We start from the raw sequence: 57,671 nt of genomic DNA on the forward strand, positions 1-57,671 counted from the left end.
CCTGAGTCAAACCGGATAGCCTCCGGAAAACCCGGGGCGCTTCAATTCTCGATATGCACTGCTAATCCACCGAGTATGGACGGCTCGGACAATTTGCGTAAGCATCACGCATGCTCAACGACACGATCATCACCGCAGTCGTTATGGTCTACCTGCTGGTCCTGATCTATGCCGGCTGGCGATCCAACAGGGGGGGGCAATGGGGCATCACCCGGCGGGCAGTTGTCTACGGCCTTTCACTTGCCACGCTGAGCACAGCCTGGACTTTCTTCGGCGCTGTCGGTGACGCCAGCAAGGGAAGCTGGCTTTTCCTTTCCAATGCCTTTGGCCCCATCATCGCAGCGACTCTGGGCTATCCGGCGTGGATCAAGATCGTTCGGCTGGCCAAGCTCGAGAACTCCGGCTCCATTGCCGACTTCATGGCGGCCCGCTTCGGCAAGAGCCGGCTGGTTGGCGTTACCGTGGCAGTCGTGGCGAGCCTTGCAGCGCTGCCCTATGTGGCCCTGCAGGTCCTCGTCCTCAAAGAAGTCTGGCAGTTTGCGATCGGTGTGCCAGACTTCGGCCTATTCCAGACAATGGTCCTCGTCGCCACCCTGATCGGGCTCGCCATTGTGTTCGGTGCGCGCCAGCCGAGCCTCACGCACCAGAACCGGGGCTTCGTCGCTATGATCGCGCTCGAATCGTCGGTGAAAATCGCCGCTATCGTGACGGCAGCAGCGGCGTGTCTCTATCTTCTTGAGCGCGATGGGCCGGGAATTGCCATCGCCGTATCGAGCATCCCTTCGCCGCACGTCATGCTCGAGCTGCCCTTTGGAACCCTGCTGATCCTGTGCACTGTCACAACCTTCACCCTGCCGCGCCAATTTCATCTCAGCTTTGTGACGGTTGAAAAGGTCGAGGATGCCCGCCGCGGAGTCTGGCTTTTTCCGGCCTATTTCGCGCTCTGGGCCATCGCCACGCTTGTTATCGCAAATTCGATCAAGGGCGGTTTGCTCGTCCCGGACGCCCCGCGCAGTCTGCAGACGCTTGCAATACCGCTCGAACACGGGATGACGCTGGTTGCATTCGCGGTTTTTCTGGGCGGGCTTTCTGCCGGTGCGGCCATGGTGATTGTCGAACTGACTGCCATTTCGGCAATGGTGTCGAACGAGATCGTCCTGCCCATGCTATCCACTACGGGCCACAATGGCCAGGGCGGCAAGGGAGCCGGCCAGAGGGTCGTGCTGGTCAGGCGGGTGTCCATCATCGCGCTCGGCACGCTGGCCTGGCTGTTTTACCTGCTGATCGAACAGACGGGCAATCCAACCCAGCTCGGCGTTATAGCACTGGCTGCATCGGCACAGCTGTTTCCCGGGCTGATAGCGGGCATCTACTGGAAGCGGGCGCATGCCAACGGAGTCATCGGCGGCATCGTTGCGGGAATGTCGATCTGGGCGCTTTTCGTCGTCCTGCCAGTGTTGTCGGCTCGTTCGGCCCCGTTGGCGGGGTCGCTCTGGCCCGTCCCTCAAGGACTGGGGTTGGAACTCCTGGTGCTGACGAGTCTGGCAGTGAATGCGCTTGTGGTGATTGGGCTTTCGCTGGCTGCCCGTCCGCGGCTGATCGACACGATGCAGGCACAGCGTTTCGTCCACGCTCACAAGCAGGGACGGACGGATAACCTCAGGGAGTTCAATGCCACGGTTGGAGACCTACGAGATCTGCTGAGCCAGTTCGTGGGCGATGACGAGGCTCGCAAGGCCTTGCTGAATTTTCGCGCGGGCACTGGCCACACTTCCTTCGACGATTTAGCGCCGATTACCCCTGCCATGGCAATCATGGCCGAACACGTACTCGCCGGGGCCATCGGCACGACTTCGGCACGCAGCGTCGTGGCCATGGCGCTCGCTGTGGGGAACCAGGACCGCGACGACGTGCGCCAGCTTCTTGACGAGGCCGGCCACGCGGTAACGTTCAGCCGTGATATCCTGCAATTGACACTCGACGGCCTCAGCCACGCCGTCGGCGTGGTCGACAGCGACTTGCGGCTGGTCGCGTGGAACCGTAACTTTCTCGAGTTGCTCGCTATTCCTGCCGACGGCATTCATGTGGGTCAGTCGGTGCTTCAGCCTGCCAGTGTGACCGGACGCGATGTCCTGAGTGACGACGTCAGCGCGGAGCTTGCAGCAAAGACCGATTGCGTCATGCGGCGGCGATCGTTCCGTCACGAATTCGCGGCCGGTGGCGGGCACGTGATTCAGTTCACCGGCACGCCCATCGCCGACGAGAACTTCGTGCTGACCTTTGCCGACATCACCGAAATCCGAGAAGCAGAACGGGTTTTGGCGCAGGGGAAGGAAGAGCTCGAGGACAGGGTCGAAGAGCGGACGCGTGAACTCACGAAGGTCAATCGCGACCTCGAGCAGGCGACCGACCTCGCCGAACGCGCCACGCGGGCGCAGAGGCGGTTCGTGGCTGCGGCGAGCCATGACCTCGTCCAGCCGCTGCACGCGGCCCGCATCTTCATCGGCAACGTTCTTGCCGAAAAGGACGCCCAGCATACGGCAGACGAAAAGACCGTGCTTGCTCTCAGCCATGCCGATCACGCCATTGAGGCCGCGCATCGCATGCTGCGTGCACTACTCAGCCTGTCCCAGCTCGAGCTCGGCGCAGTCCGGCCGCACCGCGAAGCGTTTGAGGTGTCATCGCTGCTATCATCGCTCGTGACCGAGTTTGAAAGCCAGGCTGACACCAAGGGCGTTGAGCTCGTTTGTCTCCCCACCACGGCATGGATCCGCACCGACCGCGATTTGCTGCGTTCGGTCCTGCAAAACCTCCTAGTCAACGCGATCCGCTACACTCGCCAGGGTCGCGTGGTGCTGGCAGCACGCCGGTCTGGCGATGACGTGCGGATCGAGGTGCGCGATTCCGGGATCGGCATGGCGCCCGATCAGATTGCTGCCGCCTTCGGCGAATTCGAGCGGCTGAGCGAGGGCCAGCGCCTTGCGGAAGGCTCCGGCCTTGGCCTTGCCATTGTTGCACGCATAGCGCAGGCCCTCGACCTCGAGGTAAAGGTCCACTCGCGCCCCGACCGTGGCAGCGTCTTCTCGATCCGGGTCCCGCGCGCAGAGCCCGAACGGAAGCGGCGGCACGTTCAGCACACCATGGTCGACTTGTCCGGTCTGCGGGTCCTCTGCATCGACGACGAGCCCGACATCCTGGTAGGAACCGAGGCCCTGATCCGAAGATGGGGCGGTGAAGTGATCAGCGCGCCGGATGCGGAATCGGCACTTGGCCTGAACGGCGAGTGGGACGTTGTGCTGGCGGATTACGGTCTGGGTCAGGGGATGAACGGCCTCGAACTGCTAGACCTGCTTGCGGGACGTGCCCGCGTCAGGGTCCTGGTGACGGCCGCCAGCGAGGAGGAACTGGGGGGAGCACTCAACGCCGGGATCAGCGTCATGACCAAGCCGGTTTCGCCCTTGCTCCTGCAGGAATTCCTGATCTCGTGCAGCGGCCAAGGAGAATGCAACACACAAGGTTATCGGGTCAGCGCCAACAGCTGATTGCGGGTTTGCACTCCCATTTTCCGGAAAATATTCGATAAGTGGTATTTCACTGTCGCCTCGGTGATGCCCGCCTCGAAGGCGATCTGCTTGTTCATCAGGCCACGTTGGACTCCGTTCAGGATACGCAGTTGCATCGGCGTGAGTGGGTCCTCGTCCGGCAATTGTTCCAGTCCGTCGAACCATTCCTCGCCCCGAAGCAGGGCATCGAGCGCAGCTTGCAGTGAAGGAACGCCTGAAACTTTGGAAATGAACCCGGAAGCTCCGCAGGCGATTGCCGTCTGGACGACCTCAAGGTCATCGCGCGCCGATACGACGGCAACGGGAATGTGCGGATATTGCCCTTTCAGAAATGGCAGTCCGGCGATGCCATCTACATCGGGCAGATTGAGATCAAGCAGGATGAGGCTCACCGTCTCGTGGCTTTCCAGCCTTTCGCGCAAGGTTCGAAAATCTTCGCAAAGCTCCACTTGCGCGTCGGGGGCAACCAGTTGGACGGTCCCGGCCAGCGCCTGCCGGAACAAGGGGTGATCGTCCACCAATACGACTTTCCTGCCCGCCATTTTCCCCTGCTCCCATGTTGCAATCTCTTTGTCTGTATTGATTGCGCACGGGCCCCCTCATGCCGACTAGACGGACGTATAGTCGAGGAATTCCCGCAAACGCATTATCGCGACCGGGACCGCGCACAGCAAGCGCGGCAAGAATATATATGCAGAGGAGGGGAAGCATCATGCTCCGTCACAAGAAGTGCCTGCTTGCGTCGTCAGCGCTCGCTTGGCTTGCGTTCGCGCCGCACACCGCTCTTGCTCAAGACTCCGGAAGGAATGGCGAGGAAGTCCGGGAACGGGGCTTCACCAACCAGGACATTATCGTCACAGCCCGCAAGGTCGCTGAGAACCAGCAGGATGTACCTGTTTCGATTACAGCCTTCAACGGAGATACGCTGGAGCAGCGCCAGATCGTTGGCACCACCGATCTCGGCAAGGTGACACCCAACCTCGAGTTCACCAACAACGCTCCGCTCGCCGGCAACAACAATTCATCGCAGGTGTTCATCCGGGGCATCGGCCAGATCGATGGCCGCTCAAACGTCGATCCGGGCGTGGGCCTATATGTCGACGACGTCTACCTCGGGCAGTCGGTCGGCGGCGCGATGACTTTCCGCGACATTGCTAGCGTTCAGATCCTGCGTGGACCGCAAGGGACGCTTTTTGGCCGCAACACCATCGGCGGTGCGATCGTGATTGCGACCAGGGACCCCAAGCATGAGTTCAATGGCGAGGCCGAGGTCGGCGTTGGCAGTGACAACCTGTTCGAGGCATTCGCAGCTATGGATCTGCCGATCGTCGACACCCTTGCCGCACGCATCACCGCAGGAGGCAAGCGCCAGGACGGCTATGTCAAACGCCTCTATGACGGCACGAAGCTCGGCGACACCAACACATATTCGCTCACCGGCAAGTTACTGTGGGAGCCGGACCCTGCAGTCACCGTGCGCGCAAAGTTCGACTACACCAAGGCCGATGAACATGGCGCGCCATTGGTCTTTGCGGCCTACAACAACAACACCGATCCCACCGCGATCGGTGTCGGCGCGCCTGAAAGTGCGGGGTTCATGGGCGCCTACCAGAGCGTCCTTTCCGGTTGTACCCAGGCCTTCTTCGTCCCTGGCGGCGGCCCTGGCGGGATCGTGCTCTACGCGCCGGGATTTGACACCAGCCTGTTTGATTCTGTTCCCGGCGTTTCCTGGAGCGCCACTGCCAATGGCGGTGCCGGCGCTTTTGTGAAGACCTATGGCGGGCCGCCGGAAGGCTATACCGCCGAAAACAAAGATCCGCGCTGCGCCAACAACCAGTGGGCGGCTGGGCCGTTCGCGAACAATGGCACCGGCCCTGTTGGCAGTACGCTGGAAGCCTGGGGCGGATCCCTGAACGTCGAGTTCGATGCTTCCGACGCCATCACCTTCAAGTCCATCACCGCCTATCGCAAGCTCAACTGGACCGGAAAACGCGACGGCGACAACACGCCCTTCACGATCCTTCACACCGATTACAACTCGCGCGGTCATCAGTTTAGCCAGGAACTGCAGGGTATCTACGAGACCGAGCGCCTGACCGGTGTGGTGGGGCTCTACTATTTCAAGCAGAAGGTGAAGGACATCCTGACCGTCGCGCTGGGCGAACGCGCCTCGCTCGACAGCGACAACAACATCATCAAGAACCACAGCTGGGCCGCTTTTACCCAGTGGACCGGCCACCTCACCGATCGCCTCAGCGTGACGGGTGGGATCCGCTATACCGAGGAGACCAAGGGCTCCATCCCAGAGCAATTCGACTATGCGAGCCTCGCCGCGACCGATGATACGCCCGGTGTCTTGACGCCCGACGAGTATTATCTCGCCCCGATCCTCTACGAAGTCACCTTCAAGTCCACCACCGTCGAAGGCAGCGTGGATTACCAGTGGTCGGACAGCTTCCTCACTTATGCCCGCTTCGCGCAAGGCTTCAAGGGTGGCGGTTGGAACAGCTCCTTCAACGTGCCGCAGTCGCAGGCCGCGCTCGACAATTTCCATGACTTCGCGCCGGAAAAGGCCAATTCCTACGAAGTCGGTTTCAAGTCCGACCTGTTCGGGAAGACCCTGCGGTTCAATGCCTCGGCGTTCCTGACCAAGTACAAGGACCTGCAGTTCCTGTTCCGTGCCGGCCCGGCCCCTTACTTGCTCAATGCCGGCAAGGCGACAATCAAGGGTGTGGAAGCGGAACTCAACTGGGTGCCCAACTCGCACTGGCTGATCCAGGGAGGCGTGAGCTATCTCGAGAACAGCATCGACACTGTGGTCGACCTGTCTGGGCTCGGTGTCTCGACACCGATCAGCACCTCGAACAAGCTGCCTTACGCGCCCAAGTTCAAGTGGAACCTGGGTGTCGGATACAATACCGACGTCGGCCACTTCTCGATCTCGCCGCGTGCTGACCTGTCCTACAGGACCAAGACCTACTTCGATACGGCCAACACACCTGAGATCTCACAGCTCAAGGACGTGCTGACCGTCGATGCCTCGATCCGCTTCGAAAGCCTCGACGATCCCTGGGTCCTGACCCTCTCGGTCCAGAACCTGACCGACAAGCTCTATCCGACCGCGGGCAATTCCTCGCTGACGTCGGGCACGGGCTATGCCGAGATCGCTTATGCCCGGCCACGCCAGTTCATGGCGCGATTGTCGGTCGATTTCTGAAACGCGCCCGGCGCGGCTTTCTCCGTGGAGCCACGCCGGGCTTCATGTCTTGTAACGTGGCCAAGCCCTCGCATTGGCCTGTCAATCCTGCCCGGGAATCGAGATGACTGTACTCAACGATCCAGCGGCCATTCTCGCAAAGTCCTCGATGACCCGCGCGCAGGTGATCGCGGTAGGTCTCGCCACCTTACTCAATGCCCTCGATGGCTTCGACGTGCTCTCCATCAGCTTCGCAGCGCCGGGTATTGCGACCCAGTTTGGCATAGATCGCGCAGCTTTGGGCGTGGTGCTCTCGATGGAGCTTATTGGCATGGCGGTTGGAGCGCTCGTCCTGGGCAATGCGGCGGACAAGATCGGCCGGCGCCCGATGCTGCTCTCATGCTTGGCCGTCATGTCCGCGGGCATGGCACTTGCGGCGACGTCAGACAGTATCGCCATCCTTTCCGCCTATCGCCTTTTCACCGGGTTCGGCATCGGCGGCATGCTCGCGACAACCGCAGCGGTAGTCGCCGAGTTCGCCAATGCCCGGTACCGGAACCTTGCCGTCGCGATCATGGCAGGAGGTTACCCGGTCGGTGCGGTCGTTGGTGGATCGATCGCCTCTGCCTTGCTGTCAGGAGGCGGGACCTGGCATTCGATCTTTGTGTTCGGCGCAATCGCCACTGCCGCCTTCGTGCCACTCATCCTTTGGCTCATGCCGGAGACGATCGCGTTCCTGGTCCTCAGGCACGGCCCGGCCGGCCTTTCCATCGTTAATCGTCAGCTCGAAAAACTCGGGCACCGATCAGCAGACCACATTCCGGAGCTCGAGCCCGGCACGCAGAAGGTGCGCTGGCGCGAACTGTTCGGTCCGGGGCTCGCCAGCGTCTCGATCCTCCTTCTGATCGCCTACTTCATGCACATCATGACGTTCTACTTCTTCGTCAAGTGGGTGCCCAAACTGGTGGTGGACATGGGCTTCGAGGCAGGCACTGCGGGAAGTGTGCTGGTCTGGGCGAACGTGGGCGGGGCAAGTGGCTCACTCGTGCTCAGCCTGTTCACGCAACGGTTTCCGGTCCGTACGCTGACCATCCTTGCCATGATAGCGGGGGCAGGGGCGGTAATCTGGTTCGGCCAGCCGCACAGCGATATTGCAACATTGTCTGTCATTGCGGGGACGGCGGGCTTCTTCGTCAACGGGGCAACGGCGGGAATCTACGCCATGTTCGCGCAAAGCTATCCAGCCCGGCTTCGCGCCAGTGGGACGGGCATGGTCATAGGCTTTGGGCGAGGCGGGGCCGCATTGGGACCAATCGTGGCAGGTTTTCTGCTTGCCAGCGGGCTCACATTGCCATGGCTTGCCACCATCATGGCATGTGGTTCCCTGATTGCGGCATTGGCGCTTACGGTATTGCGTTACCGAGAACATGGTGTTGCTTGACACGGTTCGTCGGATTGTCGGCCAGAGCAATGCTCGCCAATCGGATGGCCAATATTCGTGATGAACAAATGGCTGGTTTTGGGAGGAAAATCTGATGACAGAATGACCGGATTGCCGGCGTGTCGGGCAATGCAGCAATTTAGCTGAACTCTGGTGCTTTCAGTCGTTCCGCTTACGCGCCAGTTCAGCAGCGGCCACCTTCAGTAAGGAAAAGTCACCCTCTTGAGCCACCGCCTGCATTGCGGGGTGTTTAGACTTTCTGGGTCAATACTCAGCAGAAATCAACATTCTCGTTCTAGAGAAGGGTTCCTGCCAACATCATCCGACACTTGTCCAAAGCAACACCCCGATGCGTTGACTTAGAATTTCATAGAGAACGGATCGCGGAGGTCACCCGAGAAGTCGATGAAGACGGTCTTGGTCTGGGTGAATTCGAGGATGCCCGCCTCGCCTCGCACACGCCCGAAGCCTGAATCCTTCATGCCGCCAAACGGTGCCTGCGGTGCTGCCACGCGGTAGGTGTTCACCCAGACCACGCCGCTGTCGATTGCGCGCATCATGCGCATGCAGCGGCTGATGTTTTCCGACCACACGCCGCTGGCGAGGCCATAGGCGGTGTCGTTGGCGATCTGGACGGCTTCCTCCTCCTCATCGAAGGGAATGATCGAGAGGACCGGCCCGAAGATTTCCTCGCAGGCGACTTTCATGTCGTTGCGAACGTCGGCGAAGATGGTGGGCTCGATGAAGAAGCCCTTTTCAAGCCCCGGACCTTCCGCGCGCGCGCCACCGGCAACCAGTCGCGCGCCGTCGCCCTTGGCGGCATCGATGAAGGACAGGATCTTGGCGAACTGCGGCTCGTTGGCTGCCGTGCCCATCTCGGTTTCCTTCAGGCGCGGGTCCCCCATGCGGATCTGCTTGGCCCGTCCGGCAAGACCTTCGACCATGCGGTCATAGATCCCGCGCTGTACCAGCAGGCGCGAACCGGCGATGCAGGTCTGCCCGGTGGCGCCAAAAATTCCTGCCAGCGCACCGATGAGCGCGCGGTCGAAATCGGCATCGTCGAACACGATGTTGGGCGACTTGCCGCCCAGTTCCATCGTGACCGGCTTGAGATTGGCACCCGCCGCTTGCGCGATCATCCGTCCGACGCCGGGACTGCCGGTGAAGCTGATCTTGTCGACCCGCGGGCTGGAGGTCAGCCAGCGGCCGACATCGCCCGCTCCGGTCACGACCTGCACCACGCCTGCGGGAAACCCTGCGGCTTCACAGATCCGCGCGATTTCGAGCGTCGTCGACGAGGCATGTTCGCTGGGCTTCAGGATCACGCAGTTGCCCGCGGCCAGGGCGGCGGGAAGTGTGTTGGTCAGGATCGCGACGGGCGAATTCCACGCGGTGACACAGGCCACCACGCCGAAAGGAACGCGAATGGTGAGGTCGAGTGTGTCCTTCTGGTCGAGCGGCACCACATCGCCGTGCATCTTGTCCGCCCAGGCGGCGTAATAGCGGAAGATGCGCGCGGCATAGCCCATCTGGTTGTGGGTCTCACGGATCACCTTGCCGTTGTCGGTTGTTTCCAGCAGGGCGAGCCGGTCTGCGTCAGCGTCAATCAGATCGGCGGCCTTGTTCAGCAGCTTGGCGCGCTCACCCGGAGTGGTCTTGCGCCACACACTGTCGAAGGCCCGGCGGGCCGCGCTGATCGCATCCTCCACATCGACCTCGGTGGCCACCGGGATCTGCCCGTGCACTTCCTGATTGAACGGGTTGATCGCCGGCATCGTCGCGCCATCGGACGCATCGCGCCACACGCCGTCGATGTAGAGCTGGTAGTTCACGGTCATCTTGCTCTCCAAAATTCACTAAACGGGAGGGCTGGCAGGCCGATGCCCCCCGGGTGCTGTCTCAGGCCACGCGCAGGGCCCAGCGCACCATCGCGATGTCCACCATCTTGCCGTCGAGCACGCCCACGCCATCGGGCGCGGCTTCAAGGATGCGCCGCGCCTGCGCCCGCTCCGCGTCGCTGGGCGAATAGCCCAGGTTGATCGGTTCGACCTGCGAGGGATGGATCGCGGCCTTGCCATGGAAGCCAAGCGCTCTGCCCGCAGCACAGTCCGCTTCGAGGTCTGCGGGACGGTCGATCGCGAAGAAGGGGGAATCCATCGCCACCACGCCGCCGCAGGCCGCTGCATTGACGATGGTGGCGCGCGCGTGACCCGGCTGGAAGGTGCCCACCTGCTGGCCAAGGTCGGCCGCATAGTCCGCGGCGCCAAACATGAGGTAGGCGAGCCGCTGATGGGCTTGTGCCAGCGCGGCGGCGCCGGCAACACCGCGCGCGGATTCCACCAGTGCGCCAATCCGTGCCTTTGAACCCGCATCGTCGAGCACTTGTGCGATCATCGCGACCTGCGCTGCCGTTTCCGCCTTGGGCAGAAGGATGTAGTCGGGCCCATCGGCAGCCGTGGCGAGCATGGCCAGGTCGAGCAGCCCGCAGGCGCGCGACAGCGGATTGATGCGCACGGTCAATTGCTGCGTCACGCCCTGCCGGTCGGCCAGGAATGCCGCCACGTTGGCACGCGCACTATCCTTGTCGGCTTCGGCGACCGCATCCTCCAGATCGAGGATGAGGCCTTCTGCCGCCGTGGCTCCGGCCTTGGCGAAGCGATCGGGCCGGGAACCGGGCGTGAACAGCAAGCTGCGCGGGACTGCTGTCATCACACCGTGCCCGTGCGGACAGTGGCGACCATGTTTTTCGCCTCGCCCTGCTGCGTCCAGATCTCGGCACCATCCGCAGTGGGCTCGCCGCAGACATGCAGCATGGCCCCGTCGAAAGCAGGCTGCTGGCCACGGAAGTCAAAGCCGGTTACCGGCGCGCCCAGGTTGGCCGTGGCCAGCCGCATCAGCAGGGTGGCTTGCAGCGGACCGTGCACGACAAGAGCGGGATAGCTCTCCTCGTCCATGGCATAGGGCCGGTCGTAGTGGATGCGATGGCCGTTCATGGTGAGGGCGGAATAGCGGAACAGCAGAACGGTATCGGGATCGACCGTCTCCACCCAGGACACTGCAGGCGCAGGCGCGGCAACCGGCGCCGGTAGGGAGCCCGCAGCCGGTTCGCGGTAAACCAGATCCTGCTCCTCACTGACGGCAAGGCCGTCTCCGCCGTCAAGTTCGTGGCGGACCGTGACGAAGACGAGCGTTCCGCTTTTACCGGTCTTCTCCTTGATGGCGGTGATCGTCGAGGTTTTCGAAACCGTGGCGCCAAGGATCAGCGGCTTATGAAAGTTGAGCCGTCCGCCCGCCCACATGCGCCGGGGCAGCGGTACCGGGGGAAGGAAGCCGCCCTTGGCCGGATGCCCGTCAGTGCCGAGGCCTGCCGGAGGCTTCACCTCCCAGAAGTAGAGCCAGTGGTGCAGCAGCGGCATGGGATCACCCGCCTTGAGCGCGCCTTCACCACCAAGGGCCACGTCGAGCGCATTGCTGCGCGCAGGCTCCAGAATGTCGGTCACCGTCTGGCTTCGGCCGATCCAGTCTTCGAATTCACTCACGCGGTCTGTCCTTGTTGCATGGCGATGGCCGCACGCCGGCGGCCGAAAAGGGTTCCGGCAAGGGTGGCAAGGCCCGCCGTCAGCAGGAGCACGCCGGTGGCCTGGCTGGAGCCCTGCACGACGAGCAGCTGGGCAATGAACGGCACCACCGCTCCGCCGAGAATGCCGCCCAGATTGAAGGCGAGCGAGACGCCGGTGTAGCGCGATCGCACCGGGAAGAGCGTCGCCAGCCAGCTTCCGAGGGGCCCGTTATTGAAGCCCAGCACGAGCATCGCGGCGCTGAGCGTGGCGCCGGCCATGGGTAGCGAGCCCGAACGCAGGCCAGCTTCGAACACCGTGCCAATCGCGATGGTGGCGCAGGCACCGCCGGCCAGGACGAGACGCGATCCCACCCGGTCCGCCAGTATTCCCGCCATCAGAATGCCCACGACGTAGAAGCAGTTGGCGATCATCTGTAGGGTCAGCACGTCCGCACGCGCCAAGCCGACCTGATCGACGGTAAGGGCAAGCGCAAACGAGGTGGCCAGATAGAACACCGCGAATGTCGAGACCACGCCCGCTGCACCCGCAAGAACCTGCAAGCCGTGGCGTCCGGTGATTTCCACGAAGGGAATGCGGACAACCTCATCCTTGTCGAGCGCGGCCTGGAACTGCGGCGTTTCCTCGATCTTCAGCCGGATCCAGAGCCCCAGCATGACGAGCACTGCACTGGCGAGGAACGGGATTCGCCAGCCCCAAGCCATGAACTGGTCATCGTCGAGCAGCAGGCCGAGCAGCAGGAACACGCCATTGGCCGCGAAAAAGCCGATCGGCGACCCCAGCTGCATGATCGAGACAAAGCGTCCCTCCCAGCCTTCAGGGGCGTGCTCGGCCGTAAGCAGTGCCGCGCCGCCCCATTCGCCGCCAAGGCCGAAGCCCTGTCCGAAGCGCATCAGGCACAGCAGGGCAGGCGCGATCCAGCCCGCTGTCGCATAGGTAGGCAGCAGGGCGATGGCAAAGGTGGACAGCCCCATCATCAACAGCGAGACGACCAGCGTGGACTTGCGGCCCACCCTGTCCCCGAAATGGCCAAAGGCGATGGCGCCGATCGGACGGGCGAGGAAGGCAAGGCCGAAGCTGGCGAAGGCCAGCAGCGTCTGCGCGGCGGGAGAAGAGGCGGGAAAGAACAGCGGCCCGAAGACCAGCGCCGCCGCTGTGCCGTATATGAAGAAATCGTAGAACTCGACCGCCGTGCCCATCAGCGCGGCCACCAGCACACGCGCCTTGGCGCGCATGGGGCCATGGCTGGCGGACGCGGCGGGCGAGGCAGCGCTCACGGCATCAGTCCCGCTGGTGCAACAGTGGCAGACCCGCGCGTGGCCAGTCCACGGCCACCAGCAGGCCGCCGCCCGATACGGTGATATAGGCCGTCTTCATGTCCGGGCCGCCAAAGCAGATGTTCGTGCAATAAGGCTCGGGGCCTTCCCAGTACTCCAGCTTCTCACCCTCGGGCGCGAAAACGGTGATCCCGCCGGTCACCAGCGTGCCGACGCAGATGTTGCCGTTTTCCTCCAGAGCCATCGAATCGAAGCGCTGGTATCCGGTTGCCTGCCCGACGAGCGTACCGCCATTGGGCGAGGGCCAGGGGACCTTGGCGACGTCGCCGCGCCCGGTGATGTGCCAGTGCCACAACCGGCCCGTCTCGGTTTCCGAAACGTAGAGCGTCTTTTCGTCGGGCGAGAGGCCGCAGCCATTGGGCGTCAGCATCGGGAACACGGCCTGCCTGATCCACGAGCCGTCCGCCGCGGCATGATAGACCGCGCCGCAATCCATTACTCGGCCGTAGGTCTTGCCGTGGTCGGTGAACCACATATCGCCCTGCGCATCGAACACGATGTCGTTGGGCCCCATGATCGGATTGCCGTCGCAATGGGTGTAGAGCGTGGTGACTTCGCCGGTAACGAGATCGACGCGCTGGATCGAGCCGCCCGTGTAGTCGTGCGCGCGGCCATGCGGGCGACGGTAGCCCTGCACGCCAAAGATGTCCTCGCTCAGCCAGTTGAAGCCGCCGTTGTTGCAGACGTAGCAGGCGCCATCGGGGCCTATGGCAGCGCCATTGGGGCCGCCGCCGAGTTCGGCGGCGACTTCCTTGGTGCCATCAGGACGCACGCGGATGAGGCGCCCGCCCTTGATCTCGACGACCAGCACCGAGCCGTCTGCCAGTGCGATGGGTCCCTCGGGAAAGTCCAGCCCTTCGGTCACGATCCGGTATTCGAGCTTGCGCGTCTGCATCGGTTCTCTCCCCGCCGGGCGGTTACGGTTTCTTCGCGTCGACGACTTCGATGATCGCTGGGAAGTATTTCTCCCCGATCCCCATATCGATGGCTGCCTGGTAGTATTCGGCGGCGAGGCGCGTAAGGCGGGGTTCGACGCCCATCTGTTCGGCCAGTTCGATGGTGTAACCGATGTCCTTGAGGGCGTAAGGCATCGGAAAGGCTTTGGCTGGGAATTCGCGCGGCGCCATGGCCTTCTTCGCGTGGGTCTGCAGCGCGAAGGAATTGCCCGAACCAAGGCCGACCGCTTCGATCAATTTGTCTCCGGTCACGCCCGCGCGTTCAGCCACGACCATCATCTCGGCAATGGCCGCCACCTGCTCGAACAGCAGCGTGTTGTTGATGAGCTTCACCACCTGTCCGCAGCCGACTTCGCCGCACAGGGTGACGTCGGAGCCCATGTAATGGAGCAAGGGTTCGATCCGGGCGAAGAGCCCTTCGCTGGCTCCGACCATGATCGACAGCGTCCCGTCGATGGCGGCCTGTCGGGTGCGCGCGACGGGGGCATCGGCGAAGGCGAGGCCTTTGTCTGCCAGCATCGCGCAGACGGCGCGGGCATCGGCGACACTGGTAGTCGAGAGATCGACGACGATCGAGCCGGGCGCAGCGTGGGCCGCTATCTCTTCGCAAACGGACATGACCTGTTTGCCGCCGGGCAGGGACAGGAAGATGACGTTCGCGTTCCTTGCCACATCGGCAACCGATCCGGCCTCCCGCGCGCCGCCAGCCACCTGCGCGGTCAGCGCATCGGGGTTCATGTCGAAGGCGTGGAGCAACGCGCCGTGCTTCTTCACCGCGTTGGCACACATGCCGCTGCCCATGACCCCGAGGCCTATGAAGCCCAGGGTCGGGGTTTCTGCCCAGGTGTCCGTCCCGGCGCGTGCCGGGGTTGCCGTCTCGTTCATCCTTCCCAAGGCCCTCTTTCTTGCGTTTCAGGTGCCTGCCGTTCTGTGCTCAGAAGATCACTTCGGCCTCTTCCAGCCGCCTGCGCTCTGCCTGACTCATCCCGAGCAGTTCACCATAGACGAAATCCTCGTGTTCCCCGAGCTTCGGGGTGCCGCGATCGACGCCGATATCCGCACCTTTCGACAGGCGAATCGGCACTCCTACGGCTGCGCGATGCGTGCCGTCCGGTTCGGTGACATCTACGATTGCGCCGCGCTGCTGCAGATGGGCATCGTTGGCGATTTCGGGCGTCGTCCATGAGGCATGGGCACCGATCCCCGCCTGCTGCAGGTGTTCGGCCGCTGTGTTGGCCTCCTGCGTGGCTGTCCATGCGGAGAGAACTGCATCGAGCGCGGCGCTGTTCGTGCGCCGGGCATCGGCGGTGGCGAAGCGGCAGTCGCGGGCTAGGTCTGGCTTGCCCATGAGCTCTGCCAGTGCCGTCCATTGCGCATCGCTGCCGATCTCCAGCGCGAGCCAGCGATCATCGCCCATGGCGGGATAGACGCCGTGCGGTGCCATCCGCGGATGGGCATTGCCTATGCGGCCCGGCGTTCCGCCTGCAGCGGCCAGCAGCAGCATGTCGCCTACCAGCGATGCGGCGACTTCACGCGCGGCGACATCGACATGGCTGCCCCGGCCCGTGGCCCGGCGGCGGTGCAGGGCGGCCATCACGGCGGTTGCCGCGTTCATGCCGACGGTGTGGTCCATGACATGGCGGATTTCGACCGGCGGACCGTCCTCGTAGCCGGTCAGTTCGCCAAGCCCGCCCCATGCGCCGAACAGCGGCGCGTAACCCGCGAAGTGCGAGTCCGGACCGCTCTGGCCCGAGGAAGAGACGGAGAGCACGACGATGTCGTTCTTCACCGCCGTCAGGTCCTGATAACCGAGCCCGAGGCGGCCCATCACGCCTGGGCGGAAACTCTCGGCGGCGATGTCGCTCACCGCAACGATGCGCTTGGCGAGCGCGATGCCCTCCGGCTTCTTGAGATTGATGCGCACCGAAAGCTTGGTCGAGGCGACCTGATCGAACGTCGCGGGCCCCATGCGGCCATAGACTGGATGCGGTTTGCGGAACGCGTCGAGGCGCATGGCGCTCTCGATCTTGATCACTTCCGCGCCGAGCTGCGAAAGCAGGTGGGTACAGAACGGCCCGGCATTGTGCACGGTGAAATCGGCGATACGGATGCCGGCGAGTGGTTTCATCACATCAGCTCCCCGCCGCCGCCGCTTCGCGCGCTGCGCCGAGCGCGGGCGGACCGGCGCGCAGTGAAAGCGGCGTTTCGTCGAAATGAAATGGCGAGACGAGCACATCGACCAGGCCCGCGGCGCCCGCGTTCACTTTCTGGAACAGGCCGCGATGCCATTCCTGATCGCCTTGCAGGATCTCGGCGGGAGACTTGTAGCGCGCCAGTGGCACGCCCAGCTTCTGGCCCGCGCTGACGATGTCGTCGACCTTCCGGACGGAGGCCCACTCGCGGATGTAGCCATTGATTTCCGGCCCGCGCCGGCTGCGTTCAAGACTGTCGGCGAGCGCCGGATCGAGCGCCCATTCGGGTCGGCCAAGCAGATCGACAAGCCCGTCCCACTGCCGCTGTTCCAGCGTGAGCAGTTCGAGATAGCCATCGGCGCAGGGGATCACGCCGCCATAGCGAAAGCTGCGTTCGACGCGGTGTTCGATGGAGCCGTCGCCAAGGCGCTGGATGGCAAAGGCGCCAACGGCCAGGTTAGCATCTTGACAGGAAATGTCGACATATTGCCCGCCGCATTCGGGCCGGGCCCAGAGTGCTGACAGGGCGCCGAGCGCAGCCGCGATTCCGCCCTGCATCTCGCCGAAATGGCCGCCGATCTTGAGCGGGGCCCGGTCGGGAAACATCTCCACGGCCAAGCCGTTGGGCAGCAGGTTGCCTTCGCCACCAGCGTGCTGGATCACGGCGTCCTCGCCCTTCCAGCCTGCCTTCGGGCCATAGGCGCCGAAGGGCAGGACCGAGACGTGGATGAGCTCCGGAAAGCGTTCGGACAGGCTCGTCTCGCTTATGCCTAGCTCCTCCCTCGCGGCGACCGGCGTGTCGTCAATAAACACGTCGGCACCAGTCAGGCAGTCGGCGAGGCGGGCCTGTCCTTCGGGTGCGGCAAGATCGATCACCGCGCTCTCCATCCCGGCGGCCAGATAGGCGAAGAGAGCGCTCTCCTCACTCTCGGTGCCATCGATACCGGGAAGGAAGGGCGGTTCGCGCCGGAGAGGGGTGCCGCCATTGGGTTCGACGAGCAGGACCCGCCCGCCCATCGTTCCCAACATGCGCGCCGCGTAGGCTGCCGCCACGCCCGAAGCGTGGGCGACAACCTTCAGGCCGTCGAGCGGTGTGGCACTCTCCCCGGTCATCGCCGCTGTCCTCAGCGCACGACAGGCAGTTCGAGGTCGCAGTCGCGGCCGTCGAAGAACACCTTGTGCTGCGGGTTCAGCGAAGGCAGCAGCACAGTTGCGAGGCCCGGTGTGGTCAGTTCGCCGCGCTGGTTCTCGCCCCGAATCTCGATGTCGACGAGGGCATGGCCGTCCTTGACATACTTGCGCGTCACCTTGCCGCGCGCCCAGGTGCAGTCACCCATGATGTTGAAGCCGCGCATCTGGGTGCGAACGCGCTTCAGGAACGCAGCATCGCCCATCCAGTTGGTGACGAGGCTGGCCATCCACGAGGAACGCTGCGGGCCGTAGTCGTAGACGCCGGGCACGCCCACTTCCTTGGCAGTCGATTCGCGGTGGTGGCCGATGCCGGTGTACTCAATGCCGCCGCCCGCTTCGGGATTGCGGAAGAAGTGGCCGGGGTGCTTCACGGCGTTCTTGAAGATCACGCCATGGGTGTGGCCACGGCCCGAACCGACGAGAAAGCCCATGGTATCCATCAGGCTGAGCGGGCCGCGCACGATTTCGGGCAGCTCCTCGCCTTCCTGGACTTCATCCCAGTAGCGCACGTTGCCCCCGCGCATGTTCTTTTCCTCGTTGAGGATCGCGTTATCGATCTTCGCGAAGTCCTCGGCCGAGTATTCGTGGGTCTTGATCTCGGAATATTTGCCTGCGTCGCGGGCGGCCTTGCGCTCGTGGCGGGTGCAGGTGCCGAGCGCACGGGCGACCAGATCACCGTTCTGGTTGGCGTAGCTCGCCTCGACGTACTGGATCACCAGCGTGCCGGAGAACTTCGATTCCTTGACGTCAATGCCGACAACGCGCTCGATCGCGGTGATGCGGTCACCCGGGCGGATGTGGCGGAACAGCTCCCAGTCGTTGCCGGCATAGAACCCGTGGACGCCCGGCAGGCCCCAGCGGGTGCGGCCGACCCAGCCGAAGGCCATCGGGAAGTTGGGGTGGGCAACGATCGAGCCATAGCGCGACAGGCGGCCATGTTCTTCGTCGCGGTAGAGCGGGTTGAGATCGCCGATGCCGTTGCACCAATTGCGCATGGTGTCGGCCGTGGCGTCCTGCAGGTAGGGGCCTTCGGGACGCAGCTGCATACCGATCATGTTTTCGGCAGCCTTGATTGCCTCCGGCGTGATCTTGCCCTCTGCCGGTGCTGCACCGACGTCCTTGTCCTTCGTATCAACGCTCATTGATGGCTCCTCATGCCGGCCATTGTTCGGGAACCGTGCCCTTTGCCGGATTTGTGTATAATGGATAATGCATTATTTTTTTCGAGGCGAAGAGTCCAGACCCGGCCCAACAGTTTTTGTGCGCGGTATCGCCTCGGTGATGTCAGGGCAGGGCGGTCAGGCCGCCCAGTCGAACTCCGTGCTTTCCACGATGCGGCCGTAGCGGCCCATGCAGGCGATCGCGTGCATGTGTTCGTCCGGCGTGACGCCCGCGCAGCAGTCGTCGAGGATTACCACCTCATAGTCCCTGTCATGCGCCTCGCGCGCGCCGGAGTGGACGACGCCATTGGTGGAGACACCGCACATGACGATCCTCTCCACCTTGTTGGCCCGCAGGACCGCTTCCAGCGATGTCGCGTAGAAGGGGCTGACCCGGTGCTTGACAATGTCGAAATCCTGCGGCTGCGGCGCGATCGAGGTATGAACCTCGGTACCCCAGGTGCCCAGTTGGAAGATGCCGTTCTTGCGCGCCCCCGAGAAGATCGGCGAGGCTTCCGGAGCTTCGCGGTAGTCGGCGGAAAAGCCCACGCGGACATAGCCGATCAGGGCTCCCGCCGCGCGGGCGGCGGCGATGGCGGCTTTCGTGCGTTCCAGCACGCCGCGTTCCTTGACCTGCACCCCGTAAGTCTGGGCGTTGAAGCCGTCCTCGGCCACGAGGTCGTTCATCATGTCCATGACGAGGAAGAGTGTCTTTTTCATCGCGATCATTTCTCCGTGCGATCGGTCGCGGCTGGTGCTGCCACCGCATCCCGGGCGACGGACTGGCGTAATTCGTTGAAGCCCGCCTCGATGTGCTGGCGGGTGGCGAGCATGGCGGCGGCGGAATCGCCTGCAATCAGGGCGGCCAGCATTTCGTCGTGCTCCTCGGCGGCGCGGCTGACGCGGCCCTTGAGGCGGTTGATGAGGTCGAAGGGATAGCGGGCCCAGAGGATCTGCACGAAATGCAGCGTTTGCGGCATGGCGGCTACCTCGAACATGCGGTGATGAAAGCGGTAGTTCGCCGCACGCGCTGCTTCATTGTCGCCCGCCTCGAAGGCGCTGGCAAATTCGCTGGCAAGAATGCGCAGTTCGGTGATGTCCTCGCCCGTCACGCGCTCGGCGGCCCCTTTGACGAGCTGGGTTTCGAGCAGGATGCGCAGCGAAAGCACTTCGCTCGATGCCTCGATGTCAAACGGGGCGACGGTTGCGCCGCGATAGCTGTCGCCCAGCACATAGCCTTCCGCGGCGAGCAGCTTCAGCGCCTCGCGAACCGGTGTGATGCTGGTGTTGAGCAGCGTGGCGATTTCCTGCTGTTTGAGCCGCGTGCCGCGCGGATAGCGGCCAGAAATGATACCTTCTCGCAGAAAATCAGCAACCTGCTCTTCCTTCGTGCGAAACTGCATCATCTGTCTGCTACCCCTTTTGCCGCACCGGTGCCCAGGCGAAATCGCCCGGTTGATAGGCCTTGGCGGCCCCCGATGACAACAAGGCCTCGGCATCCTGCGCCGAATAGCCCAGTTCCTCGAGCAGCGGGCGGGTGTGCTCGCCGATCTCGGGCGGAGGCAGGTTCGGGTTGACCTGCATCTGGCCGGGAAATTCCGGCACTTCGAAATGCAGCCCGCGGAAATCGAGCTCGCGCAGCTTACCCGGCTGGCGCGCCTGCGGCTTTTCCAGCACCCGCTCGAGCGGCATCACTTCATTGAAGCCGAGGCCGGCAGAACGCAGGCGGCGTTCCACCTCGTCGAAATCGAACTTGCCGACAGCCGCGCGGACCGCCGCTTCCACCGTGTCGCGGGCCTTTTTGCGGTCACGCAGCCTGGCATAGTCGGGATGGCCGTCCTCGGGCATGTCCAGCGCCCTGGTCAGCTTGGCCCAATGGGCATCGGTGAGGATCAGCAGATAGACCCAGCGCCCGTCGGACGTGAGGTACGAGCCGTAACCCGGCATCGAGAATTCCCCGCCGCCTTCCTTCTCCAACCGGCCGAGCAATTGTGTCTTGAGCTGCATCCCCGCCAGATCGCGCGCGGCCAGATGCAGGCCGGTTTCGTAAAGGCCGATCTCGATCCGCCGATCTGCTTCGCTGGCGTTGGCATCGAGCATGGCTGCGAGCACGCGGATCACGGCGTAAGTGCCTGCAAACTGGTCATGATAGGACGGCCCGAAGCGGGTCGGACGGCCATCGACGCGGTGGTCGTCCATGGCGCCCGTCGCGGCTTCGGCGATCGGGTTGGTCATCAGGTCGTCGGCCTGCGGGCCATGCGTGTAACCCTTGATATGGACATGCACGATATCCGGGTTCGCAGCCATGCAGTCGTCCGCCGTGACGCTCAGCTTGCGCGCCGCCGACGGCGCGAGGTTGTGGATCACCACATCGGCGGTGGCTGCCAGCCTGCGGAATACCTCCTTGCCGCCATCGGTGGTGAGGTCGAGGCAGATTGCCTGCTTCGAATGGCTGTATGCCACGATCGTGCCGGAGGGGCCTCCGCGCACGAGCGATCGCGTGGTGTCGCCCGCTGGCGGTTCGATCTTGATGACCTCGGCGCCGAGTTGCGAAAGGATGTGGGTAGCAAAAGGGGCTGCGATCATCGTGCCCAACTCAAGCACGCGCTTACCGGTCAGGGGCATGGATTGTTCCGTCATGAATGCGTGTTTGCACATAATGCATTATGCATCAATAGATCTTGGCGCGCGCTATGAATCATGCTTTCGATCTGGATCGGGCTTGGAAATGGGCAATCTGTACCGGAATATCCTTATCCTGCAGAATATGTTGCGATGGCCGTCAGGCACTTGTGACTGCGACCACGTCAGATCAGCTCATCGGCTTGCCGGTAAAAAAATCATTCAACTGGTCCGGGTCGACAGCAAAGTCATCAGCCAGTCGAACGCGGGCGATATTGGCGGTCCAAGCCGTCACGATGTAGGGCATCACTCCAGCAATGAGTTGCACAAGGCCTCGATGCCCGATTGTGTCCAGTACCATGGCGCGAACCTCGGCTGACAGGGTTGCGTTACGCATGATCTGGAAATTCGCTTCGTAGATGATGTGGTTGGTTTCGTGCTCGAAGGGTGGGCTTTCGGATTTGGCGGTTCTGGAAGGTTAGGCCCGCCTTTCATGCACGGAAGCATTGAAGACCGGATATTTCATTATAGGAAGCGATCAGAGATCTATTCGCTGCAGGTCGGCGAGGCTTTGCACGTCCAAACAATCGGCAAGCTGTCGACATTGAACGTCGAGCCCGCGTGGAACGCGTAGGCAGTTCCTTCCGGAATATGGATATTGTCGAACTTGTCCAGGAATGACTGGATCGCGATCTTCAGTTCACGCCTTGCGAGATGCATGCCGAGGCACAGATGCGGACCGCTGGCGAAAGCCAGTGGCTGCTCGTCGCGGCCCAGTTTGAACTCGTGCGGTTCCGGATAGGCTTCCGGATCGCGGCATGCGATGAAGATCGGCATCACGACGAGATCGTTTTCCTTCATCTGGACGCCGTGCCATTCGAAGTCCTTCGTGACCCGGCGCTGGCTGGAGACGACGCTGAACATGCGCAGCATCTCCATCACGACCTTGTCCATCTTGTCGGGGTTGTCGCGCAGAAACTGCTGAAGATCGGGGTGCGTCGCAATGTGCCGCATCGACCAGCCGAGAGTCCCGTAGACGGTATCGAGGCCGCCGACATAGAACGTGTAGAGCATTCCCAGGATTTCGCCATCATTGAGGGGACGGCCGTCCTCGATCCGGGCGTTGATGATGCTGTCCATCAGGGGCGTCGTGGGTTTTGCCCGCTGGTGCTCGAGATGCTCGGTGAGGCAGGCGAGGATCGAGCGCGCGGCGATGACTCTTTCCTCGAAAGTATGCCCGCGAAGAAGACCTTGCTCGAAGCCGAAGAACTGTTCCATCAGGCCGAGCGGCAAACCCATCAGGCGCAGGAAGATCAGGCTGGGGAAGGGGACGGCGAAGTCCTTGACGAAATCGCAGCCATCCTTGTCCTCGAACTTCGAAATCAGATCGTCGCAGGTCTGGTGTACGCCTTCCTCCATGTGGTTCACGGCCTTGGGTGTGAAGAACGGGGTGAGGACCTTGCGGTAGATCGTGTGCATCGGCGGATCGATGTTGACCGGATTGAGGTTCCAGTCGACGCCCAGCATCAGCGAAAGGTCCATGCCGCCTTCACTGGAAAAGTGTTCCCAGTCGATAAAGGCTTCCTTGAGCAGCGAATGACGCGCGATCACCCAGCCAGGGCGCTGATGCACTGCGTCGCGGGCATAGAACAGCGGCGGGCCGTCCAGCAAGCGGGCGGCAGCGTGGAACGGATCGTCCAGTTCACCGTTGAATTCCGCGAGCGAATGATCCCAGACTAGGTCTGCGGGGACGTGTGCCGGTGCGAACGAAATGCTTTCGCTGGTCGCCATCTGCCATCTCTCCGTCCTGCAAGGATTCGCCCTTGCTTCAACTTTGTAATGCAAAGCATATTGTTGTGACATTGGTCAACACGGAATATTTCCTGATAATACGCGCGAGTGGCCCGGAATGTCTTGACTATTGGGGAGCGTTGATACTCGTGACTGAGACAGGGGACGGTCGGTCCCTTGTCCCTTGTCCCTTGCTTCGGCGTGAAGTGAGGTAAACGTTGATGCAATTTGATCGAAATGGGGCTGATCCGGGAGGCAAGATGCAATCTGGGAGTGGAGAAGTCCGGTTCGACGATTGTGCCGTCCTGGTCACTGGCGCAGGGCGCGGACTGGGTTACGAAACAGCGCTGCTTCTGGCTTCGCGGGGTGCGAAGGTCGTCGTGGCCGACAACGGCTCCGACAAAGGTGGTGACAATCCAGATGTTAGTCGGGCAGCTGCCGTCGTCCGGGAAATACGTGATGCCGGCGGTGCTGCTGTCGAGTGCACAGCGGATTTGTCCTTCCTTGCGGGGGCAGAACAAGCGGTCGATACCTGTTTGTCGGCATTTGGCAGACTGGATGCGCTCGCGCATCTCGCCAGCCCGTGTCCGCCTCTCAAGACGCCGTCCGACCTTGTTGAACGTGATCTGGATCTCGTTTTGCGGACCAATGCACAGGCAGGGCTCTGGCTGGCCCGGACTGCCTGGCCGCACATGGCTTCACGCCAATTCGGGCGAATGGTCTTTGCGAGTTCTGCAGGTGCTCTGGGGGCACCGGCCAATGCAGACTACTCGACTGCCAAATCCGCGATGATTGGGATGACACGGTGTCTCGCCGTCGACGGAGCGGCTCATGGCATTCTGGTCAACGCAATCGCACCCGCGGCGATGACCAGAATGACCGAAGGTTTTCATCCGGGCGCTTATGCCGACTGGTTTGCCCGTACGATGCAGAGCAGCAGCGTTGCACCGGCGGTTGCCTATCTTCTGGCGCATGCATGCGAATTGACTGGCGAACTGTTCTCGATCGGCGGAGGCCGTATCGCGCGGATCGTCTTCGCAGAAACAGAGGGTGAGATGATGGGGGCCAATTCTATCGAGGCGGTAAGGGACTGCATGCCCGATGTCCTCGCCGATACGTCCTACTTCTACCCGAAAAATCTTCAGGAGAGGTCTGAAAAGGTGGCTGGTTTTCTGGGCTTTTCCGAAAAACGGTGACGGCCCCAAAAAACACAAATCGAAGCCGGTCTAGAGTCGGGAGGGGCGTCAGAGGCAGGACGGCAAACTGTCCTGAAGAAAGCTTGGGCCGGAAATTTACCCGGCCCAAGTCTCATGGGCTCTGCAGCCGGACCTAGAAATTGACCCTGGCGCGGACGCCCCACATACGCGGCGCGCCAATATTGGCGGTCTCGACACCCGAACTGGTGGCACCCGACGGATCCAGTGCATTGTGCTGCAGCAGGCCGGGTGTGTAGGTTATATAATGCTCGCCAGTAACATTGGTCATGAAGAAAGCCAGGTCGATCGGGCTGCCGGCAACCGAGCTCCAACTGACGTTGAGGTCAAGCAGATCGGTTGCAGGTATGATGCCCAGATCGACGTTGGAAATGACGGGGCCATTTGGTCCGTCGACGTAGACGCCTCCAGGAAACTGCCGATCGGCATAGTTTGACCGCATGCTGTCGGTATGCGTGAAGGTCGTGCCGAGCGTAATCTTGCCCACGCCTTCCGAAAGCGGCAGGGTATAGTTTGCCGAAACACTATATTTGTTCTTCGGTGCAAGGGCGAGTTCGTCACCCGCGCTCAAGTTGGGGCTGACAATGTAGGGCGATGCATCCTGCGCTGTAGGAAGCGTAATCTGCCGGATGGTGGTATTGAGGTAGGCATAGCTGGCGCTGACCGAAAAGCCCTGGAACAGGTTCAGCGTGGTATCCGCCTCGATGCCCCAGATGCGCGATTTGCCGGCGTTGTAAGGTGCCCCCGTAGGTGACAGACCAGATCCCGGAGGCGCGTTCAGGCCTACGAGCAATTGCTGGTTCGAGAAGTTGTTGTAGTAGGCGGTGGCATTGAACACACCGCTGATGGCGCCGCGGAAGCTTGACTTTACGCCCACTTCATACGTGTCGACCTTTTCGGGCTTGAAGAAGACCATGGCGGTCGGAGCGTCGTGCTTGATACCACCTGCGCGATAGCCCCGGGCATACTTGGCATAAAGCATGATGCTATCGATCGGCTTGTATTCCAGATCAATCATCCAGGTTGGCGCATGCGACTTCTGGGTGAGTTGCACCGAACAACCCGGGTAAGGACTGTAAAGTCCGGCGACCGGCGTTGATGCGGTCGTCAGCATTGTGCAGCGTGGGGTTCGATCCTGGACACCAGTGGGAACCACCCCATTGAGAGGCGTCGGGTAGTACGTATTGTCGGGAGGGCCGAAGAACCCCCAAAGCTGTGGCAGGCTATATGCGCCATATGCCCCGTAATCGTAGCTGTTTGTCACGAAGTTGTTGGTGATCAGCGTGGCGTCGACGGTCTGCTTGTCCCATGTGTAGCGGAAGCCACCGGTGACAGTCAGCTTGTCCGAAAGCTCGTACGATGCCTGGCCATAAAGTCCGATGTCACGAAAGGATTGCCGCGCAACCGTGTAGTTCGCGGCACCGATCGTGCCTGCCGGAAATGCAGGAGGATAGCCGCCCAGAATAAGGTATTGATTGAACACGTCGTTCACGTAGGACATCACCGCGCCATAAGGATCCGAGCACTGATATGTCGCCAGATCCGTGCAGTTGGAGCCGATCTTGGTTTGTTGACCCACAAGGCTGAGCGGCTTGCTGGACTCGTAGTAGAGGCCGGCCTGCCACTTGAGGCGGCTATTCGCGCTGCGTCCCTGGAACTGCAGTTCTTCGGTGAAGGTGGATTGGTCGGCGCTGTGCAGGCCTGCAGCAGAACTGAGGCTGTACATGCCGACGGGGATGCCATTCAGGGAATTGGCGAAGCCCGAAATGCCGAACATGGCGTCGGCTGCAGCGAAGGGTGGGAGGGCCCCGCCCAACGAACCTTGATTGATCACATTGTAGTATAGGCCTGCATAACCGGCCAGGCTGGCTGTCTTGAAATTCGTGCTGAACAGCGGACTGAAGATGTCGTGCGTGAATTCTGCATAACTCGCAATATTCTTGATCGTCAGACTGTCGCTGGCCAGCCAGGTCGTCGTATTGATGATCTGCCACTGCCTGGTGTGACTGCGCGGGTTCGCCATGTCCTGATCGACATGGTAAAATCCCTTTCCATGATTTTCTTGCAGTTGGTTGTAAGCAAGCAGGTTGAAGGGGTTCAGGTCCAGACTGGGATCGCCATAAAGCCCGCTGCCCACGCCAACAATTTTCTGAGCGCTGCCGTTGGTGTCTGAATCGGTGAACGAAACGATCGTGTAGTTTTCCAGGTCCGGAGTCAGATCGGCGACGAAGCTGGCGCGGATCGTGGTGTAGTCGACATCGTTAAAGTCCTTGGGGCCAATGCCGCTGTCATTGATCAGGAAACCGTTACGCTTCATCCGGTCCATGCCGAGACGCATGCGAAAGGTTTCTCCAACCGGTATGTTGATGACCGCCTCCAATCGGCGCATGCCATAGTCTCCGATCGAACCCTCGACGTAGCCTTCCAGTTCGGAAGTTGGCTTCTTGGGCACGAACAAGACGGAGCCGCCCGTCGTGTTTCGGCCTTGCAGCGTCCCCTGCGGCCCTTTCAGGACCTGCATATTCTGCAGGTCGAAAAAGTAACCCGCGCTGGCCCCGTCACCGAAGGGGATGCCCACGCCGCCGCCCCTGGGAGCAACGACATCGGCAAAATAGGTGCCTACCGATGGTGCCGTGCCGATGTCCTGGACAAAACCACGGATGGCAAAAGTCGTATTGTCAGTTCCGAATTCGCCATTGGCCGAGAGCGATGGGGTGTACTTGGCAATGTCGATCCCAGAAGTGATGTTGCGGGTACTCAGTTGCTCCTGACTCATCACGGAGATCGAAATCGGCACATCCTGCAGTCGCTCTTCGACCCTTCGGGCTGTCACAATGATGTCGGCGGGGTTGGCTGCTTCTTGATCTGTAGCTGCGAATGCCGAGAAAGGGAATATTCCGGCGAGTGAAGTCGTGAAAAGCAGTGTCTTATTAAAAATGTTCCTCATATTCCTCTCCGGTGTTATTTTTATATCAATTGTTCTTTAATTATATTAATAAGTTTGGGCATATTGCTATTAAAAGTAAATATACTTAACCGCTCACTTCGATGGGCTCCTCTCTGTTTAAAGAAGGGCTGGCCAAGATTGAGGCCTTGCGGCAGATATAGTCGTTAATGTGTTGAGAGCGGTAACTGTGAGAGCTTTGACAGCTCGAAGCGTCGGTTGCTGACGGCTTCGACAGGCGGGATCGAAACTGACGAGCTCAGAACATCAGAAGGCCGCGGAGACCAAAGGATCTCGTTACTGTTCGCGGCAGCCTCCACACATTGTCGGCAGTCTTCGATGAAAATCGAAATTGTTTCGGTGTTCGACACGCATTTACTCAATACCGAGCCGCCAAAATCATTGGCTGGCCCAGTCCCGCCGCGCCGGCAAATTGCCAAAGCATCGCTCTGCCCAAAGCTGAGGTGTGCCTCGGCGGCGATAGCTGGCAGTGCTTCGAACGAAATTCCGTCCATAAGCTGGCCCCTCCTGACCCGTTCCCTATTTTGACGGTGTTCGTCGTGTTGTTAGCATTAATGCTGTCGCCGTCAATGCGTTTCACGTTGTTGCCGAGGGAATGCTGGCAAGTTAGCCCCATCCGCGTGAGGGTTGGCTTGCTTCTATCCTTGGGAAGCCAGCCGGAGGCGCCGGGTACATGAATACCGCCGGTGCCCGCTGACCGCGTTGATGATCCGGGTGGCGTTGCCCGTCAGGTCCGAGCGTTCGCTCATTGTGCCGACACTGCCGCGACTCTCGATCCGCACAGTCTGGACGGTCATCGAATGGCCGGCATCGGTTACTGTTCAAGCTAGAAGGCGCCGCGTTTGTCCATCACCGCTGAACGATGGCCCGAGCCTTAGGCCCATTGCTCAATTGATCATGGTCGCAATCTGGCCGTCACGCTGCATTGGGCCGCCTCGGCGGGCAGCGTGCCGGGTGATGCACCACGGCCTTGCGTTGCCGAGGCCGCTTTTTCGCAGCGCCCGACTTTCCTTGGAAGTTAGTAGATAGGCCGCTTTGCACCATTCCTGCCAGCCTTTGTGCGTTAACATTACATGGACATGGCGGAAGCCGATAGCGGATCGGCGTGGCCACGATCTGGTGTCACTTGATTTCACTTCGCGAATGCCAGCCGCCTAATGAGGCGCGCAGGGGGCAGGGCAATGTGCTCATCGCCCGCGTTCAGGTATCCGCCGCGTTCCAGGCTGCGACAAGGTCATGTGCCCTGGTCCCGACAGCCGCCGCGTCTAGGCCGGGCTTGTACAGACTGCCGCCGACGCCGATGCCGAACGCGCCGGCCGCGCGATATTCTGCGACATTGGAGACACCAACCCCGCCGACTGCCCAAACGCGCGTTTGCGGCGGGAGCACCTCCCGGATTGCCTTGATATATGCAGACCCGAGCACCGAGCCCGGAAAGAGTTTAAGGTCGCGGGCGCCGGCGTTGATCGCCGCGAATGCTTCGGTCGGTGTCAGGAAGCCCGGCAGCACGTCGAGGCCCAGTTCGCGTGAGCGGGAGAGGACCTGAATATCGACGTTGGGCGAAACCATGAAAGTGCCGCCGGCCTGGGCCAGCGTTTCGGCGAGAGCGGTGCTGATGACAGTGCCGCCGCCAATGGCGGCGCGGTCTCCGACGGCTTCGGCCATGGCCCTGATCGAGCCGGCCGGATCGGGCGAGTTGAACGGAACCTCGATCAGCCGGACACCGGCTTCTACCAGAGCTTCCGCGATGGCCGCGCTTTCTCCGGTCTGAATGCCGCGCAGGATCGCCACGATGGGCGGAGCGCCCGCAGCCAGTGCCTCATCAACGGTCATACAATCTTGCCTCTTGCCAAATTCAGGCCTGCAAGAACGGTGGCATCACCGTCAAGCAGGCGGACGCTGCAATCCCGCGCCGTCAAGGCGCGTTGGTAAAGCGCCGACAAAGCAGGATCACCGATCAGGGTGATCGTCATGCCGGCCGATGCCTGCGCTGCCACCTCGCTGCCGATCAGCAGGCCCGACAGATAACCGCGTGACCAGTCTTTCGACCGTCCGTCCAGCATCCTTGCCGCCCGTGCCTCGAAAAGCGCTGCGGTCAACGGTTCTTCGTTGCGTTCCAAACCCCGCGCGAAGCCCTCGTCGAAGGTCCCGTTTCCGGGCGTGTCGGGACCGGTCAGGGTCGACTTGCCCGCGAGCAATGCGAAGAGTTCACCTGTCGGGGCGGTGGTGAAGGATTCCACTGTCCCATCCACCAGCCGCGCCCACTTGGAATGGGTGCCGGGCAGGGCAACAAGATGCTCACCTTCGCCCAGTTCGGGATGCAGTGCCATGGCACCGAAAAGCTGTGTTTCCTCGCCGCGCATGACTTCGGGAATGCCGTTGCTGGTCCGGCAGCTCAGTCCCGGCATGACAGCGACCGGAATGCCGCTCACTGTGGTGCGGGTGCAGCTTTCCAGCCACCTGGCCGCATCGGCCGGGCAGGGGGCATAGCCGGCTTCCACCAGCGCGCCCGCGGCGCCTGCCATGCCGCATAGCGTCACATCTGCAATGGCACTTTCGTGCATCCAGACATCGAGCCGTTCCGCCAATGTGCTTTCGGCGCTGGCTTCCAGCGCGCCTATGCCAGGGCCATCAAGCCGCGCGGTTACAGCTCCGCTGCCCATGCGGTAAAGCCGCAGACGGCTCGTGCCCCAGTCGCCGAGGATGAAGGTATCGGTCATAAATGTTCGCGTCTCATAGCGGAACGCGCCGGCAGGGCAACGGCTGGATCGCCGCCGCCTTCAGCCGGCCCGCCGCAAAGCGCGTTTGTCTTTTGCTGTTTGCCTCAGGCGGGCAAATCCAGGGGCGCGATATCCCGGTCGACTTCGCCAATCTTCTTTCCATTCTCGAATCGTCCGAGGCCGTAGTCGCCCTTGATGGTCGTCCGGTGCATGCACCGTTCGTACTTGGGATGACAACCTTCCACTGCATGAAGGAGCCGCCAGTTATCCCAAATTACCATGTCTGTCGGCCGCCAGTTGTGGAAATAGCCGTTCGCCTTGCGGTTCACTTCCTGGCACACTTCCTCCATCAGCGCGTCGCCTTCGGGATTCTCGTGGTTCTCAATGCCTTCGGCAGAGAAGCCAGTGACATGCAGCACCTTTTCGCCGCTTGTCCTTGTCCAGACCATCGGGTGAATGGCGCGCGGGAATCTGCGGGCTTCCGCAACGACGCCAGCCATATACGCCGGATCGCCGTTGATCTCGAAAGTCCGGCCGAAGCGCATCTGGGTCAGGCGCGTGTCCAGCGTGTAGATGGCATTCAAGTCCTCGATCTTGGCGAGGAGTTCAGGGTCGAAGGCATTGTACAGTTCGATGCCATCGGCAAAGCCGGTCCGGCCGCCTTCGGGCGCCTGGATGACTGCTCTCAGCACCCCCGCCCGGTTCAGTTCATCGTTATAGGTGTGGTCGAAGTGCCAGGGCAGATAGGAGACGACCGGCTTGCCGTTGACGACGGCAATACCATGCAGCGTCTCGTCGAGTTCCGTGGGCAGGCTGTGGAGCTCGATCACGCCCGGTTCGAGATCCTTGTTCGCGCGGGGCACGGACTTCGTGGGGTGGTCCTTGAGCGGGCCGAAGACCTTGCTCAGTTCAACCTGCATCTTCGGCGAGGGTTCCATGTTCTCGAAGATCAGCAGGCCGCGATCCTCGAACAGTTGCTGCAGCTCGGCGCGTAGACCCGGATCGTTGATATTGTCCCAGGTTACACCGTCGATGAACGATCCCCAGCTATATTGTTCGCCGATATCGCGAATGTTCACGGATTTCATGGCATTCTTCCCAAGATATTGAATTGATAAGAAACTGTGTGATGGAACGAGCGGCGTAAGAGTGCCCCGCAGCGTTCCTGCCTGTAGTCAATGCACCGCGTCGGCAGGAGCGGGTTCGGCGTCGAATTCCACCGGAAGCTGCGTGATGCCCCAGACGCCCGGAAATGGCTTCCACGTCCTTTCGCCCGCCAGCCTGGGATTTCTGATGCGCTGGGCGATCAGGTGGATGCCTTCCTCCACGTTGGCAACGGCAAGGAACTGCCCCAGGCAGATGTGCATTCCGCGCCCGAAAGCCTGAGTCGGGTTGCGCTCCGCGCGGTCGGGATTGAATGTCATCGGCTCACTGAACACGGCGGGGTCGCGCCCAGAGATCGTGAGAGGAAACACCAGCATCGTGCCCTCGGGGATGACCACATCGCGATACGTGAACGTTTCGGTGACGATACGCATGGTGTTCGATGGCGTGGCGAACCTAAGCTGTTCGCGCACGGTCTTTTTTGCGTAATCGAAATCCTTGCCGCAGCGGTCATAGATCTCAGGGTGGCTGAGCAAGGAGTTCATCAGCAGGATCAGCAGGTTCTTGGTCGTGTCATAACCAGCGGCGAACATCAGGATCAGGAGCTGCCGCAGTTCCTTGTCGCTGACCGTGCCGTTGCTGTTGGCCGTGATCATGACGTCGAGCAGGTCGCCGTTTTCACCGCCGGTGCCCCGTTCCGCGATCAGATCGTCCACGAAGCGCCACAGCGTTTGATAGCCCTCTTCGATAATGCCCATGTTCTCCACTTCGAGATTGAAGCTCTCGCCGTGGATTTCGAGCGACTTGATGATCGCCGGCAATTTGTCGATCGATGTTCCGAGCAGTGCGAACATCACCTGCACCGGGAACTGCGCCGCGAAATCGGTGAAGTCGAACGCACCCTTGGGGGCCCATTCGTCAAGAATCCGCGACACGGTTGCGCGCATGATGGGGCGCATACGCTTGACGTTGCCGGGGCCAAATGCAGCGCTGACACTCCCGCGCAGCCGGGCGTGGCGTTCGCCGGAACTGGTGAGCATCTGATCCAGGACGAAATCGCCCCAGCCGGTTCCCTCGGCGCCCATGATCTCGACGATATCCTCGCCGGGCATCTTGAGCTTCGCGTCGAGCCGCAGAATGTCGTCGATTTCGCGGTAGCCGGTGACGACGTAGCCGATATTGCTCGCGGCAAGCCATTCGTGCTTGTGCCGCGCCGCGTCCATGAACGGCATCGGATCGTTGCCGAATTCGGTGCCTTCAATGGGCAGGTGTTCCAGGTCCAGGTCATTGATCGAAGCCATCGGGGCCTCCAGTCGATTTGCATTCAAGGTTTGCGGCGGTGCCGTGCGTGCAGGCAGCGGGGCCGCGCGGGGCATGTCACCAGCGTTCCCCGCCTTCGGCGGTAAGCGGGCGCTGGTAGGATGGATCGGAACGATCGCGGCTGCCCTTCAGATAGCCGCTGCCCACCACACCGTTACCGTTGGGCAGGATCGCCTTTCCTTCCATCGCAACTTCCACGGTCGCGCGCCGAAGGGCGATGCGCCAGATTCCGTCGCGCCTTTCCAGCCGGTCAATGTAACGCCCGGCCAGCATTCGCGAGGTCGCCGCGCCCTTGTCGGCGAAAAGGCCGATCACATAGCTTTCGGCATGGGCCACATCGCCGTCGATCTCGCAGCTGTGCATGGTGACATTGTGCAGATTGACCTCGCTGATTGCGCCATGGGCGTGGTTTGCGTGATCGCCGTAATCCTGCCCGGAGATGATCTGCCTGCCCAGTTCGTGCTGGCCGTCGGGATGATAGGACCCGGTGATCAGATCCTTGTCGAAACGGTCGTTTCCCCTGGAAGTCGATACGATGCAGTCGAGAATCTCCTGCCTGTCCTTCAGGGCGCGCAGCTCGCGTTCGAGCGCGGCAAAGCGATCTTCATCCATGGAACGTTCTTCCCGGCTGGATCCGCCGTGCGCCGCGCATTGCGGGCAGGGCGTTCGCGGCAATCACGCAGCACCCGTTCATCGCGCGCGCAGCCCCTCGTTGTTCGCTTCGAGGCGGAGCCTCAGCGAATTCTGGAAATAGGCGGTCGCCACGAACTGGCCGACAAGAACCAGGAGTTCGACAAGCTGGTGTTCGGTGAGCTTCTTGGAAAGCTGGGCCCATGTGGCATCGCTCACCATGGCGTCGGCATGAAGCTCTTCAACAGCCTTCAGGATCGCCCGTTCATGGTCGTTCCACCCGGGCGCGGAGGATCCGACGGTGATGCGCTCGATTTCTTCGGCCGTGAGCCCGGCGCGCCTCGATTGATTGACGTGTTCGCCGAATTCGTAAGGCGCCTGGCAAAGCCATCCGGTGCGCAGGATCGCCAGCTTGCGGTCGCGCACTTCCAGTTTGGCATTGCCGCCCTGGATCTCGATCGTCAGGTCGATCATCTTGTGCCACATGTCGGGGAAGCGGCACATCGTGAACATGATTTCGGGGATGACTTCGAGCGGAAGCGGCGGCTGGTCGGCCAGGACGCCGCCGCGCAATCTCTGTGTGGTGGCCTGAACTTCGTCCGCGACGCTCTGGCGGTCTAGCGGAGGCAGGCGCGGCGGCTTGCCCAGTACCTCTTCATGCCGCTTTTCGACGTCGTGCATATCTATCTTGTTCACCCGTATTCCTCCGTTGCGGGGATCGGCCCTCCCGGCCCCCCGGTCGCGGCTATCGCCGCATGATGACGCCGCCGTCTACCCCGATTACCTGTCCGGTGATGTAGGAGCCCTCTTCGGACATCAGCAGCGCGCTCATCGCGGCGATGTCGTCGGGCCGTCCCAGGCGGGACTTGATCAGGGCCAGGCTGTAGCAGAACTGCTTGGTCTCATCGTCCAGTTCGCGTTCCAGCCGTTCGTGCATCGTCGCCCCGGGCGAGATACAGTTGGACCGCAGTCCGCGTTCGGCATAACGGGCCGCGACATGGCGCATGAGCGCCTCGACGCCGGCCTTGGCTATGGCATAGGCAACTCTTACCGGCTCGCCCTTGCAGGCAGCCGGAGAGCTGGTGAAAACGATGCTGGAACTCTCCCGCGCCAGCAGGGCGGGAAGCGCGGCGCGGGTGCAAAGATAGTACCCGCGCAGATTGACGCGCATGGTCTCGTCGAAATCGGTCATCGGCAGTTCAAGGACGCCGTTGGCAGGGTCTTGATCGACGAATGAGGCGAAGTTGATATGCAGGCCATCGAGACCGCCGAAACGCTCGCAGGCGAGCGAAACTGCGGCGGCGGCTGAACTCTCCACTGCACCGTCCAATTCGACCGCAATGGCGCTGCCGCCATGGTCTCGAATGTCCCGCGCAGTCTTCTCCGCCGCATCCACCGCCATATCGCCCAGCACGACATTGGCCCCCTCTGCGGCGAACCGCCGGGCAAGGCCATTGCCGATCCCGCCGCCGCCGGCGACGAGGATCGACTTTCCCTGAAGCCGCTTCGCGATCAGGGGTTTATGGTCAGGCATCCGCAGTCGCAGCCCGCGCCGATTCCTTGATCCAGTCGCCGGAATCCTGGGCCTGTTCGTAGATGTCGAGGTGATAGAGCTTCCCGGCGTCGTCGAACTTGTAGACAGCGATCACGTTCTTGCGGATGAATTCCTCGCCGCGCCAGTGCCGCTCCTCGATTTCCTGGAACACGCTGTTACCGACTTCGCTGATCTGGAATTCGGTGAACTCGAAACGGGTGCCGCCTGCCATCCATCCGGTGAGGAACTTCCTGTAGTCGGGCCAGGTCAGTTCTTCGAGGTAGGCCCCCACGCGCTTGAACTTGTCAGCATCAATGAACTCGGTCAGCGGGTCCCAATCCGATTCCTTGGTCACGCCTGCCGCCAGGATCTTCTTCTGGGTGTCGACGAAGCCGTATACCCGCTGCGCGAGAGGTCCGAGTTCGCTAACAGTCGATGTAGCAGTGGCAATCTTCATTTCCTTCTCCCGATTTTGATGCGGCACGTATCGACGTTCGGGCCGATCGCACCGGTCACTTTGATGATTTGGTGCAGGGCGTGGCGAAGCCGCGTCAGCAGTCAATCCAGCTTGAAGACGCGGATTGCGTTCTCGCCAAGGATGAGGCGCGCTTTCTCCTCGCCAACCGCATCCACCACGGCCTTCATGGATTCGCGGCCATAACCGTAAGAGCCCTCGCTGTGGGGATAGTCGGAAGCCCACATCGCGCGGTCGGCGCCGATAAGGTCGATCTGGCTGAGTCCAAGACGATCGTTCTGGAACGTCGCGTAACAATGGGTGTGCCAGTAATGGCTCGGGCGGTGCTCGATGGGGTCGAGAATATCCCGGTGGATATCGTATTGTGCCTCGGCGTCCTGAAGGGCCGGGGGAACCCAGGCGATACCCCCTTCCGCAAAGACTACCTGCAGGTTTGGATTGCGGTCGAATACGCCGCCGAATACCATCTGGCCAAATGGTCTGCGGAACGGAGCGAACAAAACCATATTGGCCGCGCCGACACCGCCACGCCGGTCGATGTCGATAGCTTCTCCGATATGAAAGCAGACCGGCAGTCCTGCTTCGTTCGCTGCGGACCAGAAACGGTCGAAGTGCTTGTCCGCGTAGGACAGATCCCTGCCGTTCCTGTCCTTGCCCGGGTTGCAGGGCACCATGAAAGTCTTGAAGCCGAGGTCCACGATCTGTTGCATCGAGCGATCTACCGCGTCCGGATCCCACCAGTTTCCAAAGATCCCGACTGGCACCGATCGTCCCGCGTTCACACTGAGCCGCTCCATCGTGTATTCGTTGTAAACCCGGTACATGTTCTCCTGAACTTCGAGATCCGGATAACGGATGAAGCCGATCAGTGTTTGCGGGAAGAGGATCTCGAACTCGATCCCTTCGGCATCCATTGCCTCGCGATGCGCTGCCACATCGTGCACGTTGGCAAGATTGCTTCGCGTCAGGGCGTTTGTCCCGCGCTCACCCAGTTTCAAGGCTTCAGCTTCTCCTTTGAAGCCGATGTGCCAGTACTGGTCGAACCAGACGCGCGGTGCCTTCTCTTTCAATCGGCCGGGAAAGCGTTCCCGAAAAATGTCGTCGCCAATTTCGAGGTGGCTGTCTGCCGAAACCACGCGAAGGCCGACAGGCAACTCGACGTTTGACGATTCGTTCAAGTCGCGTTCCGTGATCAAGGGACGCCGAAGGAGCGGATCTATCAGTTCAATTTCAGGCATCGTACTTCCCCTCGCGCTGCTCTTGCTGTGGCAGCGATGAGGTGTCTGCTAGCGCCTTTCACGCCGCTTGTCACGCAATTTAGGCGAATGCCTAAAAATTTGGTGTAATTCGCGACGAATGGCCGGGGGCAGAGTCTTCGATGGGCTTTCTGGGCTGGTGGTTGTCCGGCGGCGATCAGTCTGTTTGCGATTTTCCCTGCTCTGGCTCCAGATTCCCGAGGAGCTCTGCAACGAATTCGAGCACCTCCTGGTGGCCGTCCTTGGTGCCGAGGGCCCGGTCGGTTGCGAAGGCGCGTGCGAAACCTGCGATGGTCATCGCCATCACTTTGGGTGGGTACTGGGTTGTGCTGATTCCATATCGCTCGAACACTGTCTGCAGGGCTGCCGCCATTGTGATCCGGTCGCGCCCATTCGATTTTGAGATGACTTCGCGGACGGCAGGGCGATGGCAGGCCAATGCATTGAATTCGAGGTACAGCTTGCTGCTTGCGGCATCCACGTTCAGCATCCAGATATCGTGAAGCGGGGTGCTTGAGGCAATAGCGCTCGCAAATTGACCAAGATGAAAGTCTTCTCTTCGCTGAAAGGCGGCTATAAAAAGTTCGTCCATATTCTTGAAATAATAATGAAGAAGTTTTGAATTCAGTCCTGCTCTTGTTGCTACTTTTCTTGAGCTAACTCCTGCATAACCTTCGTCCAGCATTATTGCTTCAGTTGCAGCAAGTATTTGTGATCTGGTGTCGATTTTTCCTTTGCTTAGGTCGGTTGGTTGGGCGGTTATGGTTGGATTTCGTTCTGTCACGAGGGTTGTTCCCGGTCTTGTCGCGTTCAGGTGCTGGTCACTTATGCACATCTGGCCCGATCCTGGCTGCCGTGCGTTGCTAGCGGTGAATTCTCTATCCGTCACGATAAAGGGGGCGGCTACAGTCTAGGGGCAGTCGCTGTTCTGCATCGACCCCCATAGCGGGGGCGGCAGGAACTTAGGGCGCTGTCAGCAAGCTTCTCAAGTGCAAAAGTTAGGCGAGTGCCGAAAAAAATCTTGCTACAATCTGGCTTGCTGCTAACAATGCGGCGAAAACATATAAACATCAGGAGAGGATTGCTATGCGCATCGTGTGGTCTGGCGCGGTTTCGGTACTGGCGCTTGTTGCCGTTTGTCCATTTGCGGCTACGTCGGCTTTGGCTCAGGATGAGAGGGTGGCGACCGTCGATAGCGATGTCATTATCGTTACGGCACAGCGCAGACAGGAAGCGCAGGTCGATGTTCCGATTTCGATCACGAACATATCGAGTAGTGCGTTGGCGACCGCCAACGTCACGGGGCTTACCGACATTTCCAAAGTCTCTCCCGGCCTTCGCTTTGACAGTACGGGAGGCGGATTTGTTCAACCGAGCATCCGTGGGATCGGCACTGCCGTGACGACTTCGGGTGGCGGTGCAAATGTCGGCATCTACATCGACGGCTTCTATTCGCCCAACCCGCTTGCCGCGGATTTCGATCTTCTCAGCGTCGAGAGCATACAGGTTCTCAAGGGGCCCCAGGGAACACTATTCGGCCGCAATACGACCGGTGGCGCAATCCTGGTTCAAACAAGGGACCCCAGCACAGCGGGCAACTCGCTGGAGGGCAAGATCCGTTACGGGCGTTTCAATGAACTGAAGGCGCAGAGCTTCGGCAATGTCGCGATATCCGACCGGGTCGCCATGTCGGTCGAAGGACTTTACCGTCGTGGCGACGGCTGGGTTACCGACATCAGCAGTGGCAACAAAAAGGCAGGCAAGTTCGAGAACTGGTCGGTCAGGCTTGGCATGAAGGCTGAATTGACGGACGACGTCAGCCTGCTGCTGCGCTGGAAGCATTCGGAAAATGATGATCCGAAAGCCAACCTCACGGCGCGCAGTTTTGTGGATAGCGAGTTCGGGCTGGGTGCGCCGTTTGGCGGAATACCGGGCACTTACACCACGAAGCCCAATGAGATTGCGACAGGTTCGGTTCCGGAGTTTTTCAAATCCAACTCCGATGTTCTCCAGGCAACCCTTGAGGCGGATCTCGGTTTTGCGAATTTCACATCGTATTCGCAATATCGCAACGAAAACGTCGACCAGTCGTTCGATCTTGACTATTCGGCTGTTGAAATCTTTCAGTTTGGCCTTCCCGTCAAAGATGAGACTTGGAGTCAGGAATTCCTGCTCAATTCAAAGCCCGGAAGTCCGTTGCAATGGACAGCTGGCGCATTCTATTTCGAGAATACGGACACGTATATTACCTTCATCGACAGTTTCGGGTACGGGCCGAACCAGAGAATTCGCCTGGGGGGGTCGGCGACGACAGTTCGCAGCTATGCTGCGTTCTTCGATGGGACGTACGAGGTCGTACCCAAGCTCTTCGTCACGGCTGGTCTGCGCTATGCCTATGACAAGATCGATGATGCGTACTTCAACACGCGCTTTCTCGCGCCCACGCTCGATCTGGGCAACGGTACGACGATTGCCGCAAAAGACGGGCGCGTCTACCTGCGCGATTACGATCCAGGCGCAGTCAAGTTCGCGAGAGGCGATCGCCTGACTCCGCGCTTCGTCGTGCGATACAAGCCCAACGATGAAATGAGCGTCTATGCCTCGTACACACAAGGTTACAAGGCGGCGATCCTGGATGTCGGCGGGACATGCCAGACTCCGCCGTACCAGTGCAGCCGGGTGAAGCCCGAGAAGATTTCCGCCTACGAGGTTGGCTTCAAGTATGCCACGCATGGCCTGTCGTTCGAAACTGCCGCGTTCTACTATGACTACAAGGACCTGCAGGTCTCCATCTATCGTGCAGGAACGGCTGAGCTGGTAAACGCCGCAAAGTCGGAAATCTACGGCCTTGAGGGGCAGCTCAATTATCAGGTTACGCCAGCATTCAAGTTGATGGCGGGCGCTTCCTACGTGCACGCCCGCTACAAGACGTTCGGGCAAGTGCTGGCAAATGGGGAGGTTCAGGGCGCTCCGATCTATAAGTTTTGTCCGGCTCCGGCAGGTGCGAAGTATGCTGACGCGTGCGGCCCTGGCAGGACATTCTACGTGAACACCGATACGATCCTCAAGAATGTGCCGATGCAACGCACACCTGAATTCACCGGTTTTCTCGGAGCCAACTATGCCACCGACCTTGCCGGTGGGACATTCACCTTGTCGGGCAACCTATACTATACCTCGTCCTACTACTTCGGTCCGTCGGGGACACAGTTCAAGCAAAAGGGTTTTGAAACGCTTTCGTTGCGGGCCGAATGGACTGATCCCAGCGAGACGTATTCCGTGGCACTGTGGGGCGACAATGTTACCGACAGTCGGTACCGTACGCAGATCACCTATGGCGATTTCGGCATCGGCTCTGCCTACAATGACCCGGTCACATATGGCATCGAGCTTGGTTTCAAGTTCAAGTGACCAAGGAAGCGCCCCGGCTGATCACCATCGCCGGGGTGCTTCTCTCTTGTCCCTAGGACGCTAGTCCGTCGCGAGCGCATTGACCCGACCCCGGGGCGAGGGCTCCCAATTCCGGACTGCTGGGCGCTCGGCGGGGCAGATGGTGCCGGGAAAGCGCATGGAATATCAGATCGCTCCGGGCGGTGTCAGTCTGTGTGTCGGTGGGCGTTATCGGTCGCTGTTCCGGATAATAACCAAACAAGTTATACATTGAAAACAAATACATATGATCATTATGTGCCCATCATTCCGACCATGTGGTCGAAAAATGTTGCACTGAAGTTTGAGCATCATTACCCAGACTAGAGATCTGCATTCGAGTCAGGTCCCAAATCATGGGGAGGAAGCAATGAGAAGGTTGCAGCAAGCAGTATTGTGTTCGGCAAGCGTGTGGGCGCTGGCGGCACCTGCTCACGCAGAGGCGGTGGCCGGAAGTTCCGGTGCGGCCGAAATGGAAACGGCCAGTGAGACCACTACCATCGTCGTAACCGCGCGGAGGCGGGAAGAGGACGTGCAGGACGTTCCCGTCGTGGTCAATTCGGTCACGTCGGACGAGATCGCAAAACTTAATCTTCAGAATTTCACCGAGGTGCAGACGCTCGTTCCGGGGCTCCAGCTGCAAGTCAACGACAACGGTATCGGCAGTAATGCGCAAATCCGGGGTGTCGCTTTCGACATCAATGCCAGTACCCAGCCGACGGTGGAATTCTACCTGAATGATGCTGTGGCCAACAGTACGCTCGTCCTGCAGCAGATGTACGACGTCGCCCAGGTCGATGTGCTGAGGGGCCCCCAGGGGACCTTGCGGGGGCGCGCGTCGCCGTCTGGTTCGATCACCGTAACCACCAGGAAGCCGGATCTCTATGAAGTAGGCGGCAATCTTTCGACGAGTGCCAGTGATATCGGCTCGCTGAACTTCAATGGTGCCGTCGGTGTGCCCATCATCGAAGGCGTGCTGGGCATCCGAGCCGCTGGCACCTGGAGCGAGACCGAGGGTAATCGCGTCAGGACGATCAACACCGGGCTGGATGGCCGCGATCCGTTCACCCGTTCAAAGGGCGGACGTTTGACTGCGCTTTTCGAGCCGGCCGATTGGCTGCGGTTTGAAGGTATGTACCAGCGCACCGATACGCAGTCCCGCTCGTACAGCCAGTATGCTTCGTTCAGTCTGTTCGATTCGACCGCGGCCGAAAGTTCGCTGGTCATCAAGCCGAAGGACCGCCTGTCGATCCAGGAAACCCCGCGAACCTACCACCAGAAGTTCGATCTGTTCAACTGGCGCGCGGAAGCCCGCTTTGCGGACCAGGTGCTGATTTATCAGGGGGCTCATACCAAGGGTGACATTGTAGCCCAGACCAACTCCGATCTGGCCAATGCGTTCGAAGGCTTCGACTATTTCCAGACGACTCATTCCCGGACGAACGAAACCACGCACGAAGTCCGGCTGCAGAACGATAGCCGTCTGTTTGATATGTTCGACTACGTGATCGGCTATTTCAACTGGACACGGCATGCTCCGACGGAACTGACGCTAGAGACGCCTGTCGTTCTGCCGTTGCCGCCGGCATACGGCGGCGGTGTGGTGTTCGTTCAGCCGACGGATGTCCTCACGTCTGGTGATGTCAAAGAAAATTCTGTTTTCGGTAACGTGATTGCGCATATCGGCGACAAGGTTCAACTGTCCGGCGGTCTGCGCTACATCAATTTCAAGAGCCCCGCGGGTACGCTGACTATTGGCTCGACAGTCTTGCCGGGAGCTGCGAAAGTCGATGATAACAAGTGGATTTACACCGCTTCCGCGCAATACTTCATCACGCCTGAGGTGATGGTTTATGCAAGCACCGGTTCTTCCTACCGGCCGGGGCCGACCATCGTTGGCAATTTCAGCCCGATTCAGTCTGACCTCCAGAGGTCCTTTACCTATCTCGATTCCGAAAGCTCGAAGTCTTACGAACTGGGCCTGAAGAGCACATTCCTCGACAATCGCCTGCGTGTGAACATCACTGGCTATCACCAGACGTTCACGAACTACCCGTACAAGCTCACTGCGGGCGTTTACACGCAGACGTTCACGTACGTCGCCAGCACGGGTTCGTTTGCAGCAGGCGTGGGGCAGTCGGCGCAGTTTGCCGCTAATGTGCCCGTCGAGGTCAACGGCGTCGAAGCGGAAATCGGGTTCAAGGTTACGCCGCACTTCGATCTCGGCATGACGGCGTCTTACACAAAGGGCAAGATCAAGAACGGCCTCGTTCCTTGCGATGACCTCAACGGGGATGGCGTGCCTGATAACCTGACGTCGGCACCGACCCTTGCGGAGGTTCAAGCGGCCTACGGAAGTAACTACATGGGGGCCTGCCGGGTCAGCCAGCGCTCGTCCGCGCAGGCACCATTCAGCACAACCGTGCAGGCATCATACAATGTTCCGATTTCCGACAAGGTCGACTTTTTCACGCGCGGACTGCTGACCTTCCAGGGCAAATCGCAGGGGGATCCCACTCTGTCGTTCGATTCGATCGGCAGCTATGGTCTGCTCAACATGTTTGCTGGTATCCGTGATCCGCGCGGCGCATGGGAACTGAACCTGTTTGCGAAGAACCTACTGGATACGAGCAAGGCGACCCTGATCAACGCGCCTGCCGTTTCGGGATATCAGGAACTGCAGCCGCCGACGTACAGGACCACCAGCGGTGCGAGCACGACCAGCACATACGCCATCATCAACTCGACCCCGCCGCGCGAATTCGGCGTCAACTTCCGGTACGCGTTCGGGTCCAGGTAAACGATCAAGCTTTCTCCCTCCCGGAGAGCACTGCGGGCGAGTGAGCAATCACTCGCCCGTTTTTATAGGTCGCATGAGGCTTAGCTAATGGGAGGCAGCCAAGCCGGATCGTGCCAGAAGTCTGCCTTACCGCGTGTGGGTTTTTCTTGGCCGTGGGATCGCTCGCTAGGTAGCTGGCCTCTGCACGCGGTGGGCGGTCGAATATGATTGAATGGCGCAAATGTGCAATAGGCACCACTGCCGACTAGCAGAATTGAAGGCTCTAACATCCAGTGCGTTCATACACCGGCCCAAGCCGAAATACGGGCATAACAGGAATATCAGTCCGTCATGGCCCAAGGCATGAGCGAGACCGGCCGGTAATTGAGTCCCGCATGTGGGGATTGGCCCATGCGCGAGTCAGGCTGGCTTGCCGGACCCCGGAGGAGTTTCAGCCGGCAAGCCTTGTAACTGCCTGAATGCTTACTGCTTGCCGCCGACTTCTTTCCAGCTGCGCTCAGCATATTTTACCGAAACCTCACGATCCAGATGCTGCGCGTCGTCACCGAGTGCAAACCTGTATTCGCCTTTCGGCATCCACCAGCCGCCATTGTGCCAATCGGCCAGCAGGCGCGGTTCGATCGTGATGGTCGCGGATTGCTTGGCTCCTGGCGCAAGTTCCACGCGCTGATAGCCCACCAGCCGCCGCTCGGCCTTGCCGGCGCGGGACACCAGATAGAGCTGGGCCACACTGGCACCGCCGCGGCTACCCGTGTTGCTGACGGTAAAGCGTGCCGTCATGCCTGAGAGCTTGGGCGCGGACATGGCGAAATTCGTGTAGCTGAGCCCATGCCCGAACGCGAAGAGGGGCTTGCGATCCTGCTTGGCGAACCAGCGGTACCCGACGTCCGGCCCTTCCGGGTAGGTGACGTTGAGAGGCTCCTGTTCCGTCGGCATGTCGTAAAGGTCCGAGCCGGGTTTCAGCGTTATGCGGTCGCTGCCGGGCAGGACGGGGTTGGGAAGCTGATCGACCGACGAGGGGAAAGTGACCGGCAAGCGCCCGGACGGATTGACCGCGCCGGAAAGGACCCGGGCAATGGCATGGCCGCCACGCTGGCCCGCGTACCAGGCCTCGATAACCGCCGGGACCTTGTCAATCCAGGGCATGAGGACCGGGCCGCCGGTTTCCAGTACGACGACCGTTTTCGGGTTCGCCGCGGCAACGGCTTCGATCAAACCGTTCTGATTGTCCGGCAGCATCAGGTCCAGCGAGTCGTGCCCTTCAGCCATGAACTGCTCGGCAAAGACGATGGCGATATCGGCGCCCTTGGCGGCTTCCGCGGCTCGTGCGGGATCGGTGCCGTCGTCGTACACGACATCGGCATCGGGGAACTGTTCCCGCAAGGCCTGGAGTGGGGAAGAAGGCATGTACAGCCTGCGGTGATAAATGGCGTCACCGGGGATCGCTAGCGACAGCGACGCGCCGCCCGCCGGCCAGACCTGCGACGATCCGCCGCCTGAGGGAACGCCGACGTCGGCGTGTGCACCGATCACCACGATCTTTCGCGCGCTGGCCGCGACCGGGAGGAGATTGCCTTCGTTCTTGAGCAGGACAATGCCCTGTTCCGCGATGGCCTGGGCGACTTTTCCGTTGGCCTCGAAATCGATGGGATTGCCCACACTGACCGGATGGTCCGCCAGGCCCAGCTTGTACATGGTGCGCACAATCCGTGTGACGGAGCGATCGATATCCGAGGGCTTGATCGATCCATCGGCGAGTGTGTCATGCAGCGGCTTGCCGAAATAGCTTTCGCCCAGCGAACGCACGCCGGATTCCTGGTCGAGGCCCTTGTCGACAGAAACGCTATGCACGCCGCCCCAGTCCGACATGACCCAGCCCTTGAAGCCCCAGTCATGGCGCAGGACCGTGTTCAGGAGGAAGTCGTTCTCGCAGGAATGAACGCCGTTGACCTTGTTGTACGAACACATGACCGATCCGGGCTGCCCGATTTCGTTGGCAATCTCGAAAGCCAGAAGATCGCTCTCGCGCATGGCTGCTTCGTCTATGTTGACGTTGAGGAAGGACCGACCCGTCTCCTGCGCGTTGAGGACATAGTGCTTCATGGTCGAGACAATGTTGTTCGACTGGATGCCCCGGATCGATGAGCCGGCCAGAGTCCCGCTGAGCAGGGGATCTTCACTGAAGTATTCAAAGTTGCGTCCGTTGCGCGGTTCGCGCACCAGATTGACGCCGCCGGCCAGCAGCACATTGAAACCCTTGGCGCGGGTCTCGCCGCCCATCATCCGGCCGCCCTGTTCGATCAGCCCGGGATCCCACGTCGATCCCATGGCCATGGCTGAGGGCAGGGCGGTCGCGCCGTCTTTCGGGCGGATGAAGCCTCCCATGTTGGCCACGCCAAGACTGGCATCGCTTTCCGTCAGTAGCGGCACCCCCAGGCGCGGCACGCCGGGCGTATAGCCAACGCCGATGGCGATATCCTTGGGCTGCTTGTCGAAAGGAATGCGCGCAAGCAGTTCGGTCTGCATCAGGGAGAGTTTTTCCTCTTCCGTCATCTGTGCCACGGCCTTTTCCGCACGCGCATCGGCGTCCGTTTCCGAGGAGTGCGCAAAGCAAGGGAGAGGGCACAGGGCCGTCGCGAAAAGCAGCGATGCAGCCAACCGGGGGGAAGGATTCTTCATGACATTGTCTCCCACCCTGTCATTCGGGACAGGGATGTTATTGCCTGTATCGGGATCGATTAGCCTTCAGGTTCCAGGACGATGAGTTCGACGGCGTTGGGCCCCAGGCGTGTTTTCAAGGTGTAGTCGGACTTCACCGATACCCTGGCCTCGCCAACCTGTTGCAGGTTGGCCTTCTGCGGATCGGCCCAGTAGTTGCTGGTCTGGCCGTCGATCAGGAACGTGCGCTGCCGCAACTTGCGATTGCGCAGGCCTTCGGGAAGATCGTCCATGTTGACCGTCGCCGTTATCGTCTGCTCGCCGGTGTGCTGGTAGTTCCAGACCATGACAGCGGCGCCGGTCTTGTCATGCGTTGCGAAGGCGTAGATGCCCTTGCCGTTTTCGCGGCCGCTTGAAACCACCGGGACACGTTCGCCCTTCAGCTTCGCCATCATCAGCATCATGTTGCCGTAAGGCGAGAATGTCCGGACCGGCACTGGATTGTCCTTGCCCGCGCGAGTGATCAACTGATCCTTGCGCTCTTCGGTCTGATGACGCAGCACCCAGTTGAACGGAACGTTGTCCTTGTCTTCGAGAAACCAGTAGGCAAGCGACGCCATGCCTGCTGCCTGCCGGAGATAATCGGGCCGGGCGTCGGCCATGTTGTCGAAGGAGGGGCCGGGGTAGAGCCCCATTTCGGTGATGTAGGTGGGCAGATGTTCGTCAAGTCCGCGCTTGCGCAGTTCCGCTTCGATAAGGGGGCGGTACGCGGCGACCTGCTCCGGATTTTCCTTGAAGAAAACAGGGGGCTTCGTCATCTCCGTTGTCCCCGGCTTGAGGTAGAACAGGCCGTATGCGTGGTAAGACAGGAAATCGAGTTTCTTGTCGGGCGACGGGTCGGCCGCGTAACCGTCGAGGAAGGCGTTGAGCCATTCCGGGCTGAACATGAAGAGGGCAGGACCGCCGAGCTTGATCCGCAGTTCGGGCTTGAGATCACGGTTGACCGCATCGACGGCTTCGTAAAACGGCACGTAATACCGGTAGAGGTCCTCGGGCTTCAGTTCCGCGGACAGCGAATGGTCCGGTTCGTTGAAGGCCTCGATGTATTCCAGCTTCGGGAACCGCAACTTGAGGTCGCGTATTAGGCGCGTAAGGATCGGGGCCATCTGCGCGGGTGTCTTGCCCTCCATGATCAGCCTTGAAGGCATGACGTTCAGCAGGATGGTGTCGGATATCGCGCCGGCATCGGCAAGGTAGGCGGCCATCTGGTCGATGTCGTAGGTTTCGCTGGCCGGATCGTAGAGCTTTTCCGCGAGCCAGACCCTGTAGATCGATCCGTGGAGCCCCTGCTGGTTGTAGAACTTCACGTCCTCGACACGCTGTTTGGTGTAGAGGTCGAAGTCAGTCAGGTTGTTGTAGCGTTCCGGCTGCGGCATGGGGCCGAGCGATTTGCCAAACTCCACTGTTACTGCAGCGTTTGCCACCGTCTTTTGAGGAGGCGCTGCATGTGCCGTTACGGTCAGAAGGGCGGCTGCTCCCACCGGCACGATGCGGTTGACCGCACGAAAATTGATCATGGCGTCCTCTCTTCCCGGCCTTAAGCAAAGGCCTGTTGCCGTTGTTGGTCCGATGCCACTGCACCTTGACTAGGGAATGTCTTTGAGCGGCTTCCAGGTCTGGAAGGCTAAGCAACGGCCGTTTCAGCGTCAACGAGTTTACCGACCGCTCGGTCGAATATGGGCCGTGGTGCGTTTCGATACAGGCTTGCTAGCCCTGCTCTCGAATAACCTTGCGGGTAACCGAGGGCGCAATGGGCAGTTTTCCTGCCCATTGCATGGTCGCCTCTCGAACGGATTGGGCTCTTTGCCGCTCAAAGGCGGGTCAGAGCGACATGCCTCCGCTCACCTCGATCACCTGACCGGTAATGTAGCCCATTTCAGGAGACACCAGAGAAAGGACGGCACCGGAGAAGTCTGAAGGCACGCCCAGCCGCCGCAAGCAGGTATTCTGTTCGAGATATGCCTTCGTCTGTTCGTCCGCGCGCAGGTCTGCATTGGCGTCGGAGGCGATCATTCCGGGCATGAGGCAATTGACCGTGATACCGCGCGGGCCGAGTTCCTTTGCGACCACGACGGTCAACGTCTCAATGGCGGACTTGGCGCAGGCATAGATGACGTATTGGGGCAAGGCGCTCTTGGCACCGAGTGAACTTACAAAGACCACTCTGCCACCATCACGCATTCGCGGCTTGAGAAGCTTGGTAGCGTAGAACGCGCCGGTGAAATTGTCGCCCATCACCTTTTCGAACACTTCCGGGGAGGTGTCGTCGATGGTGTGAACGGGGCCGCCACCGGCGTTGTTGATCAGGATGTCCAGATCGCCGCTGCCGGTACGCTCCTTCAGACCGGCATCGAGCGCGTCCACCATTTCGACGGCGGCTTCATAGCTGCCTTGCGGGCTCTTGATCAGGAAGGCCTGACCGCCCTCGGCTTCAATCGCCTTGAGCACGTCCTGTGCTGCGGCATCGTTGCTGGCATAGTTGATCGCGACGATCGCGCCGAGCTTTGCGAGGGCCTCCGCTGTTGCACGGCCCAGTCCGCGAGAAGCGCCGGTTACGAGTGCAGTCTTGCCTGCGAGGGGCTTGGTCATGACTTCTCCCATTTTCTTGAGTTCACGGCGCCGGTGATGCCGTGCGCCGTGAAGATAGTGTTCAGACCGGGTACTCTTCGCCCTTGCTGACCTGCCCGGGCTCGGACTGCAGATAGACATCGAGATGGCGGATCTTGCCCGCGTCATCAAATTCATAGACTGTCACGGAATTGACTGCGTTCTGAGCTTCGCCCTCGCCGACGCGCTCCTCGAGTTCCAGCACGACGACGTTATCGTATTCCATCACGCGCTTGAACGAACCTTCCCAGTGAATGGTGGGGCTCCAGGCCTGCAGGAAGGCGACCATGTCCGCGAAGGTCATGACTTCCTTGAAGTTGCCGATGCGTTCGAAATCGTCGGTAACGAACTGCTTGAGTCCCAGCCATTCGTCGGGAGAGTAGTCCTCGGCGTGCTTGGAGCGGTCCATGAGGTTCTTCTGGAACAGACCGTAATCGATGGCCGTGCGGCGATTGCCATCGTAGCGCTGCGCAGCGGTGGCGATATCTTCGAAAGTCTTGGCGAGCATTGGCGTCTCCTCTCTAACGCGAGTGCTGTGAATGTAATGGACGGTGTCGAACGGACGTCAGGGACGCATCGTGGTACCGCCATCGATGGCGATAACCTGGCCCGTGATGTATGAACCGTCGTCGGAAAGCAGCAATGCGCCCATGGCCGCAAGATCGTCGGGGCGCCCCACGCGGGCCTTGATGGCGGCCGCCGCGCGCGCGAATTCGGTCATTTCCGGCGGGACCAGATGTTCGATCCGGGAATGGAGTGTGAGGGCCGGGGCAATCGTGTTGGCTCTTATTCCCGCTGCACCGTAACGCCGTGCGACATGACGCATCAGCGCATGACCGGCCGATTTGCTCATGGCATAGGCGACTTGTGCCGGGCTGCCGGCATCACCAGCGGCCGAACTGGTATAGACGATCGATCCGCCACCGCGCTCTATCATCACGGGCAGAACGGCGCGGGTGCACAGGTAGAAGCCGCGCGCATTGACCCGCTGTGTTTCGTCGTAGATCTCGAGTGGCAGTTCAAGAATGCCCACTTCGGGATTGCCGTCGGCCATGAATGCGAAGTTGGCATGAAGGCCATCCAGCGCGCCGAACGTGTCGAGGCACAGCGACACGGCCGCATTGATCGATGCTTCGTCCGCTCCGTCGAGCGTCGTCGCAATCGCCTTGCCGCCGCTTTGCGTAATCGCATCGATGGCTTCCTGGGCGATGGAGACGTCAATGTCGCCCAGCACGACATTGGCGCCTTCGGCTGCGTAACGCTTGGCCAGACCGTTGCCGATGCCACCGGCACCGGCAATCAGCACAGTTTTACCTTCGAGAATGTTTTTCATCGTTCAGACTCCTCTCGAACCCACTGCCTTGTCATGCCGGCCCATCATGCCTTTTCAAAGGTGATGTTCAGGCTGCGCAGGGCGCGCTGCGTATAGTTGGGTTCGTAGTCATAATGGCGCGCCTCCGCGGGCCCGTGGATGCTCTCGTTGATCCGGATGTTGTTGACCCGGGCGAGCAGCTTCTCAATCGTAAGGCGCGCTTCGGCACGCGCAAGGGGGGCGCCGAGACAACCGTGAGCGCCATATCCGAACGACAGGTGGTCGCGGACGTTGCTGCGGTCAAGCTGGAACTCGTTGGGGTTTTCGAACTTGCGCGGATCGCGGTTCATTGCCGTCGGTGAGACCATGATCGCGGTTCCCGGTGCGACGTCCATGTCGCCGACTTTCGCCGGACAGGTCGCCAAGCGGAAGAACGACTTCGTCGGCCCGTCCATCCGCAGGACTTCCTCGACGAAGGCGGGAATGAGGCTGGTGTCCGCCTTGATCTTTTCCTGAAGCTCCGGATTTTCGCCGAGCGTCTTCAGCGTGGCGGCAATAAGCCGCACCGTCGTATCCTGTCCGGCCCCGAACAGCACGGCGGCCAGAGCGACGATTTCACCGATGTCGGGCAGGCTGCCATCAGCATTCTTGGCCTGGGCCAGAATGGTCATCACGTCGTCGCGCGGGGCCTCCCGGCGCTCCGAGATGTAGCCGTAGAAATGCATGGCCAGCGTTTCCAGCGGATTGGTCTTTTCCGCTTCGACCTTGCCGATATGGCCCGGCAGATTTCCGCAGCCTTCCAGCGCGGCCGCGCAGGCTTCCTCGGGCATGCCGAGAAGATCCGCGATGGCCAGTGTGGCGTAGGGGTGCGCATATTCGGAAATGACGTCGATCCCGCCCTTGTCGATGAAGCCGTCGATCATGCGGTCGGCGAGGTTCGTCAGGTATTCCTCGTTTTCGCGGAAACGCTTCGGCGTCAGGAGGCCGGTCAGCAGGCGGCGGGCTTTCTTGTGCTCATCGCCGTCCTGGGCCACGAGCATCGCGCCGTAAGGCATGGTCGAGCGGTGCGCTTCGATCTGCGCGGTAATGTCATCGCCTTCCGGCGCGAATGGCAGCGGCGGGATGGGGCCGGTCGCGGTGTTGACGGAAGAGAACGTCTTCGCGTCGCTCAGGACAGCGGTGCCTTCCGCCCACCCGGTCACAGCAATGACGCCGTGCGTCGGCAGCGGCGTAACCGGACCGATCGAACGCAGATAGTTGAAATATTCGTGCGGGCTGGCGATGAGATCCAGGTCCGTGAAGTAGTCGATTTCCGCAAAGTTTTTCATGTCTCTCTCCGTGAATATCCGATCTTGTGAGGGCAGGCTGCTGCTCAGGCCTTGGCTTGGCGCCGGCCGCGGATGATCGCCGCAGGCTCAAGCGGCCGCGTCGCGATCTTCTCGAAATCTGGCTCGTAATTCTTGCGCATGGTGCCGCAAAGGCGATCCCAGATCGTCGTGTATCCGCCGAAATTGCCGATGAAGTGGCGGTGATGCTGGTCGTGGAAGGTGGCCGAGATGAACCACTTCGTCAGCCAGAACTTGTTCCACCAGCGCGGCAGGAACTCGAAACCGGAATGGACGTAGAAGCCCATGATGATGCTCGTCGGCGCGATCAGGGCGACGGTCGCGGTGTGGATCGGCGAAAAGCCGTCCACGTGCCGGGACAGGAGCGTGGCCGCCATCATGAATACCGGCACCATCGACCCGTTGATGAACGCTTCGATGGGATTGATCGACGTCGAAGTCAGCGGATTGGTGGACGTCGAAATGTGATGCGTCTTGTGCACCCATTTGTAGACCGGCTCGATGTGCATCAGGCGATGCCCCCAGTAGAACCAGGTATCGAAAAGGAAGAAGTACAGCGCGAATTCGAGCGCGATCACCCAGGCTGAAGCCGGCTCCGAATTGTAGACGATGTAGCCGTTGTGCACGAGATAGGTCTTCATCGCGCCGAGCGTGAAGGCGGACACGACGACGTTGATCACGGTCCACATCATCTCGTGACGGATGAAGCGCCACTTGAAGCCGCGCGGCTGAATCTTGCGGGCCCGGAAGTATCCGCTCAGCAATCCGACTGTCAGACCAGCAACGACGAAGCCAACGATCCACCAGTCGAGCGGATCCAGTCCGGAGACGAAGTTGCGCAACCCTTCTAGCACCGTGAAGTCTCCCATCTTCAAGCGGCCGGCATCATTCCGGCTTCAGTGGCTTTCGTCAGCGCATCTGAAATCACCGTTTCCGACCATGTGGTCGGAAACGGGTCCTACGCGTCCGTGCCTGGGTGGTCAAGGGCTTTCGACCAGGTGGTCGCTAGGGGTATTGAGCCGACTGTCGTGCAGGCGGATCTGGAAGACAAGTGTCTAGTGGTATTGCGCGCTCTGCGCAGGCTTATCCGGCATCGCGGCCAAGAGGTTCACCGGTCTCCATGGCATCGATGATCGGTTCGACGCCGCCAATGGTTGCGCCCATCGCTTCGAAGGCGGCAAAGCTGGCATCGGACAGCCGCCGGGCTTCCTCGTGCCCAAGGTGAATGCCCAAACTTGCCTCCTGGACAAGGAGCCGGGCCAAGGCGTTGGTCAGGATCGTTACCATTTGCGGAGACATGCGCGGTTCGATGCCGCGCTGCCGCAAGTGGCGTTCGACCGCTTCCGTTTCCATGCTGCGGACGGTTTCGGCATTCTTGGCGATTTCGGAGCGGATCACCTCGTTGTGATTGGCAAGGGCCATGAATTCCAGCGTAAAGCGGGTCGACTCCGGGTCCCGGTGCAAGTGCCATAGACTGCTCAGCGGGGTCTCGGAATTCAAGGCGGCCTTCAAGCGTTCGTTCTGGGCATCGGCAAAACGGCGGAACAGCGCGGCAAGCAACTCGTCCTGGCTGCCAAAATAGTAGAATATGACCTGGTGCTTGAGGCCGACTTTGCTCGCAATCCTGCGGGCTGTCGCCGCAGCGTAGCCCTCTTCCCGAATGAGTGTCTCGGTCGCATCCAGCAAGGCCTCCTTGATGTCCGGCCGCTCCGCATGGCGCTTCCTGCGCGGCTTCTTCACATCCGAAGTCATGAAATTCCAATCTCAGAGATTATCGAGCAATCTGTCAGGTCGACCGCATCATTGCGTTGGTGTTGCGTCCGAAGCAAGTCTCTAGCGTGTCCGCGGACAGGCTAGGCGGGCAGGGCGTTCGCGTTTTTGCCAGGCGGAATGGAGGGGCCGGTTTTCTGCGCTTCCGGCGGAAATCGCCCCTTCCGGCACTACAATATCACCCGGCGATACCGATCAGCAGGACGAATTGCAGGAACAGCGCAATGATCAATGCTATGAACAGGAGCAATGCCACCAGGCGCCAGAGGGTGCCGACCACAGTGAGGCCGTAGGTCCCGCGCAAGTGCCTGTAAAGGTGGAGGGGGGGGGAGATCGTCGCAATGGATCCCACGATGACGGGTGGAAGTCCGATACGATAAAGGGCTGCGAGTACGCTCATCATCACAGTGATGAAGCTGATGGAATAAGTAATGAAGACGGTGTGGTCGTAGCTGTTGAAACGGCGATTCCCGGCAAACAGGAGCCAGACAAAGGGGATGGAAATCAGGATCAGGCACCAGGAAAATTTATAGCTGGTGGATTGCAGCTTGTAGAGCATCAGGCCCGGATTCTTGTGCCATTTGGCAAGACCCTTGTCGATCCAGGGCCATCCCGTCTTGCGCACCTTCAAGGATGTTCCGTCGCGGGCTTCGCCGATCACGAACGTCTCTTTCCCGGAGCTGCCGTGAATAGCGGCAGCATCCGTGCTCCTGGTCGGCGCGCCCATGTCGGCGGGGCTGTGGACTCCGGATATCTGGAACACAGCGAACATCAGGAAAATGGAAAAAAGGAACAGTGCTATCGGCGAGATAAATTTCGTGCGTTCGCCATCAATGTAGCGCCGTGTCAGTTCGCCCGGGCGCCAGGCGAGAAGCTTCAGGGTGTGCCAGCTCTTTGCGTCGAAATGCAGCACGCCATGCAGCAGGTCATGCCAGAATGCGCCGATGGTGCGATGCAAGTGGGCTTTCTGGCCGCACTCCTGGCAATGCTTTCCAGTCAACGTGGTGCCACAATCGAGGCAGGCGCGTTCATGCGTGTGTCCGGGGTCAACGGCGTTGGGCGCGGGAATGTTCGGGGGCGGGATTTCAGCGTCCCCGTTTGTATTGTTGACCCCGTTCATTTCGTACTCACGTGCCGCAGCCATTTTGACAATGTCACATCATTAAACAGGGGGGGGCGTGTTCGGACCCTGAACATTTGTTGCGGCATGATGCTTGTCATACTCGATCAGCCACTCAAGCATTGCTGCGATGAAGATATGTGCGCGAGAAGCATGAGCGTCAACGGCGCGCTCTCTCACTCAGCCGATTTCGTACCGTTCACGCAATCTCCCGGAAGAACGATGCAAGCGTACGCCCCCTGCAATGCCGAAGCGATCTTCATTCGTGCCGGCCTGTATCAGGCTGTGCCGTCGTCTATCAATTCAAGCACATCGCCGATGATTTTTCGCATCGCCTCGCGGGCCATGGCGGGATCTCGATCGGCAACAGCCTGCGCCACCGCGCCATGATCGCAAAGGCTGGCGCTGTGGCCCTTGATTGCATTGGTGAAGCGGATCGAGGTTCGCAGTGCCGTTGCGACCATAGGCTCGAATTGTTCGTAAAAAGGATTTCGGGTCGCGTGCAGGATCGACACGTGGAAAGCAATATCGGACGCGAGCGGATCGTCCGCACCTGTTTCAGCGTCAGCCATCCTCGCCAAGCCTGCTTCAATAAGGAGCATTTGGGCATCAGTGTGGTGGATGGCAGCAAGAGCCGCAGCTTCCGGTTCGATGGCGATCCGCAATTGATTGAAGTGACGCAGCAACTCGAGGGAGGGCTCGCGGTCGAGCAGCCAGCGGAGAACATCGGCATCGAACATGTTCCAATGGGAGGGCGGTTGCACCGTGGTCCCTTGGCGTGTCCGGGCGTTCACGAGTCCTTTTGCTGTCAGCATCTTTACAGCTTCGCGCGTTACCGAACGGCTGACTCCATGGGTTTTCGATAGTTCTTCTTCTGTCGGAAATGGCACCCCCTCGTAACCGCCGGAGACGATTGTCTTGCCCAGCAAATTGAGCATTGTTTGTGTCCGGTTGAGCTTGCGCTTCCTGTGCTCGGCGAGATCGATTTCTACCATGCCGACGGTTATGGGCTTTATTCGACGCATTCGTCCACGTCCCATGTTTGACGCTTGCTGCCAAATTCTGATCTTGTGGGTCAACCGAGCTGGAAATGTCTTGCCTGCCTGCCGGGGCGACCTTGGCACGTGCAGGGTCCTGTGCGGGAGGGGGCTCTTGGATTGGTCGTCCTCCTTGTGTGCAGGCATCAATTTCGCGTTTCGGGATCAGGCTGCGCACCGCTCCAAGGCAAATGCAAATTCGAATTCAGGGGCCGAGCATGACGGCAGGTTGGCTTGTCGTATGATGCCCGAAGCGGAACCGATTGCGAATTTGTCATATAATTCATTGACGCAATCAAAACAGATCAATACAGATAAAAATCGATCATTTGCAACTGCAGGGCCTGCTGAAGTTGAGGTTCGGATTTTGAACTGTGATTAATTATTGCCCGGATAATATGAGGAGTGGTCAATGACCCTTCTTTATATCAGTTCCGGAAAATATTTATATTAAATAATGGACTTTATAGTCCCGAATAATGATGATTTTCCTTGATATATATTTATGATAATCAAGGAATTTATAAAACAAAATGGGTGAGGTTAACCTATGGTCCGTGCAATGCAGATTGGGCGTTTGGCAGCCGCTATATTTTTATTTTCGGGTTTCGCGGGTGCTTGGAGCGCCGGAGCGGATGTCGTCGACGCTCCGGCAAGCGACATAATCGAATTGTGGCCCGGAACGCCGCCTGGAACGCCAGCCGAATGGGCAGGGCCCGAATTTCGCGGCAACGTGTCGATTTCAAATGTGACCGTGCCCACGCTCAGCATCTGGCGGCCGCAACCGGGCAAGGCCACCGGAACAGCGGTCATCGTTGCGCCAGGCGGGGCATTTACCGGGCTGGCGTGGAATCTTGAAGGTGCTTCGGTGGCCAAGTGGCTCGCCAGCCAGGGAGTGACCGCGTTTGTGCTCAAATATCGCGTCCACCAGCCCCTGCCAGGTGAAGAGTCCAAGGCGATGCCGCCGGTCCGGTATGAGCAAAGCCAGCATGTGAAGACCGGCGAGAAGCTGGCGATGGAAGACGGGATGCAGGCTGTAAAACTGGTGCGCAGCAACGCAGCCAGGTTCGGCATCGATCCGCATCGGATAGGTTTCCTGGGCTTTTCGGCCGGGGCCATGACCGCCATGAACGTCGTGATGAAGGGCGATTCCGAAAGCCGTCCCGATTTTGTCGCCCCGATCTACGGTGCGGCTCCCGCAGTGCCGGTGCCACAGGATGCGCCGCCGCTGTTTGAAGTGGTAGCGGTGGACGATCCCATCATGTTCCCGCGCGCACTTGTTATCTTCGATCAGTGGACGGCCGCAGGCAAGCAGGCCGAACTGCACGTCTATGAAAAGGGCGGGCACGGTTTCGGCCTGGGTAACAAGGATATGCCGGTAGGTAAGTGGCCCGAGGCATTTGCCGCCTGGATGGTGGATCATGGGTTCCTGCCTGCCCCCAAATGATCAGACCGTAGATGCAAAGTTACTATGAGTTGCGAAATGACTACAGGAACTGAGAGCCATGGCCTGCGGGTCAGCCGCCGGCGCGCCATGCAATATGGCGCGATGACGGGCGTGGCACTCGCGGCCCCGGGAAGTGCGGTATTTGCCGGTCCGGCTGAAGGAGCGGGGCAGTCCGTGCCGCCGCGTGACTTTGCGCCACCTGAAAAGGGCGCGCGCCTGTTCGAGGACGCCTGGCATTTCCACCGCGGCGACGTCCCCATGCCCAAGCTGCTGGGTCACCGCGTTTCCTATGAGGCGACCAAGGCCGGCGGCGCGGTGGGTGCTGCTGCTGCCGTCTACGACGATGGCGACTGGCCGCTGGTGGAGTTGCCGCACGACTGGGCCGCCGCCGAGGTTCCGAACGCCGAGGAGAACATTGCCCAGGGGTACCGGGCGCGAGGGATCTCCTGGTACCGGCGTGGATTCCGGCTGGATGAGACGCTGCGCGGGCGCTATCTGGAACTGCAATTCGGCGCCATCTCCAGCAAGGCGACGGTCTGGTTCAATGGCATCGAAACGGCGCACAGCTGGTCGGGCTACAGCGCGATCCATATCGACCTTACCGCCAATGCCTATTTCGGCGATGCGCTCAACAGCATTGCCGTGCGCGTCGATGCCGAGCAGTTCGAGGGCTGGTGGTACGAAGGCGCCGGGCCCTACCGGCACGTCTGGCTGGTGGACCGGGCGCCGGTCCATATCGTCACTGACGGCATCCATGCGGATCCCCGGCTGCAGGCCAATGGTGGCTGGTCTGTGCCGGTCGAAGCGACGCTCTACTCGATCGAGGAGAAGGACGCGTCGGTGCGGGTTGTTGCCGAGCTTCTCGATGACCGGGACGCGGTGATCGCATCGGCCAGCACTCAGGTTACTGTTTCCCCGCTCGCCCGTGCGGTTGCCAGACTCGAAATTACGGATGTTTCGCCCCGGTTGTGGTCGGTCGATGCGCCCAACCTGTACCGCGTCCGCACCCGTGTGTCGCGGGCAGGGCAAACCGTGGATGAGCGGATCACGCCTTGCGGCTTCAGGACCCTGCATTTCGATCCGGACAAGGGCCTTCTGATCAACGGCGAACACGTCAAGATCAAGGGCGTATGCGTTCACGGCGGCCATGCCGGTGTTGGCGTGGCGGTGCCGGATTCGCTGATCTGGTGGCGGGTGCAGCAGCTCAAGCGGATGGGCTGCAATGCGATCCGCACAGCCCACAATGCCCCCAGTCCGGCGCTGCTCGATGCCTGCGACAGGCTGGGCCTGCTGGTGATGGACGAGAACCGGTTGTTCAACGTCAGCCCGGACTACATCGAACAGTTGCAATGGCTTGTCCGGCGCGACCGCAACCATCCCAGCGTCATTCTCTGGTCCGTGTTCAATGAAGAACCGATGGAGGGAACCTCCAGCGGCTACGAAATGGTGCGCAGGGCATCGGCCGCGGTCAAGGCACTGGACACGAGCCGTCCTGTCACCGCCGCGATGAGCGGGGGACTATTCGCGCCGGTCAACGTCAGCCAGGCCGTCGATGTCGTCGGGTTCAACTACCACCAGTATGACTACGACAAGTTCCATGACCTGCATCCCGACTGGCCGATCACCAGTTCCGAGGACACCAGTGCGTTCATGGTGCGCGGTGAATGGTTCACCGATGAGGATGCGCACGTAAAATCGGCCGACGACACCGAGCACGCCTTGTGGGGCAACAGCCACCGGCAGGCGTGGAAGGAAATCGCGACAAGGCCCTTTGTCGCCGGCGCCTTTGTCTGGACCGGCTTCGACTATTATGGCGAACCCACGCCTTACACATGGCCGA

General features: G+C 60.7%; 45 protein-coding genes (1 of these 45 running past the window's edge). 8 read left to right on the forward strand and 37 right to left on the reverse strand.

The annotated features are described in order from the left end of the window. Nucleotides 1-110 precede the first annotated feature (110 nt). A complete protein-coding gene (locus tag MTR64_RS16600) occupies nucleotides 111-3,542 on the forward strand; it encodes an ATP-binding protein (RefSeq protein WP_243995588.1) in 3,432 nt (1,143 codons plus the stop codon). Here the strand turns inward: MTR64_RS16600 and MTR64_RS16605 are convergent. Continuing rightward, nucleotides 3,518-4,081: a response regulator gene (locus tag MTR64_RS16605; RefSeq protein WP_243995590.1), complete on the reverse strand. Its 564-nt coding sequence runs from the start codon at nucleotides 4,079-4,081 to the stop codon at nucleotides 3,518-3,520. The genes MTR64_RS16600 and MTR64_RS16605 overlap by 25 nt on opposite strands. Nucleotides 4,082-4,275: 194 nt before the next feature. Between MTR64_RS16605 and MTR64_RS16610 the strand changes: the two genes are divergently transcribed. Continuing rightward, on the forward strand, nucleotides 4,276-6,780 hold the full coding sequence (locus MTR64_RS16610) for a TonB-dependent receptor (protein ID WP_243995592.1): 2,505 nt from the start codon (nucleotides 4,276-4,278) through the stop codon (nucleotides 6,778-6,780). Between the two features lie 103 nt (nucleotides 6,781-6,883). Continuing rightward, nucleotides 6,884-8,200, forward strand: a complete 1,317-nt coding sequence (locus MTR64_RS16615; RefSeq protein WP_243995594.1) for an MFS transporter — start codon at nucleotides 6,884-6,886, stop codon at nucleotides 8,198-8,200. A gap of 359 nt (nucleotides 8,201-8,559) precedes the next feature. Here the strand turns inward: MTR64_RS16615 and MTR64_RS16620 are convergent, their stop codons facing one another. From MTR64_RS16620 to MTR64_RS16685, 14 genes are all read right to left on the reverse strand, one after another. Next, complete coding sequence (locus tag MTR64_RS16620) at nucleotides 8,560-10,038, reverse strand: aldehyde dehydrogenase (protein ID WP_243995596.1); 1,479 nt, start codon at nucleotides 10,036-10,038, stop codon at nucleotides 8,560-8,562. A gap of 61 nt (nucleotides 10,039-10,099) precedes the next feature. Next, on the reverse strand, nucleotides 10,100-10,909 hold the full coding sequence (locus MTR64_RS16625; RefSeq protein ID WP_243995598.1) for an HpcH/HpaI aldolase/citrate lyase family protein: 810 nt from the start codon (nucleotides 10,907-10,909) through the stop codon (nucleotides 10,100-10,102). Next, entirely contained in the window at nucleotides 10,909-11,739 is an 831-nt protein-coding gene (locus MTR64_RS16630; protein WP_243995600.1) for an FAS1-like dehydratase domain-containing protein, read from the reverse strand. Before MTR64_RS16630 ends, MTR64_RS16625 begins: the two co-directional genes overlap by 1 nt. Further along, a complete protein-coding gene (locus MTR64_RS16635; protein ID WP_243995674.1) occupies nucleotides 11,736-13,013 on the reverse strand; it encodes an MFS transporter in 1,278 nt (425 codons plus the stop codon). The genes MTR64_RS16630 and MTR64_RS16635 overlap by 4 nt, the downstream gene beginning before the upstream one ends. A 46-nt stretch (nucleotides 13,014-13,059) precedes the next feature. After that, a complete protein-coding gene (locus tag MTR64_RS16640) occupies nucleotides 13,060-14,010 on the reverse strand; it encodes an SMP-30/gluconolactonase/LRE family protein (protein WP_243995602.1) in 951 nt (316 codons plus the stop codon). Between the two features lie 22 nt (nucleotides 14,011-14,032). Next, nucleotides 14,033-14,956: an NAD(P)-dependent oxidoreductase gene (locus MTR64_RS16645; protein WP_243995604.1), complete on the reverse strand. Its 924-nt coding sequence runs from the start codon at nucleotides 14,954-14,956 to the stop codon at nucleotides 14,033-14,035. Between the two features lie 49 nt (nucleotides 14,957-15,005). Continuing rightward, nucleotides 15,006-16,199 (reverse strand): CaiB/BaiF CoA transferase family protein, encoded by a 1,194-nt coding sequence (locus tag MTR64_RS16650; protein WP_243995606.1) that lies wholly within the window; start codon nucleotides 16,197-16,199, stop codon nucleotides 15,006-15,008. A gap of 4 nt (nucleotides 16,200-16,203) precedes the next feature. Further along, the gene (locus tag MTR64_RS16655; RefSeq protein WP_243995608.1) at nucleotides 16,204-17,376 is read right to left on the reverse strand and encodes a CoA transferase; all 1,173 of its coding nucleotides are present in this window, start codon (nucleotides 17,374-17,376) and stop codon (nucleotides 16,204-16,206) included. A gap of 11 nt (nucleotides 17,377-17,387) precedes the next feature. Continuing rightward, nucleotides 17,388-18,596 carry an FAS1-like dehydratase domain-containing protein gene (locus MTR64_RS16660; RefSeq protein ID WP_243995610.1) on the reverse strand — a complete coding sequence of 403 codons (1,209 nt, stop codon included), beginning with the start codon at nucleotides 18,594-18,596 and terminating at the stop codon, nucleotides 17,388-17,390. A 156-nt stretch (nucleotides 18,597-18,752) separates the two neighbouring features. Beyond that, nucleotides 18,753-19,334: a cysteine hydrolase family protein gene (locus MTR64_RS16665; RefSeq protein WP_243995612.1), complete on the reverse strand. Its 582-nt coding sequence runs from the start codon at nucleotides 19,332-19,334 to the stop codon at nucleotides 18,753-18,755. A gap of 5 nt (nucleotides 19,335-19,339) precedes the next feature. Further along, a complete protein-coding gene (locus MTR64_RS16670) occupies nucleotides 19,340-20,020 on the reverse strand; it encodes a GntR family transcriptional regulator (protein WP_243995614.1) in 681 nt (226 codons plus the stop codon). 7 nt (nucleotides 20,021-20,027) lie between these two features. Then, entirely contained in the window at nucleotides 20,028-21,254 is a 1,227-nt protein-coding gene (locus tag MTR64_RS16675) for a CaiB/BaiF CoA transferase family protein (RefSeq protein WP_243995616.1), read from the reverse strand. 172 nt (nucleotides 21,255-21,426) lie between these two features. Next, complete coding sequence (locus MTR64_RS16680; protein WP_243995618.1) at nucleotides 21,427-21,597, reverse strand: hypothetical protein; 171 nt, start codon at nucleotides 21,595-21,597, stop codon at nucleotides 21,427-21,429. Between the two features lie 185 nt (nucleotides 21,598-21,782). Next, complete coding sequence (locus MTR64_RS16685; protein WP_243995620.1) at nucleotides 21,783-23,027, reverse strand: cytochrome P450; 1,245 nt, start codon at nucleotides 23,025-23,027, stop codon at nucleotides 21,783-21,785. A gap of 221 nt (nucleotides 23,028-23,248) precedes the next feature. Here MTR64_RS16685 and MTR64_RS16690 point away from each other — a divergent pair, with 221 nt between their 5' ends. Next, nucleotides 23,249-24,223, forward strand: a complete 975-nt coding sequence (locus MTR64_RS16690; RefSeq protein ID WP_243995622.1) for an SDR family NAD(P)-dependent oxidoreductase — start codon at nucleotides 23,249-23,251, stop codon at nucleotides 24,221-24,223. A gap of 133 nt (nucleotides 24,224-24,356) precedes the next feature. Here MTR64_RS16690 and MTR64_RS16695 read toward each other — a convergent pair whose 3' ends face one another. The 12 genes from MTR64_RS16695 to MTR64_RS16750 form a co-directional block, all read right to left on the reverse strand. Continuing rightward, a complete protein-coding gene (locus MTR64_RS16695; protein WP_243995624.1) occupies nucleotides 24,357-27,188 on the reverse strand; it encodes a TonB-dependent receptor in 2,832 nt (943 codons plus the stop codon). 164 nt (nucleotides 27,189-27,352) lie between these two features. After that, the gene (locus tag MTR64_RS16700; RefSeq protein WP_243995627.1) at nucleotides 27,353-27,700 is read right to left on the reverse strand and encodes a hypothetical protein; all 348 of its coding nucleotides are present in this window, start codon (nucleotides 27,698-27,700) and stop codon (nucleotides 27,353-27,355) included. A 706-nt stretch (nucleotides 27,701-28,406) separates the two neighbouring features. Further along, nucleotides 28,407-29,039: a 2-dehydro-3-deoxy-6-phosphogalactonate aldolase gene (locus MTR64_RS16705; RefSeq protein ID WP_243995629.1), complete on the reverse strand. Its 633-nt coding sequence runs from the start codon at nucleotides 29,037-29,039 to the stop codon at nucleotides 28,407-28,409. Next, a complete protein-coding gene (locus MTR64_RS16710) occupies nucleotides 29,036-29,926 on the reverse strand; it encodes a 2-dehydro-3-deoxygalactonokinase (RefSeq protein ID WP_243995631.1) in 891 nt (296 codons plus the stop codon). The genes MTR64_RS16705 and MTR64_RS16710 overlap by 4 nt, the downstream gene beginning before the upstream one ends. 104 nt (nucleotides 29,927-30,030) lie before the next feature. Continuing rightward, entirely contained in the window at nucleotides 30,031-31,014 is a 984-nt protein-coding gene (locus tag MTR64_RS16715; RefSeq protein WP_243995633.1) for a TauD/TfdA dioxygenase family protein, read from the reverse strand. 87 nt (nucleotides 31,015-31,101) lie between these two features. Then, nucleotides 31,102-32,331, reverse strand: coding sequence for a cytochrome P450 (locus MTR64_RS16720; RefSeq protein ID WP_243995635.1), 1,230 nt, complete (start codon nucleotides 32,329-32,331; stop codon nucleotides 31,102-31,104). 76 nt (nucleotides 32,332-32,407) lie between these two features. Next, a complete protein-coding gene (locus MTR64_RS16725) occupies nucleotides 32,408-32,962 on the reverse strand; it encodes a nuclear transport factor 2 family protein (protein ID WP_243995637.1) in 555 nt (184 codons plus the stop codon). Between the two features lie 78 nt (nucleotides 32,963-33,040). Beyond that, a complete protein-coding gene (locus MTR64_RS16730) occupies nucleotides 33,041-33,676 on the reverse strand; it encodes a carboxymuconolactone decarboxylase family protein (protein ID WP_243995639.1) in 636 nt (211 codons plus the stop codon). A 49-nt stretch (nucleotides 33,677-33,725) separates the two neighbouring features. Next, nucleotides 33,726-34,514: an SDR family NAD(P)-dependent oxidoreductase gene (locus MTR64_RS16735; RefSeq protein WP_243995641.1), complete on the reverse strand. Its 789-nt coding sequence runs from the start codon at nucleotides 34,512-34,514 to the stop codon at nucleotides 33,726-33,728. Next, complete coding sequence (locus MTR64_RS16740; RefSeq protein WP_243995643.1) at nucleotides 34,507-34,971, reverse strand: hypothetical protein; 465 nt, start codon at nucleotides 34,969-34,971, stop codon at nucleotides 34,507-34,509. The genes MTR64_RS16735 and MTR64_RS16740 overlap by 8 nt, the downstream gene beginning before the upstream one ends. Before the next feature lie 101 nt (nucleotides 34,972-35,072). After that, complete coding sequence (locus MTR64_RS16745; protein WP_243995645.1) at nucleotides 35,073-36,167, reverse strand: amidohydrolase family protein; 1,095 nt, start codon at nucleotides 36,165-36,167, stop codon at nucleotides 35,073-35,075. Nucleotides 36,168-36,402: 235 nt separating this feature from the next. Continuing rightward, nucleotides 36,403-37,029 carry a TetR/AcrR family transcriptional regulator gene (locus MTR64_RS16750; protein WP_243995648.1) on the reverse strand — a complete coding sequence of 209 codons (627 nt, stop codon included), beginning with the start codon at nucleotides 37,027-37,029 and terminating at the stop codon, nucleotides 36,403-36,405. Between the two features lie 302 nt (nucleotides 37,030-37,331). Between MTR64_RS16750 and MTR64_RS16755 the strand changes: the two genes are divergently transcribed. Then, nucleotides 37,332-39,656 (forward strand): TonB-dependent receptor, encoded by a 2,325-nt coding sequence (locus MTR64_RS16755; RefSeq protein ID WP_243995650.1) that lies wholly within the window; start codon nucleotides 37,332-37,334, stop codon nucleotides 39,654-39,656. A gap of 322 nt (nucleotides 39,657-39,978) precedes the next feature. Beyond that, a complete protein-coding gene (locus MTR64_RS16760) occupies nucleotides 39,979-42,474 on the forward strand; it encodes a TonB-dependent receptor (protein WP_243995652.1) in 2,496 nt (831 codons plus the stop codon). 462 nt (nucleotides 42,475-42,936) lie between these two features. On the opposite strand, the gene MTR64_RS16765 is transcribed toward MTR64_RS16760, so the two are convergent. The 10 genes from MTR64_RS16765 to MTR64_RS16810 form a co-directional block, all read right to left on the reverse strand. Then, a complete protein-coding gene (locus MTR64_RS16765; RefSeq protein WP_243995654.1) occupies nucleotides 42,937-45,153 on the reverse strand; it encodes a glycoside hydrolase family 3 C-terminal domain-containing protein in 2,217 nt (738 codons plus the stop codon). A 59-nt stretch (nucleotides 45,154-45,212) separates the two neighbouring features. Continuing rightward, the gene (locus MTR64_RS16770) at nucleotides 45,213-46,709 is read right to left on the reverse strand and encodes a glycosyl hydrolase (protein WP_243995656.1); all 1,497 of its coding nucleotides are present in this window, start codon (nucleotides 46,707-46,709) and stop codon (nucleotides 45,213-45,215) included. 304 nt (nucleotides 46,710-47,013) lie between these two features. Continuing rightward, on the reverse strand, nucleotides 47,014-47,781 hold the full coding sequence (locus MTR64_RS16775) for an SDR family NAD(P)-dependent oxidoreductase (protein ID WP_243995658.1): 768 nt from the start codon (nucleotides 47,779-47,781) through the stop codon (nucleotides 47,014-47,016). A gap of 61 nt (nucleotides 47,782-47,842) precedes the next feature. Further along, nucleotides 47,843-48,307, reverse strand: coding sequence for a hypothetical protein (locus MTR64_RS16780; RefSeq protein WP_243995660.1), 465 nt, complete (start codon nucleotides 48,305-48,307; stop codon nucleotides 47,843-47,845). Between the two features lie 57 nt (nucleotides 48,308-48,364). After that, entirely contained in the window at nucleotides 48,365-49,132 is a 768-nt protein-coding gene (locus MTR64_RS16785) for an SDR family NAD(P)-dependent oxidoreductase (RefSeq protein ID WP_243995662.1), read from the reverse strand. Between the two features lie 44 nt (nucleotides 49,133-49,176). Then, nucleotides 49,177-50,439 (reverse strand): cytochrome P450, encoded by a 1,263-nt coding sequence (locus MTR64_RS16790; protein ID WP_243995664.1) that lies wholly within the window; start codon nucleotides 50,437-50,439, stop codon nucleotides 49,177-49,179. 44 nt (nucleotides 50,440-50,483) lie between these two features. Beyond that, a complete protein-coding gene (locus MTR64_RS16795) occupies nucleotides 50,484-51,311 on the reverse strand; it encodes a sterol desaturase family protein (RefSeq protein ID WP_243995665.1) in 828 nt (275 codons plus the stop codon). A gap of 229 nt (nucleotides 51,312-51,540) precedes the next feature. Further along, nucleotides 51,541-52,209, reverse strand: coding sequence for a TetR/AcrR family transcriptional regulator (locus MTR64_RS16800; protein ID WP_243995666.1), 669 nt, complete (start codon nucleotides 52,207-52,209; stop codon nucleotides 51,541-51,543). Nucleotides 52,210-52,405: 196 nt separating this feature from the next. After that, nucleotides 52,406-53,347 (reverse strand): DUF3667 domain-containing protein, encoded by a 942-nt coding sequence (locus MTR64_RS16805; RefSeq protein WP_243995667.1) that lies wholly within the window; start codon nucleotides 53,345-53,347, stop codon nucleotides 52,406-52,408. A gap of 278 nt (nucleotides 53,348-53,625) precedes the next feature. Continuing rightward, a complete protein-coding gene (locus tag MTR64_RS16810; protein WP_243995668.1) occupies nucleotides 53,626-54,342 on the reverse strand; it encodes a FadR/GntR family transcriptional regulator in 717 nt (238 codons plus the stop codon). A 775-nt stretch (nucleotides 54,343-55,117) separates the two neighbouring features. Between MTR64_RS16810 and MTR64_RS16815 the strand changes: the two genes are divergently transcribed. After that, on the forward strand, nucleotides 55,118-55,831 hold the full coding sequence (locus MTR64_RS16815) for an alpha/beta hydrolase (RefSeq protein ID WP_243995669.1): 714 nt from the start codon (nucleotides 55,118-55,120) through the stop codon (nucleotides 55,829-55,831). A 36-nt stretch (nucleotides 55,832-55,867) separates the two neighbouring features. Further along, nucleotides 55,868-57,671: the 5' portion of a beta-galactosidase GalA gene (gene galA, locus MTR64_RS16820; protein ID WP_243995670.1), read on the forward strand. It continues 1,100 nt past the right edge of the window; the window shows 1,804 of its 2,904 coding nt (coding positions 1-1,804); it begins with the start codon at nucleotides 55,868-55,870; its stop codon lies off the right edge, out of view.

It is taken from the genome of Novosphingobium album (ex Hu et al. 2023) (assembly GCF_022832385.1).
Lineage (GTDB): Bacteria > Pseudomonadota > Alphaproteobacteria > Sphingomonadales > Sphingomonadaceae > Novosphingobium > Novosphingobium album.

Excerpts from the sequence above, each read along its gene's own strand:
- MTR64_RS16770 (WP_243995656.1), bottom strand. The coding sequence starts at position 46,709 with ATGATCAATTTTCGTGCGGTCAACCGCATCGTGCCGGTGGGAGCAGCC.
- MTR64_RS16620 (WP_243995596.1), bottom strand. The coding sequence starts at position 10,038 with ATGACCGTGAACTACCAGCTCTACATCGACGGCGTGTGGCGCGATGCG.
- MTR64_RS16810 (WP_243995668.1), bottom strand. The coding sequence starts at position 54,342 with ATGGTAGAAATCGATCTCGCCGAGCACAGGAAGCGCAAGCTCAACCGG.
- MTR64_RS16710 (WP_243995631.1), bottom strand. The coding sequence starts at position 29,926 with ATGACCGATACCTTCATCCTCGGCGACTGGGGCACGAGCCGTCTGCGG.
- MTR64_RS16790 (WP_243995664.1), bottom strand. The coding sequence starts at position 50,439 with ATGAAAAACTTTGCGGAAATCGACTACTTCACGGACCTGGATCTCATC.
- MTR64_RS16670 (WP_243995614.1), bottom strand. The coding sequence starts at position 20,020 with ATGATGCAGTTTCGCACGAAGGAAGAGCAGGTTGCTGATTTTCTGCGA.
- MTR64_RS16640 (WP_243995602.1), bottom strand. The coding sequence starts at position 14,010 with ATGCAGACGCGCAAGCTCGAATACCGGATCGTGACCGAAGGGCTGGAC.
- MTR64_RS16715 (WP_243995633.1), bottom strand. The coding sequence starts at position 31,014 with ATGAAATCCGTGAACATTCGCGATATCGGCGAACAATATAGCTGGGGA.
- MTR64_RS16800 (WP_243995666.1), bottom strand. The coding sequence starts at position 52,209 with ATGACTTCGGATGTGAAGAAGCCGCGCAGGAAGCGCCATGCGGAGCGG.
- MTR64_RS16650 (WP_243995606.1), bottom strand. The coding sequence starts at position 16,199 with ATGAAACCACTCGCCGGCATCCGTATCGCCGATTTCACCGTGCACAAT.
- MTR64_RS16660 (WP_243995610.1), bottom strand. The coding sequence starts at position 18,596 with ATGAGCGTTGATACGAAGGACAAGGACGTCGGTGCAGCACCGGCAGAG.
- MTR64_RS16725 (WP_243995637.1), bottom strand. The coding sequence starts at position 32,962 with ATGGATGAAGATCGCTTTGCCGCGCTCGAACGCGAGCTGCGCGCCCTG.
- MTR64_RS16675 (WP_243995616.1), bottom strand. The coding sequence starts at position 21,254 with ATGACGGAACAATCCATGCCCCTGACCGGTAAGCGCGTGCTTGAGTTG.
- MTR64_RS16740 (WP_243995643.1), bottom strand. The coding sequence starts at position 34,971 with ATGAAGATTGCCACTGCTACATCGACTGTTAGCGAACTCGGACCTCTC.
- MTR64_RS16690 (WP_243995622.1), top strand. The coding sequence starts at position 23,249 with ATGCAATTTGATCGAAATGGGGCTGATCCGGGAGGCAAGATGCAATCT.
- MTR64_RS16635 (WP_243995674.1), bottom strand. The coding sequence starts at position 13,013 with ATGCGCGCCAAGGCGCGTGTGCTGGTGGCCGCGCTGATGGGCACGGCG.
- MTR64_RS16600 (WP_243995588.1), top strand. The coding sequence starts at position 111 with ATGCTCAACGACACGATCATCACCGCAGTCGTTATGGTCTACCTGCTG.
- MTR64_RS16755 (WP_243995650.1), top strand. The coding sequence starts at position 37,332 with ATGCGCATCGTGTGGTCTGGCGCGGTTTCGGTACTGGCGCTTGTTGCC.
- MTR64_RS16615 (WP_243995594.1), top strand. The coding sequence starts at position 6,884 with ATGACTGTACTCAACGATCCAGCGGCCATTCTCGCAAAGTCCTCGATG.
- MTR64_RS16680 (WP_243995618.1), bottom strand. The coding sequence starts at position 21,597 with ATGGTACTGGACACAATCGGGCATCGAGGCCTTGTGCAACTCATTGCT.
- MTR64_RS16685 (WP_243995620.1), bottom strand. The coding sequence starts at position 23,027 with ATGGCGACCAGCGAAAGCATTTCGTTCGCACCGGCACACGTCCCCGCA.
- MTR64_RS16655 (WP_243995608.1), bottom strand. The coding sequence starts at position 17,376 with ATGACCGGGGAGAGTGCCACACCGCTCGACGGCCTGAAGGTTGTCGCC.
- MTR64_RS16735 (WP_243995641.1), bottom strand. The coding sequence starts at position 34,514 with ATGCCTGACCATAAACCCCTGATCGCGAAGCGGCTTCAGGGAAAGTCG.
- MTR64_RS16700 (WP_243995627.1), bottom strand. The coding sequence starts at position 27,700 with ATGGACGGAATTTCGTTCGAAGCACTGCCAGCTATCGCCGCCGAGGCA.
- MTR64_RS16610 (WP_243995592.1), top strand. The coding sequence starts at position 4,276 with ATGCTCCGTCACAAGAAGTGCCTGCTTGCGTCGTCAGCGCTCGCTTGG.
- MTR64_RS16720 (WP_243995635.1), bottom strand. The coding sequence starts at position 32,331 with ATGGCTTCGATCAATGACCTGGACCTGGAACACCTGCCCATTGAAGGC.
- MTR64_RS16765 (WP_243995654.1), bottom strand. The coding sequence starts at position 45,153 with ATGAAGAATCCTTCCCCCCGGTTGGCTGCATCGCTGCTTTTCGCGACG.
- MTR64_RS16805 (WP_243995667.1), bottom strand. The coding sequence starts at position 53,347 with ATGAACGGGGTCAACAATACAAACGGGGACGCTGAAATCCCGCCCCCG.
- MTR64_RS16665 (WP_243995612.1), bottom strand. The coding sequence starts at position 19,334 with ATGAAAAAGACACTCTTCCTCGTCATGGACATGATGAACGACCTCGTG.
- MTR64_RS16780 (WP_243995660.1), bottom strand. The coding sequence starts at position 48,307 with ATGCTCGCCAAGACTTTCGAAGATATCGCCACCGCTGCGCAGCGCTAC.
- MTR64_RS16775 (WP_243995658.1), bottom strand. The coding sequence starts at position 47,781 with ATGACCAAGCCCCTCGCAGGCAAGACTGCACTCGTAACCGGCGCTTCT.
- MTR64_RS16645 (WP_243995604.1), bottom strand. The coding sequence starts at position 14,956 with ATGAACGAGACGGCAACCCCGGCACGCGCCGGGACGGACACCTGGGCA.
- MTR64_RS16695 (WP_243995624.1), bottom strand. The coding sequence starts at position 27,188 with ATGAGGAACATTTTTAATAAGACACTGCTTTTCACGACTTCACTCGCC.
- MTR64_RS16785 (WP_243995662.1), bottom strand. The coding sequence starts at position 49,132 with ATGAAAAACATTCTCGAAGGTAAAACTGTGCTGATTGCCGGTGCCGGT.
- MTR64_RS16705 (WP_243995629.1), bottom strand. The coding sequence starts at position 29,039 with ATGACCGTTGATGAGGCACTGGCTGCGGGCGCTCCGCCCATCGTGGCG.
- MTR64_RS16625 (WP_243995598.1), bottom strand. The coding sequence starts at position 10,909 with ATGACAGCAGTCCCGCGCAGCTTGCTGTTCACGCCCGGTTCCCGGCCC.